Source organism: Pseudomonas sp. AM14(2022) (assembly GCF_036346455.1).
GTDB classification, from domain to species: Bacteria; Pseudomonadota; Gammaproteobacteria; order Pseudomonadales; family Pseudomonadaceae; genus Aquipseudomonas; species Aquipseudomonas putida_A.
The window spans coordinates 1-56,468 of sequence record NZ_JAOTNY010000011.1; the positions used below are offsets into that span (position 1 = coordinate 1).

The 56,468-nt window shown below is 62.0% G+C and carries 53 protein-coding genes and 1 pseudogene (1 of these 54 running past the window's edge); 22 read left to right on the forward strand and 32 right to left on the reverse strand.

Features of this window, described 5'->3' with window-relative positions; translation table 11 throughout:
* Positions 1-23: 23 nt before the first annotated feature.
* From V3W27_RS20320 to V3W27_RS20330, 3 genes are all read right to left on the reverse strand, one after another.
* Positions 24-1,406 (reverse strand): MFS transporter, encoded by a 1,383-nt coding sequence (locus V3W27_RS20320; RefSeq protein ID WP_330207384.1) that lies wholly within the window; start codon positions 1,404-1,406, stop codon positions 24-26.
* 126 nt (positions 1,407-1,532) lie between these two features.
* The gene (locus tag V3W27_RS20325; protein WP_097089938.1) at positions 1,533-2,264 is read right to left on the reverse strand and encodes an ArsR/SmtB family transcription factor; all 732 of its coding nucleotides are present in this window, start codon (positions 2,262-2,264) and stop codon (positions 1,533-1,535) included.
* A 315-nt stretch (positions 2,265-2,579) separates the two neighbouring features.
* Positions 2,580-3,509: a LysR family transcriptional regulator gene (locus V3W27_RS20330; protein ID WP_330207385.1), complete on the reverse strand. Its 930-nt coding sequence runs from the start codon at positions 3,507-3,509 to the stop codon at positions 2,580-2,582.
* A 118-nt stretch (positions 3,510-3,627) separates the two neighbouring features.
* Between V3W27_RS20330 and V3W27_RS20335 the strand changes: the two genes are divergently transcribed.
* From V3W27_RS20335 to V3W27_RS20345, 3 genes are all read left to right on the forward strand, one after another.
* Positions 3,628-3,921: a putative quinol monooxygenase gene (locus V3W27_RS20335; RefSeq protein ID WP_330207386.1), complete on the forward strand. Its 294-nt coding sequence runs from the start codon at positions 3,628-3,630 to the stop codon at positions 3,919-3,921.
* A 32-nt stretch (positions 3,922-3,953) separates the two neighbouring features.
* A complete protein-coding gene (locus V3W27_RS20340; protein ID WP_330207387.1) occupies positions 3,954-4,967 on the forward strand; it encodes a zinc-binding alcohol dehydrogenase family protein in 1,014 nt (337 codons plus the stop codon).
* A 153-nt stretch (positions 4,968-5,120) separates the two neighbouring features.
* Entirely contained in the window at positions 5,121-5,294 is a 174-nt protein-coding gene (locus V3W27_RS20345) for a hypothetical protein (RefSeq protein ID WP_166496092.1), read from the forward strand.
* A gap of 5 nt (positions 5,295-5,299) precedes the next feature.
* On the opposite strand, the gene V3W27_RS20350 is transcribed toward V3W27_RS20345, so the two are convergent.
* Together V3W27_RS20350 and V3W27_RS20355 are read right to left on the reverse strand one after the other, a co-directional pair.
* Positions 5,300-6,502: a multidrug effflux MFS transporter gene (locus V3W27_RS20350; RefSeq protein WP_027613631.1), complete on the reverse strand. Its 1,203-nt coding sequence runs from the start codon at positions 6,500-6,502 to the stop codon at positions 5,300-5,302.
* Between the two features lie 233 nt (positions 6,503-6,735).
* A complete protein-coding gene (locus V3W27_RS20355; protein ID WP_096794848.1) occupies positions 6,736-6,936 on the reverse strand; it encodes a heavy-metal-associated domain-containing protein in 201 nt (66 codons plus the stop codon).
* 148 nt (positions 6,937-7,084) lie between these two features.
* Here V3W27_RS20355 and V3W27_RS20360 point away from each other — a divergent pair, with 148 nt between their 5' ends.
* The 3 genes from V3W27_RS20360 (at position 7,085) to cueR (ending at position 10,466) form a co-directional block, all read left to right on the forward strand.
* On the forward strand, positions 7,085-7,468 hold the full coding sequence (locus V3W27_RS20360) for a hypothetical protein (RefSeq protein ID WP_027613629.1): 384 nt from the start codon (positions 7,085-7,087) through the stop codon (positions 7,466-7,468).
* Positions 7,469-7,662: 194 nt separating this feature from the next.
* Positions 7,663-10,056: a heavy metal translocating P-type ATPase gene (locus V3W27_RS20365; protein WP_330207388.1), complete on the forward strand. Its 2,394-nt coding sequence runs from the start codon at positions 7,663-7,665 to the stop codon at positions 10,054-10,056.
* Positions 10,053-10,466: a Cu(I)-responsive transcriptional regulator gene (gene cueR / locus V3W27_RS20370; protein WP_330207389.1), complete on the forward strand. Its 414-nt coding sequence runs from the start codon at positions 10,053-10,055 to the stop codon at positions 10,464-10,466. Before V3W27_RS20365 ends, cueR begins: the two co-directional genes overlap by 4 nt.
* Here the strand turns inward: cueR and V3W27_RS20375 are convergent.
* The 3 genes from V3W27_RS20375 to V3W27_RS20385 all read right to left on the reverse strand — a co-directional run bounded on the left by V3W27_RS20375 (position 10,420) and on the right by V3W27_RS20385 (position 14,351).
* Positions 10,420-11,622 (reverse strand): MFS transporter, encoded by a 1,203-nt coding sequence (locus V3W27_RS20375; RefSeq protein ID WP_330207390.1) that lies wholly within the window; start codon positions 11,620-11,622, stop codon positions 10,420-10,422. The genes cueR and V3W27_RS20375 overlap by 47 nt on opposite strands.
* Positions 11,623-11,852: 230 nt before the next feature.
* Positions 11,853-12,749, reverse strand: a complete 897-nt coding sequence (locus V3W27_RS20380) for a PA4780 family RIO1-like protein kinase (RefSeq protein ID WP_003221347.1) — start codon at positions 12,747-12,749, stop codon at positions 11,853-11,855.
* Between the two features lie 324 nt (positions 12,750-13,073).
* On the reverse strand, positions 13,074-14,351 hold the full coding sequence (locus V3W27_RS20385) for an acetyl-CoA C-acetyltransferase (RefSeq protein WP_183783578.1): 1,278 nt from the start codon (positions 14,349-14,351) through the stop codon (positions 13,074-13,076).
* A gap of 236 nt (positions 14,352-14,587) precedes the next feature.
* Here V3W27_RS20385 and V3W27_RS20390 point away from each other — a divergent pair, with 236 nt between their 5' ends.
* The 4 genes from V3W27_RS20390 to V3W27_RS20405 all read left to right on the forward strand — a co-directional run bounded on the left by V3W27_RS20390 (position 14,588) and on the right by V3W27_RS20405 (position 20,485).
* Positions 14,588-15,940 carry a 3-oxoacyl-ACP reductase gene (locus tag V3W27_RS20390; protein WP_330207391.1) on the forward strand — a complete coding sequence of 451 codons (1,353 nt, stop codon included), beginning with the start codon at positions 14,588-14,590 and terminating at the stop codon, positions 15,938-15,940.
* A 2-nt stretch (positions 15,941-15,942) separates the two neighbouring features.
* On the forward strand, positions 15,943-16,797 hold the full coding sequence (locus V3W27_RS20395; protein ID WP_123589143.1) for a MaoC family dehydratase: 855 nt from the start codon (positions 15,943-15,945) through the stop codon (positions 16,795-16,797).
* Between the two features lie 302 nt (positions 16,798-17,099).
* Positions 17,100-18,680 carry a collagen-like triple helix repeat-containing protein gene (locus tag V3W27_RS20400; RefSeq protein WP_330207392.1) on the forward strand — a complete coding sequence of 527 codons (1,581 nt, stop codon included), beginning with the start codon at positions 17,100-17,102 and terminating at the stop codon, positions 18,678-18,680.
* A 134-nt stretch (positions 18,681-18,814) separates the two neighbouring features.
* Entirely contained in the window at positions 18,815-20,485 is a 1,671-nt protein-coding gene (locus V3W27_RS20405) for a ShlB/FhaC/HecB family hemolysin secretion/activation protein (protein WP_330207393.1), read from the forward strand.
* 169 nt (positions 20,486-20,654) lie between these two features.
* On the opposite strand, the gene V3W27_RS20410 is transcribed toward V3W27_RS20405, so the two are convergent.
* The 10 genes from V3W27_RS20410 to cpaB all read right to left on the reverse strand — a co-directional run bounded on the left by V3W27_RS20410 (position 20,655) and on the right by cpaB (position 30,739).
* The gene (locus tag V3W27_RS20410; RefSeq protein ID WP_330207454.1) at positions 20,655-21,626 is read right to left on the reverse strand and encodes an autotransporter outer membrane beta-barrel domain-containing protein; all 972 of its coding nucleotides are present in this window, start codon (positions 21,624-21,626) and stop codon (positions 20,655-20,657) included.
* Complete coding sequence (locus tag V3W27_RS20415; RefSeq protein WP_330207394.1) at positions 21,587-23,056, reverse strand: hypothetical protein; 1,470 nt, start codon at positions 23,054-23,056, stop codon at positions 21,587-21,589. The genes V3W27_RS20410 and V3W27_RS20415 overlap by 40 nt, the downstream gene beginning before the upstream one ends.
* A 226-nt stretch (positions 23,057-23,282) precedes the next feature.
* Positions 23,283-23,555: a DUF3613 domain-containing protein gene (locus tag V3W27_RS20420; RefSeq protein WP_330207395.1), complete on the reverse strand. Its 273-nt coding sequence runs from the start codon at positions 23,553-23,555 to the stop codon at positions 23,283-23,285.
* A 17-nt stretch (positions 23,556-23,572) separates the two neighbouring features.
* Positions 23,573-24,295, reverse strand: coding sequence for a tetratricopeptide repeat protein (locus tag V3W27_RS20425; protein ID WP_330207396.1), 723 nt, complete (start codon positions 24,293-24,295; stop codon positions 23,573-23,575).
* 23 nt (positions 24,296-24,318) lie between these two features.
* Positions 24,319-25,203 (reverse strand): type II secretion system F family protein, encoded by an 885-nt coding sequence (locus V3W27_RS20430; protein ID WP_096794837.1) that lies wholly within the window; start codon positions 25,201-25,203, stop codon positions 24,319-24,321.
* A 1-nt stretch (position 25,204) separates the two neighbouring features.
* Complete coding sequence (locus V3W27_RS20435; RefSeq protein WP_330207397.1) at positions 25,205-26,089, reverse strand: type II secretion system F family protein; 885 nt, start codon at positions 26,087-26,089, stop codon at positions 25,205-25,207.
* 18 nt (positions 26,090-26,107) lie between these two features.
* Positions 26,108-27,376, reverse strand: a complete 1,269-nt coding sequence (locus V3W27_RS20440; RefSeq protein WP_330207398.1) for a CpaF family protein — start codon at positions 27,374-27,376, stop codon at positions 26,108-26,110.
* Positions 27,373-28,563 (reverse strand): pilus assembly protein, encoded by a 1,191-nt coding sequence (locus tag V3W27_RS20445; protein ID WP_097089925.1) that lies wholly within the window; start codon positions 28,561-28,563, stop codon positions 27,373-27,375. The genes V3W27_RS20440 and V3W27_RS20445 overlap by 4 nt, the downstream gene beginning before the upstream one ends.
* Positions 28,560-29,783 (reverse strand): type II and III secretion system protein family protein, encoded by a 1,224-nt coding sequence (locus V3W27_RS20450; protein ID WP_096794833.1) that lies wholly within the window; start codon positions 29,781-29,783, stop codon positions 28,560-28,562. The genes V3W27_RS20445 and V3W27_RS20450 overlap by 4 nt, the downstream gene beginning before the upstream one ends.
* 20 nt (positions 29,784-29,803) lie before the next feature.
* Entirely contained in the window at positions 29,804-30,739 is a 936-nt protein-coding gene (gene cpaB / locus V3W27_RS20455) for a Flp pilus assembly protein CpaB (protein ID WP_330207399.1), read from the reverse strand.
* A gap of 345 nt (positions 30,740-31,084) precedes the next feature.
* Here cpaB and V3W27_RS20460 point away from each other — a divergent pair, with 345 nt between their 5' ends.
* From V3W27_RS20460 to V3W27_RS20470, 3 genes are all read left to right on the forward strand, one after another.
* Positions 31,085-31,291, forward strand: a complete 207-nt coding sequence (locus V3W27_RS20460) for a Flp family type IVb pilin (protein WP_102357094.1) — start codon at positions 31,085-31,087, stop codon at positions 31,289-31,291.
* Positions 31,292-31,411: 120 nt separating this feature from the next.
* Positions 31,412-31,624: a Flp family type IVb pilin gene (locus tag V3W27_RS20465; RefSeq protein ID WP_123589154.1), complete on the forward strand. Its 213-nt coding sequence runs from the start codon at positions 31,412-31,414 to the stop codon at positions 31,622-31,624.
* A gap of 66 nt (positions 31,625-31,690) precedes the next feature.
* Complete coding sequence (locus tag V3W27_RS20470) at positions 31,691-32,098, forward strand: response regulator (RefSeq protein WP_095138201.1); 408 nt, start codon at positions 31,691-31,693, stop codon at positions 32,096-32,098.
* 60 nt (positions 32,099-32,158) lie between these two features.
* Here V3W27_RS20470 and V3W27_RS20475 read toward each other — a convergent pair whose 3' ends face one another.
* On the reverse strand, positions 32,159-32,944 hold the full coding sequence (locus V3W27_RS20475) for a response regulator transcription factor (RefSeq protein WP_096794830.1): 786 nt from the start codon (positions 32,942-32,944) through the stop codon (positions 32,159-32,161).
* 118 nt (positions 32,945-33,062) lie between these two features.
* Positions 33,063-33,533 carry a prepilin peptidase gene (locus V3W27_RS20480; protein WP_115988286.1) on the reverse strand — a complete coding sequence of 157 codons (471 nt, stop codon included), beginning with the start codon at positions 33,531-33,533 and terminating at the stop codon, positions 33,063-33,065.
* A gap of 75 nt (positions 33,534-33,608) precedes the next feature.
* On the opposite strand from V3W27_RS20480, the gene V3W27_RS20485 reads away from it, so the two are divergent.
* Positions 33,609-34,055 carry a TadE/TadG family type IV pilus assembly protein gene (locus tag V3W27_RS20485; RefSeq protein WP_007963015.1) on the forward strand — a complete coding sequence of 149 codons (447 nt, stop codon included), beginning with the start codon at positions 33,609-33,611 and terminating at the stop codon, positions 34,053-34,055.
* Positions 34,052-36,799, forward strand: coding sequence for an ATP-binding protein (locus V3W27_RS20490; protein ID WP_330207400.1), 2,748 nt, complete (start codon positions 34,052-34,054; stop codon positions 36,797-36,799). Before V3W27_RS20485 ends, V3W27_RS20490 begins: the two co-directional genes overlap by 4 nt.
* Here V3W27_RS20490 and V3W27_RS20495 read toward each other — a convergent pair.
* The 5 genes from V3W27_RS20495 to V3W27_RS20515 form a co-directional block, all read right to left on the reverse strand.
* The gene (locus V3W27_RS20495) at positions 36,796-38,793 is read right to left on the reverse strand and encodes a pilus assembly protein TadG-related protein (protein ID WP_330207401.1); all 1,998 of its coding nucleotides are present in this window, start codon (positions 38,791-38,793) and stop codon (positions 36,796-36,798) included. The genes V3W27_RS20490 and V3W27_RS20495 overlap by 4 nt on opposite strands.
* A gap of 253 nt (positions 38,794-39,046) precedes the next feature.
* Entirely contained in the window at positions 39,047-39,604 is a 558-nt protein-coding gene (locus tag V3W27_RS20500) for a DUF4136 domain-containing protein (RefSeq protein ID WP_330207402.1), read from the reverse strand.
* A gap of 51 nt (positions 39,605-39,655) precedes the next feature.
* Entirely contained in the window at positions 39,656-40,264 is a 609-nt protein-coding gene (locus V3W27_RS20505; RefSeq protein ID WP_134785349.1) for a DUF4136 domain-containing protein, read from the reverse strand.
* A gap of 12 nt (positions 40,265-40,276) precedes the next feature.
* Positions 40,277-41,026: a methyltransferase gene (locus V3W27_RS20510; protein ID WP_222016751.1), complete on the reverse strand. Its 750-nt coding sequence runs from the start codon at positions 41,024-41,026 to the stop codon at positions 40,277-40,279.
* Entirely contained in the window at positions 41,026-41,328 is a 303-nt protein-coding gene (locus tag V3W27_RS20515) for a MazG-like family protein (RefSeq protein ID WP_007951009.1), read from the reverse strand. The genes V3W27_RS20510 and V3W27_RS20515 overlap by 1 nt, the downstream gene beginning before the upstream one ends.
* A gap of 160 nt (positions 41,329-41,488) precedes the next feature.
* Between V3W27_RS20515 and V3W27_RS20520 the strand changes: the two genes are divergently transcribed.
* Entirely contained in the window at positions 41,489-41,782 is a 294-nt protein-coding gene (locus tag V3W27_RS20520) for a hypothetical protein (protein WP_007963021.1), read from the forward strand.
* A 157-nt stretch (positions 41,783-41,939) separates the two neighbouring features.
* Complete coding sequence (locus V3W27_RS20525; protein ID WP_330207403.1) at positions 41,940-43,289, forward strand: MATE family efflux transporter; 1,350 nt, start codon at positions 41,940-41,942, stop codon at positions 43,287-43,289.
* Here V3W27_RS20525 and V3W27_RS20530 read toward each other — a convergent pair.
* The 7 genes from V3W27_RS20530 to V3W27_RS20560 form a co-directional block, all read right to left on the reverse strand.
* Positions 43,283-44,158, reverse strand: a complete 876-nt coding sequence (locus tag V3W27_RS20530; protein WP_247268735.1) for an alpha/beta hydrolase — start codon at positions 44,156-44,158, stop codon at positions 43,283-43,285. The genes V3W27_RS20525 and V3W27_RS20530 overlap by 7 nt on opposite strands.
* Positions 44,159-44,170: 12 nt before the next feature.
* A complete protein-coding gene (locus tag V3W27_RS20535; protein ID WP_330207404.1) occupies positions 44,171-44,965 on the reverse strand; it encodes a DUF4123 domain-containing protein in 795 nt (264 codons plus the stop codon).
* Positions 44,962-46,299 (reverse strand): contractile injection system protein, VgrG/Pvc8 family, encoded by a 1,338-nt coding sequence (locus V3W27_RS20540; protein ID WP_330207405.1) that lies wholly within the window; start codon positions 46,297-46,299, stop codon positions 44,962-44,964. The genes V3W27_RS20535 and V3W27_RS20540 overlap by 4 nt, the downstream gene beginning before the upstream one ends.
* Positions 46,300-46,529: 230 nt before the next feature.
* Positions 46,530-48,443, reverse strand: a complete 1,914-nt coding sequence (gene speA, locus V3W27_RS20545; RefSeq protein ID WP_003221289.1) for an arginine decarboxylase — start codon at positions 48,441-48,443, stop codon at positions 46,530-46,532.
* A gap of 219 nt (positions 48,444-48,662) precedes the next feature.
* Positions 48,663-49,034 (reverse strand): translation initiation factor Sui1, encoded by a 372-nt coding sequence (locus V3W27_RS20550; protein ID WP_007914613.1) that lies wholly within the window; start codon positions 49,032-49,034, stop codon positions 48,663-48,665.
* A gap of 188 nt (positions 49,035-49,222) precedes the next feature.
* On the reverse strand, positions 49,223-49,780 hold the full coding sequence (locus V3W27_RS20555; protein WP_027613597.1) for an NUDIX hydrolase: 558 nt from the start codon (positions 49,778-49,780) through the stop codon (positions 49,223-49,225).
* Positions 49,781-49,783: 3 nt separating this feature from the next.
* On the reverse strand, positions 49,784-50,851 hold the full coding sequence (locus V3W27_RS20560; protein ID WP_007963034.1) for a DUF2333 family protein: 1,068 nt from the start codon (positions 50,849-50,851) through the stop codon (positions 49,784-49,786).
* Between the two features lie 426 nt (positions 50,852-51,277).
* On the opposite strand from V3W27_RS20560, the gene gcbA reads away from it, so the two are divergent.
* From gcbA to accC, 5 genes and pseudogenes are all read left to right on the forward strand, one after another.
* Positions 51,278-52,948, forward strand: coding sequence for a diguanylate cyclase GcbA (gene gcbA, locus V3W27_RS20565; protein ID WP_027613596.1), 1,671 nt, complete (start codon positions 51,278-51,280; stop codon positions 52,946-52,948).
* Positions 52,949-54,439: 1,491 nt separating this feature from the next.
* Positions 54,440-54,946, forward strand: a pseudogene (locus tag V3W27_RS28260) (methyl-accepting chemotaxis protein); the annotation flags it as partial.
* A 241-nt stretch (positions 54,947-55,187) separates the two neighbouring features.
* A complete protein-coding gene (aroQ, locus tag V3W27_RS20575) occupies positions 55,188-55,640 on the forward strand; it encodes a type II 3-dehydroquinate dehydratase (RefSeq protein ID WP_025111759.1) in 453 nt (150 codons plus the stop codon).
* A 48-nt stretch (positions 55,641-55,688) separates the two neighbouring features.
* Positions 55,689-56,153 (forward strand): acetyl-CoA carboxylase biotin carboxyl carrier protein, encoded by a 465-nt coding sequence (accB, locus tag V3W27_RS20580; protein WP_024164417.1) that lies wholly within the window; start codon positions 55,689-55,691, stop codon positions 56,151-56,153.
* A 17-nt stretch (positions 56,154-56,170) separates the two neighbouring features.
* A protein-coding gene (gene accC, locus V3W27_RS20585; RefSeq protein WP_027613593.1) for an acetyl-CoA carboxylase biotin carboxylase subunit crosses the window boundary here: on the forward strand, positions 56,171-56,468 show its beginning. The gene runs 1,061 nt beyond the window's last position; only the first 298 of its 1,359 coding nucleotides appear in the window; its start codon is at positions 56,171-56,173; its stop codon lies off the right edge, out of view.

The following is a 56,468-nucleotide window of genomic DNA, read 5'->3' on the forward strand; positions in this document are numbered from 1 at the left end:
CCCGCTCCCACAGGGTGCTGTGTTCAGCCAGCGATCTCTGCTTCAGTCAGCTCTTCCAGGGTTTTACCGCGCGTCTCCATCCCGAACAGCCACACCACCCCCGCCGCAATCGCAAAGCACAGCGCCCCCAGCGCAAACACCCCGCCCTGCCCGGTAATCGGGAACACCAGCCCGGTCACCAGCGGCCCGAGCAACGAGCCGACACGGCCAATCGCCGAGGCAAAGCCCGAGCCTGTGGCCCGCGCCGAAGTCGGGTACAACTCAGGCGTGTAGGTGTAGAGCACCGCCCACATGCCGAACAGGAAAAACTGCATCAGCAGCCCCGAGCTGATCAGCAAGGCGACGTTGCCGCCGAACACCGCACTCTGCCCGTAGAGAAACGCCATCACTCCGCCGCCGAGCAACGTCACGATGCACACCGGTTTGCGCCCCCAGCGTTCCACCAGCCACGCGGCCATCAGGAACCCGGGAATCCCACCCAGAGAAATCAGTACGGTGTAATACACCGACTGGGTCACGGCGAAACCCGACTGTTGCAACAACGCACTGAGCCACGATGTCAGCCCGTAGAAACCGAGCAAGGCGAAAAACCACAGACTCCAGATCATCGTGGTGCGCTGGCGATATTGCGGCGACCAGATCTGCTTGAGCGCCGAGAAGAAGTTGCCCGGCGGCGTCACTGTTCTTGGCAGGCGCACCGGCTTCGGCAGCGTTTCGACACCGAGCGAGGTGCGCACGCGCGCCTCGATGGCGCCCAGGACCTTGTCCGCGGCTTCGTGGCGTCCGGCTTGCTCCAGCCAGCGCGGTGATTCGGGAATGAAGAAACGGATCGCCAGCACAAACACCGCCGGCACCGCCAACACCAGGAAGATATCGCGCCAGCCAATCAGCGGCAGCAGAAAGTACGACAGCACCCCGGCGGCGACGAAACCCAGCGGCCAGAAACCGTCCATCAATGCAATGTAGCGCCCGCGCCGCTGCGCCGGGATCAACTCCGAAAGCATCGACTGTGCAATCGGAAACTCCATGCCCATGCCGATCCCCAGCAGGATGCGGAACAGCGTCAGGCTCTCGACCGTTTGCGCGGTCGAACACAGGTAACTGGCCACGCCCCACAGCACGATGCTCCACTGAAACACCGGTTTGCGCCCGAAGCGGTCGGCGAGCATGCCCGACAGGGACGCCCCCAGCACCATGCCGAAAAAACTCGAACTGGCGAGCAGGCCAGCCTGTGCACTGCTCAAGCCGAACTCGGTTTTGATCGAGCCAAGCAGGAACGTCATCATGGCCAGGTCCATGGAGTCGAAAAAGAACGCCAGGGCAATGATGATGAAAATGACCCGGTGATAACCGCTGAGCGGCAGCCGTTCCAGGCGTTCTGCCGCGCTGAAGTCTCGCGTATCCATGCCCATCCCCTCCGCAATGTGTGCGGATCGAGTGTGCGCGATAACGCCTCAGCGCTTTTTCTGGATACGACCTGTTCGCAGTCACAGGCGACGCCAGCGTCGAAGTGTCGGCCGGCGAACGCTCTATCACGCCAATTCCAGCTCGGTTTCCTTGGCGAACCGCTGGATTTCCCGCTGCCCGGCCGGGGTCACTTGCAAGGCTCGGGAGTCCTTGGGCAGCACCAGCCAGCCGGACTGCATGAACAGTTGCAGCACCGCCGCGCCGAGTGAACCGCCCAGGTGCGGGCGACGTTCACTCCAGTCCGGACAGGCGCACGCCACCTGAGCCTTGCGATGAGCGAGGGCCTGGATGAACACACCGCGGTTGGCCAGTTGCGTCGAGCCTTTGAGGGTCACCACGACCCGCTGCTCGATCTGTTCGAGCCAGCCGGCATCGAGCAGACGCTGATACAGATCGGCGGCCAGCGTGCCACCCAAATGATCATCGCAAAAGCGCGCACGCAGCAGTGAAGACGGCGCAGTCCGGGGATTGGCGCTCGGTGCCGAGCGTTTGAATACGTGAGGAATTTCCCGCGGTGCGCTGGCGATCGTGGCACTGGCCAGCGCTTCGATGGCCGCCGCGATCTCCGGGGCTGCCAGACGGAAAAAGCGCTTGCGCCCACGGACCTCGACTTTCAACAGGCCCCCGGCGGACAAACGCCCCAGATGCGCACTGGCCGAAGATGGCGACAACCCTGCCAGCAGCGCCAGCTCTTCGGTCTGGCGTGCCGAGCCATCCATCAACGCCCACATCATCGCACTGCGCTTGGGGTCGGCCAGCAGCGTGGCGATCTGGCTGATGCAAGGTGCATGTTCCATGTATTCACTCCCTGTTGAATCGTATCGTCTACTGCTCGAAGACATCTTGACCAGTAATGGGTCATCGGCCAAGACGGGTAAAACGCCATGAACCGGAGCAAGCCAGGCCGGTGCTGCGGCACCCGTCAATGGAGTGTCCGCGGCGTTTGTGCAGCGCTCGCCCGGCTCTGAAAAACCGGCCGGATTCAGTCCTGACCGGTTATCGGTGCAGGTTTGAGGCGGTCGCTAGTATAAGCGGGATGCACGCTGCTTCCTGCGCCGTGGCTGACACGAATGGTGATAGTTCCTGAGTGAAATTTCGCTAATTGCCTGCGACTAATGATCAACTTTCGGGAAATGGGGAAATTGACTACTCAATTCGGCGCATCGGCTGGCGAGCATTTCCCTCAAAAGGTTCACCGGCTTACTCAATTGTGCGCGATGGGCGCACAACAGATTCAGCGGAGCACGCTCACAGAGCAGCTCCGGCAGCAACACTTTGAGGCGCCCGGCGAGCACATCCGCGCCGACATCGAGCCACGATTTGTAGGCGATGCCCGCCCCCGCCACCGCCCACAACCGGACGACGTCGGCGTCATCGCTGAAGCGATCGCCACTGACCGTCAGGCCGACTTCACGTTTGCCGTCATGAAAACTCCAATAGTCGTGCACGCGGCTGCCGAGCATGTACAGCAGGCAATTGTGCTGCGCCAGTTGTTCGAGCTGACGCGGTTCGCCGTGGCGCGTCAGGTACGCCGGCGATGCGCAGAGCACGCGGCGATTGTCCGGAGCGATGGGCAGGGCCACCAGGCTCGAATCCTCGGGTTCGCCATAACGCAGGGCGATGTCCACAGGCTGGCGGAACAGGTCGGCGATGCGATCACCGAGCAACAGGCGCACGGTCAGTTTCGGATGCTCGCGCTGAAACTCGTCGAGCCACGGCAACAGCAGATTGCGCCCGAAATCCGAAGGCGCCGACAACTGCAGGATGCCGCTGACCTGATCCTGCGCGCTGGAGAGAAATCGCCGGCCTTCGTCCAGCGAACTCAACGCGGCCCGCGCGTATTCGAGGAAGCCTTCGCCCTCGGCGGTCAGACGCAGGCTGCGGGTCGAGCGCGCCAGCAAACGCACGCCCAGTTGCTGTTCGATGCGTTTGAGCGCGGCGCTGGCCACTGCCGCGGACATGTCCATCACCCGCGCCGCTGCCGACAGACTGCCCAGATCCGCCGCGCGAACGAACAACTGCAAATCGTCGAAACGCAGCATTCTCAGCCTCGATTATCAAAAAAATATTGAAAGAGACTGCTCTTTTAGCTGGTTTTATCGCGCCGAGAAATAGCCAATGATGGGTTCAAGCGAATTTATCCCGCGACCGGAGCCGCACATGTCCCAAGCATTCACCGCCATCGCCACCCTGATCGCCAAACCCGGCCAGCAGGACACCCTCGAAAACGCCCTGCGCGAACTGGTTGAGCCGAGTCGCGCCGAAGAAGGCTGCAGCCAGTACGACCTGCATCGCGACCTCGCCGATCCGCTGACCTTTTATGTGATCGAACACTGGGCCAGCGAGGAAATCCTCCAGGCGCACAACGCCAGCGCGCACTTCCAGAATTTCCAGGCCACAGCCGGCCACTGCATCGAACACTTCCAATTGAAACGCCTGGGCACCATCGCCTGAGCCCTTCTTCTATTACCGTTACGGAGCAAGTCATGAAAGCCATCGCCTATTACGCCTCCCTGCCGATCAGCGACGTAAAATCCCTGCAAGACATCGAACTGCCGGAGCCGGTCGCCGGCCCGCGCGACCTGCTGGTGGAAGTCAAAGCCATCTCGGTCAACCCGGTCGACACCAAGGTGCGGCAGAACGTGGCGCCGGAAAACGGCGCAGCAAAAGTACTGGGCTGGGACGTCGCCGGTGTGGTCAAAGCCGTCGGCAGTGAAGTGACGCTGTTCAAGGCCGGCGACAAAGTGTTTTACGCCGGCTCCATCGCCCGTGCCGGTGGCAACAGCGAGCTGCACGTGGTCGACGAGCGCATTGTTGGCCACATGCCCAAATCCCTCGGTTTTGCCGAAGCCGCCGCGCTGCCGCTGACCGCGATCACCGCGTGGGAACTGCTGTTCGAACGCCTGCAGATCCGTGAGGGCAAGACCGAAGAAGGTCAAAGCCTGCTGATCGTCGGCGCCGCTGGCGGCGTCGGTTCGATCCTCACCCAACTGGCCAGCCAGTTGACCGGCCTGAAGGTCATCGGCACCGCGTCCCGCGCACAGACTCGCGACTGGGTGACGGAGCTGGGCGCCGACCTGGTGATCGACCACAGCCAGCCGCTGAGCGAGGAACTGAAACGCGCCGGCATCGATCACGTGACCCACGTCGCCAGCCTGACCCAGACCGATCTGCACCTGGAGCAACTGGTCGAGGCGTTGGCCCCGCAAGGCAAACTCGCGCTGATCGACGATCCGAAGTCGCTGAACGTGAGCCAGCTCAAGCGCAAGAGCCTGTCGCTGCACTGGGAGTTCATGTACACCCGCTCGCTGTTCGAAACACCGGACATGATCGAGCAGCACAAGCTGCTCAACCGCGTGGCCGAGCTGATTGATGCGGGGACGTTGAAGACCACCGTCGGCGAGCATTTCGGCACGATCAACGCGGCGAACCTGCGCCGGGCGCATGAGCTGCTGGAAAGCGGCAAGGCCAAGGGCAAAATTGTTTTAGAAAGTTTCTGAAAACCCGGACGTCTTCATCAGCGCCAGTCCTTTCAAGGGCTGGCGCTGTTTTTTGCCGTCAGTCAGATGCTTGATCGTTGTCACAAATCCGATCGTATTCAGGTCTACACTCGAAGCCTCTGCGATGCATCTTTTACACAAGGGAGGTCAGTAATGAAGATCCTGATAAAAGAAGTGGCAAAGTCCCAATGGCAGGTTCGCCTGGACCAGCACGCCGTGACCTTTCGCAGTGAAGCCGAGGCGCTCGCCTTCACCCGCACCCTCGAAGCGCGCCTGCACGCGCCCCATCGGATTCCCGACCCCGGACAGCAACGCGCCGTCGGCTGAGGCAGTCAGGCTTCGGCCTGTGCTTGCGCCAACGCCCGGGCATTCTGCAAATGCCGGGTGTACATCGCGACGCTCACCACCAGCAACCCGCACAGGCTGATGACCATGGCCATCGGCATGGCGCTGCCATCGTGCAGAACGCCCACCAGCGAAGCCGCGCCGGAAGCCACGCTGAACTGCAGGCAGCCCATCAGTGCCGACGCACTACCGGCACGCGCACCCTGGCCGTTCATTGCACACGCCGCTGCGTTGGGCAGGATGCAGCCGAGGCTGGCGATACACACGAACAACGGGATCAACAGCGGCCACAACGCTTCGGTGTGCAGCGAGCTGACCGCGAGCAAAGAAACCCCGGCCAACAGATACACCCACACCGCCCGTGCCAGCAGGAATGCCGGACCGCGCTTGGCCAACAGCCGTGCGTTGACCTGGGCCACCAGAATGAAACCCGCCGCATTGGTGCCGAACAGCCAGCCGAAATGCTCGGCCGGTACGCCGTAGAGCTTGATGAAGACGAACGGCGAACCGGCGATATAGGAAAACATCCCGGCGACCGCGATCCCACCGGTCAGGGCGTGCCCGAGAAACACCCGGTCGCCGAACAACCGACCGTACTGGCGCAACGCACCGGACAATGGCTGGCGCGGCACATGGGCCGGCAGACTTTCTGGCAGCCCCAACGCCACAGCCAGGCCGGCCAGTGCGCTGAAGCCCGTCAGTGCGAGGAAGATCGACTGCCAGCCCGTGGTATTGACCAACAGACCGCCGAGCAACGGCGCGAGAATCGGCGCCAATCCCATCACCAGCATCAGTTGCGAAAAGACTTTCGCCGAACCGACCGCATCGCACTTGTCGCTGACCACCGCCCGGGAAATCACCATCCCCGCGCAGCCGCCCAGCGCCTGAACGAAACGCGCACCGATCAGCCATTCCAGATTCGGTGCATAAGCACAGGCCAGCGAGGCCAGGGTGAACAGGCCAACCCCGACGAGAAGTGGCAGGCGCCGCCCAAAACGGTCGGCCACCGGGCCGTATAGCAATTGACCGATCGACAGGCCGGCGAAATAGGCCGCCAAGGTCAGTTGCACATGCTTTTCATCAGTGCCAAAGGCCAGCGCCATCGACGGGAACGCGGGCAAATAGAAGTCGATCGCCAGCGGACCGAAGGCGCTCAGGGCACCAAGAATCAGAATGGTACGGAAGTTCATCAGGCATCCAGGTGGGATAGAAGTCGGCAGCCCGACAGTCTAGCCGCGCTGAGACACCTTGAACATTCCGATAGCTCGCTAACTATTAGAAATCAGATGACCTACACCTGAAACCTGTGGCGAGGGAGCTTGCTCCCGCTGAACTGCGCAGCACGCCGAGTGTTTTTCAATTGAAAAAAAGGGCCGCTTCGCGACCCGGCGGGAGCAAGCTCCCTCGCCACAGGGATTTATCGTTATCCGGCGAGTTTTACCGGGTAGCCCTCTTCGCTGATCACCTCGATCACCTGCTCGGCACTCAGCGAACTCTCGACGCCGACTTCTTTGGCCGCCAGATCGACCCGTACGCTGGCCGCCGGATCCTTCGCCTGCACGGCGTTGGTGATGGCTTTGACACAGTGGCCGCAGGACATGCCTTGAACGTTGAACACTTGCATGGATGGACTCCTTTGAGTGAGGTTGCCGGCAGTGTCGAGCTTGCCACCATGGCAAGGTCAAGTTCTGCAGAAAACTGCCGGGCTGGCAATCGGCGTCGCGCTCAGCCAAGCTGCGTGCATCAATGACTCAAATTCAGGAGATTCAGCCATGCGCTGGTCAGCTTTCAGCCTGTTTGGCTTGCTCAGCCTCTTTGCCGCCCTGCCCCAGGCCAACGCGACCGGTGAGGACTACGCCGTTCTGATCATCTCGCGCGAGCGTCTGGAAGTGCCGACTCCCTGCGAGATTGGCGTGTACGTCAATGATGAACTGGCAGCGCGCCTGCTTCAGGAACAGACCACTTCGTTCAACCTGCCCCACGGGACGATTTCCATCCGTCTGAAACAATTGCCTGGCCAGGTGCCGGGTTGCCAGGCAGGCATGCTCGCGCCGCCGGCGCAGGAGATCTCGCTCAAGGCCGGCGATGTGCTCAAGTACCGGATCGCGGCAAATGCCAAAGGCTTGTACCTGCGACCTGCCGCCCTCGAATACTAAGCAAAACTCCAAATGTGGGAGCGGGCTTGCTCGCGAATGCGCTGTGTCATTCAGCGATGATGTTGACTGACACAGCGCATTCGCGAGCAAGCCCGCTCCCACACTGTTTTTGTAGTGAGTCAAATATTGGCGCTTGACCTTGCCCGCGTGGCAAGGTTGATCCTTGTAGGCATCTTCTACAGGGAGTAAGACCGATGTCCGATTCCATCACCTTCGATCTGCCGATTGCCGGCATGACCTGCGCCAGTTGCGCCGGGCGTGTCGAGCGGGCGTTGCGCAAAGTCAGCGGCGCCAGTGCCGTCAGCGTCAATCTCGCCACCGAACAGGCCCGCGTCCAGGCGCCTGGTGAAAGCTTGCCGGCGTTGATGGAGGCGGTTGAACGCGCCGGTTACAGCGTGCCACAGCAGACGGTGGAGTTGAGCATCGACGGCATGACCTGCGCCTCGTGCGTCGGTCGCGTCGAGCGCGCCCTGAACAAAGTCCCCGGGGTGAAGAGCGTCAGCGTCAACCTCGCCAACGAACGCGCACACCTCGAATGGCTCGGTCAGGTCGACATTCAGTCGCTGCTCGATGCTGTAAGCAAGGCCGGTTACTCGGCCAGCGTCTGGCAAGCCGAACATCCCACTACCGATAATCAGCAGCAGCGCCTGCAACATGAGCGCTGGGCGCTGATCTGCGCGATCGTCCTGGCGTTGCCGCTGGTGTTGCCGATGCTGCTGCAACCGTTCGGCATTCACTGGATGCTTCCGGCCTGGGCGCAATTTGCCCTTGCCACGCCGGTGCAATTCATTTTCGGCGCACGATTTTATGTGGCCGCGTGGAAAGCCGTGCGTGCCGGCGCCGGCAACATGGATTTGCTGGTGGCCCTCGGCACCAGCGCCGGTTATGGCTTGAGCCTGTACGAATGGGCCACCGCCTCTGGGCGCATGCCGCATCTGTATTTCGAAGCCTCGGCGGTGGTGATCGCCCTGGTGCTCCTCGGCAAATACCTGGAAAGCCGCGCCAAACGCCAGACCGCCAGCGCCATCCGCGCCCTCGAAGCCTTGCGTCCGGAACGGGCGATTCAGGTCATCGACGGTCGCGAGCAGGACGTGGCGATCAGCGCCCTGCGTCTGAACGATCAGGTCTTGGTCAAACCCGGTGAACGTTTCCCGGTAGACGGCGAAGTACTTGAAGGCCAAAGCCACGCCGACGAAGCGCTGATCAGCGGCGAAAGCCTGCCAGTGCCAAAACAGCCGGGCGACAAGGTCACCGGTGGTGCGATCAACGGTGAAGGCCGACTGCTGGTGCGCACCACCGCCCTCGGCGCGGAAAGCGTGCTGGCGCGGATCATCCGTCTGGTAGAAGACGCTCAGGCGGCGAAAGCGCCGATCCAAAAACTGGTGGATAAAGTCAGCCAGGTGTTCGTGCCCAGCGTGTTGCTGATCGCCCTCGCCACCCTGATCGGCTGGTGGCTATACGGCGCGCCCATGGAAACCGCGTTGATCAACGCTGTTGCCGTGCTGGTGATTGCCTGTCCGTGTGCCCTCGGCCTCGCTACCCCGACGGCAATCATGGCCGGCACCGGCGTGGCTGCGCGCCATGGGATTCTGATCAAAGATGCCGAAGCGCTGGAACGTGCCCATGCAGTCGACAACGTGGTCTTCGACAAGACCGGCACGCTGACTTCCGGCACCCCGCGTATCGCCCATTTCAGTGCGCTGGATGGCGATGAAAATACTCTGCTGAGACTGGCCGGTGCCCTGCAACGCGGCAGCGAGCATCCGCTGGCCAAAGCCGTGCTGGACGCGGCCGCCGAGCGTGACCTGAGCGTGCCGGATGTCAGCGACAGCCAGTCCCTGACCGGGCGCGGTATCGCTGGCACGCTTGATGGTCGGCGCCTGGCGCTGGGCAATCGGCGCTTGCTGGAAGAAAGCGGCTTGAGCGCCGGCCACCTCGCCGAGTCCGCCAAGGCCTGGGAAAGCCAAGGCCGGACCTTGTCGTGGCTGATCGAGCAAAGCCCGGAACCACGTGTACTCGGCTTGTTCGCCTTCGGCGACACGCTCAAGCCCGGCGCACTGCAAGCCGTGCAGCAACTGGCCGCCCGAGGTATCCACAGCCATCTGCTGACCGGCGACAACCGTGGCAGCGCCAAAGTCGTCGCCGAGGCCCTGGGTATCAACAATGTCCACGCCGAAGTACTCCCCGCCGACAAAGCCGCGACCGTCGCCGAACTGAAGAAAACCGGCGTGGTGGCGATGGTCGGCGACGGCATCAACGACGCCCCGGCACTGGCCGCAGCGGACATCGGCATCGCCATGGGCGGCGGTACCGATGTGGCCATGCACGCCGCCGGCATCACTCTGATGCGCGGCGATCCACGGCTGGTGTCGGCAGCACTGGAGATCAGCCGCAAGACCTACGCGAAGATCCGCCAGAACCTGTTCTGGGCCTTCGTCTACAACCTGGTCGGCATTCCGCTGGCAGCGCTCGGCTTCCTCAATCCGGTGCTGGCCGGTGCGGCGATGGCGCTGTCGAGCGTCAGCGTGGTGAGCAATGCGCTACTGTTGAAAACCTGGAAACCGAAGGATCTGGAGGAGCACCGATGAACATCGGCCAAGCGGCCCGGCACAGTGGCCTGAGCGCGAAGATGATCCGCTATTACGAGTCGATCGGCCTGCTCAAGGCTGCCCATCGCACCGACAGCGGCTACCGGGTCTACAGCGAAGATGACCTGCACACCCTGGCGTTCATCAAGCGTTCGCGGGATCTGGGCTTTTCCCTTGAGGAAGTCGGCAAGCTGCTGACCCTGTGGCAGGATCGCCAGCGTGCCAGTGCCGATGTGAAAGCGCTGGCGCGTCAGCATATCGACGAGCTGAACCGGAAGATCCGCGAACTCGGCGAGCTGCGCGACACCCTGCAGGATCTGGTCGAGCACTGTAATGGCGACCATCGCCCCGATTGCCCGATCCTCAAGGAACTGGCGTCGGGCTGCTGCGCGCAACCCGTCCGCGCCTGAGTGCCAGCCCCTTCACGACCAACAATGTGCCGAGCGGGATGCCGTGGAACAGCATGACCACGGCACCCGGCGTCCACGAACCGTAAAACGGCGCGGCAATCAGCATGCCGACGCCGAACCCGGTCATTTGCAGCAAGGTCAGGAAACTGAAAATCGGCAGGCGCAAATGCTCGGGCTCACGTTGCAGGCGCGACATCAGGCTGACTTCGGAGACGCCATCACCCAGCCCCGCCGGCAGGGAAAACAGCAGCAGACCGAGCAGGCTGTGCTGCTGGAACATCAGGATGAAACCGCAGGACATCAGCGCCACGCCGAAGAAATACCGTCGCTCCAGATCACGGTTATCCGTGCCTTTGAGGCGACTGGCAATCCGCGCACCCAGCAGTTTGCCGCTGGCCCACACCGCCAGCATCAGGCCCAGCGTGGTGCTGGCCGAATCGGGTGTGAGCAATTTGGAGATGATCGGGAACCCGACGTTGTGCGCGGCACTGCCCAAGGTGTCGGCCATGGTCACGGCGAGCATCGCCGCAATCACCGGAGCGCTGCGCAGGCCTTGTTTCAGGGCTGACCATTCGCCGCGTTCGCTGGTTGATTGTTCGCTGACTTCTGCAGCGGTGAAGCGCAACGGCGCAATCAACAGCGCCGCCAGCACATAGGTCAGTGCGTTGAGCGCGAAGACCGTTTCGAAACCGAAGGCTGCCACCAGCAAACCGGACACCAGGCTGCCGCCGACCATCGCCGCCGACGACGCCGAGGTGATCCAGGCATTGGTTTTCAGTAGCAGCGCCGGCTCGATCAACCTCGGCAACTGGCTGTTGAGACCGATGGCGAACATCGAGTTGCCAAAACCCAGGCCGAAGGCGATCACCGGTAACAGCAACGCCTGCTGGCTCAGCGGCAGGATCAACAGCAGGCCAAGCAACGCCGCGCGCAGCAGATCGAAAGCGATCAACGGCACCCGGCCATTCCAGCGCCGATAGAAGCGCGTACCGATCAGACTGGCAAAAATCCCCCCGCCAACCCGGCTGGCGAGAAAGATCCCGACGCTCATGGCGCTGTTGCTCAGCAGGTAGACATAGGTCGCCAGCGCGACCATGTTGAGGAAGGCGCCGAAGTCGGAGATCAGCCGGGCGCTGATGATGAGGCGGGCGTTCACATTCAATCCTTGAGTGTGCGAGGGGCGACAAGATTCCCACACACATTCCAGGAACACCACACATCCCTGTGGGAGCGGGCTTGCCCGCGAAGGCGGTGTGTCAGCCAACAAGGATGGCGGCTGATACGCCCCCTTCGCGAGCAAGCCCGCTCCCACAGGGGATCTGCGGTGGTTCTGGAAATGCGGCAGGCACAAAAAACCCGGCCGAAGCCGGGTTTCTGTTCAAACGCTTACTGCATCCACGGTGGCGGAGGCGGTTCGTCGGACTTGCCCTTGGGCTCGTCATCCGCCGCACGGATCGCCTGCTTGCGCTCTTCGTCGAGCCGCGCCGCTTCGATCTCGCGCAACACACCGCCAACGTCGGCCAGATCTTCCGGATCATCGAACTCACCGGTCAGCACGCTGTTGGGGTGCAAGGTGCCGGCTTCGTACAGCGCCCACATTTCTTTCGCGTAGCGGGTCTGCTTCAGCTCCGGGGCAAAACGCCCGAAGTACGAAGCCATGTTGCCCACATCGCGCTCGAGCATGCTGAACGCGTGGTTGTTGCCAGCGGCATCCACCGCCTGCGGCAGGTCGATGATCACCGGGCCGGTCGGGGTCAGCAGCACGTTGAACTCCGAGAGGTCACCGTGCACCAGACCGGTACACAACATCAGCACGATCTGCGAGATCAGGAACGCGTGATACTCGCGGGCCTGATCCGGCTCCAGCACCACGTCGTTCAGACGCGGCGCGGCATCGCCGTACTCATCGGCCACCAGTTCCATCAGCAGCACGCCATCCAGAAAGTCGTATGGCTTGGGCACTCGCACGCCGGCACCGGCCAGACGGAACAGCGCCGCGACTTCGGCGTTCTGCCAGGCGTCTTCGGTCTCTTTGCGACCGAATTTCGAACCCTTGGCCATCGCCCGGGCCTGCCGGCTGTTACGCACCTTGCGGCCTTCCTGATACTCGGCTGCCTGGCGGAAACTGCGTTTGTTCGCCTCCTTGTAAACCTTCGCGCAACGTAACTGGTTACCGCAGCGCACCACATAAACAGCTGCTTCTTTACCACTCATGAGTGGGCGCAGCACTTCGTCGACCAGACCGTCTTCGATCAGGGGTTCAATGCGTTTTGGAGTCTTCATCAGCTTTTATTGTGGGTCCTTTATTACCAAACACGCGAATGTCACTCGTTATACGGCAATCCTCGCGCTACGGGGAGGGGTTGCCGACCTGTGAACCCTGTGGATGCACACACTGTGCCGAAATAATCGAGCTTTGCCGATCATAGCCGAGCCGACCTTGCTTGTAGTTATCGGCCGTCGAGGGCATTTGCGACAGAATCTGACATCGCATGCATTTCCCTCCTGTGGGAGCGGGCTTGCTCGCGAAGGCGGTATGTCAGCCATAATTACAGTAACTGACACGGCCCCTTCGCGAGCAAGCCCGCTCCCACAGGGGGATTGCGCTCAACGTTCGATAATCGCGGTGACACCCTGGCCCCCAGCGGCACAGATCGAAATCAGGCCCCTGCCCTTGCCCGCCGCATCCAGCAGTTTTGCCAGGTTGGCGACAATCCGCCCGCCGGTCGCGGCAAACGGATGCCCCGCCGCCAACGAGCTGCCTTTCACATTCAGCCGGCTGCGGTCGATCGAACCCAGCGGTGCGTCCAGCCCCAGGCGCGTCTTGCAGTATTCCGGGTCTTCCCAGGCCTTGAGCGTGCACAGCACCTGCGCGGCAAACGCTTCGTGAATTTCGTAGTAATCGAAGTCTTGCAGGGTCAACCCATTACGCGCCAGCAGGCGCGGCACTGCATACACCGGCGCCATCAACAGGCCTTCGGCGCCGTTGACGAAATCCACCGCCGCCGCTTCGCCATCGCGCAGGTAGGCGAGGATCGGCAAACCACGCTCCTTCGCCCATTCCTCGCTGCCCAGCAGCACCACCGAGGCGCCGTCGGTGAGTGGCGTGGAGTTGCCTGCCGTCAGCGTGCCCTTCGCGCTTTTTTCGAAAGCGGGTTTGAGCGTGGCGAGTTTTTCCAGGGTCAGGTCCGGGCGCAGGTTGTTGTCGCGGGTCAGGCCGAGGAAAGGCGTCATCAGATCGTTGTGCCAGCCTTCACTGTAGGACGCGGCGAGTTTGTGATGGCTTTCGAGGGCCAGTTGATCCTGCTCCTCACGGGGGATGTTCCAGGTCTGCGCCATCAGTTCGCAGTGCTGGCCCATCGACAGACCGGTACGCGGTTCGCCGTTACGCGGAAACTCCGGGATCAGGTGCCGCGGACGCAGTTGCAGAAAGGTCTTCAGCTTGTCGCCGGTGGTCTTGGCGCGGTTGGCCTGCAGGAGGATTTTGCGCAAGCCTTCGCTGACGCTGATCGGCGCGTCCGAGGTGGTGTCGACGCCACCGGCAATGCCGCAGTCAATCTGGCCGAGGGCGATTTTGTTGGCCACCAGCAGCGCCGCCTCCAGCCCGGTGCCGCAGGCTTGCTGGATGTCATAGGCCGGGGTGGCCGGCGACAGCCGCGAGCCGAGCACGCACTCGCGGGTCAGGTTCATATCTCGTGACAATTTAAGCACCGCACCCGCCACCACTTCGCCGATGCGCAGGCCGTGCAGGTTGTAGCGTTCGATCAGGCCTTCCAGGGCAGCAGTGAGCATCACCTGATTGCTGGCAGTGGCGTACGGCCCGTTGGAACGGGCGAAAGGAATACGGTTACCACCGATGATGGCGACGCGGCGCAGCTGACTCATGAAAAGCTCCTTGTTGATCCGAATTCATGGAAATCCCTGTGGGAGCTGGCTTGCCAGCGATAGGGCCGGCACCTCCAGCATTTCCAGTGGCTGACACTCCGCCATCGCTGGCAAGCCAGCTCCCACAGGGACGGTGGTCTACTCTGCTGTTCTAGCGTAGGCCTTATTGCGTGGATCGAACGATTGATTGCCGTTGGTAGTCCACACTTTGAACCCCAACTTTTGGAGAGCGTTCCATGTCTGACCGCTATATCGACTTCGCCAACTCATCCATCGGCCACCGTCTGGTCGGGGCTTTGGGCCTGCCGTCGCCGGTGCGGCTGGAACGCTGGCAGGCCGGACGCCTGCGGCCGGTGGACGGCGCGCTGCTGATCGGTGGCGGGCCGCTGGCCGAGCGGGTCAATGCGTTCGCCAACCGCCTGACCGATGCGATCTACAGCTACGGCACTGAACCGTCGCTGGCCACCGCGTGGATTCCCGGGCACGGGCCTAAACTCAAGGCCGTGGTGTTCGACGCCAGCGACCTGCAGCACACCGACCAGCTCAAACAGCTGCGCGAGTTCTTCCAGCCGTTGATGAAAAACCTCGACAGCAGCGCGCACCTGGTGATCCTGGGCCGCGCCCCGGAAACCCTGCGCGATCCGTTTGCGTCCAGTGCACAGCGAGCGCTCGAAGGCTTTTCGCGTTCGCTGGCCAAGGAGCTGCGTAGCGGCGGCACGCTGCAACTGATCTATGTCGGTGACGGCGCTGAAGATCAGCTTGAGGGGCCGCTGCGATTTTTCCTGTCGCCGAAAAGTGCCTTTGTCTCCGGGCAAGTGATTCGCCTGGGCCCGTGCGCCACGCCGGTCACCGATTGGACCCGGCCATTGGCCGGACGCAAGGCGCTGGTCACCGGCGCGGCACGCGGGATCGGCGCCTCGATTGCCGAGACCCTCGCCCGCGATGGCGCCGAGGTGATTCTGCTCGACGTCCCCCCGGCCAAGACTGATCTGGAAGCCCTCGCCGCACGTCTTGGCGGCCGGGCGATCACCCTTGATATCTGTGCCGAAGATGCCGCCGCGCACCTGATCGAACAACTGCCGGACGGCCTCGACATTCTGGTGCACAACGCCGGGATCACCCGCGACAAGACCCTGGCCAACATGACCCCGGAATTCTGGGACGCGGTGCTGGCGGTCAACCTCAATGCCCCGCAAGTGCTGACCAAGGCGCTGCTCGACAGCGGCACCCTGCACGACAATGCGCGGGTGATTCTGCTGGCCTCGATCAGCGGCATCGCCGGCAATCGTGGACAGACCAACTACGCCGCGAGCAAGGCCGGGCTGATCGGCCTGGCCCAGGCCTGGGCGCCGACGCTGCACGAGCGCGGCATCAGCATCAACGCCGTGGCCCCGGGCTTCATCGAAACCCAGATGACCGCGCACATCCCGTTCGGCCTGCGTGAGGCCGGACGGCGCATGAGTTCGCTGGGCCAGGGCGGCTTGCCGCAAGACGTCGCCGAAGCCGTCGCGTGGCTGGCGCAACCGGGCACCGGCGCATTTACCGGCCAGGCGCTGCGGGTCTGTGGACAAAGTGTTCTGGGGGCATAGGCATGAGCATTGAATGGCACACCCTCGACCGTGAGCCGAGCCTGCCCGGCCTGTACGCGCGGGCCGCGACACGGCGCAAGATCACCGGCACCCGACTGCCCGACAGCGGTTTGCGCTGCTGGGTCGATGTCGACCCGCAAAAACTGGCGGCCTATCGCAAGGTCTGCGGCTTTACCGATGACGGCCTGCTGCCGCCAACTTATCCACACATCCTCGCGTTCGCCCTGCAGATGCAATTGCTCACGGCCAAGGAGTTTCCGTTCCCGTTGCTGGGGCTGATTCACCTGAGCAACCGCATTCGCGTGTTGCGGCCGATGGGCGGGATCAGTCGCGCGCAAGTCAGCGTCCGCGTGCATAACCTGCAGCCGCATCCCAAAGGCGCGACCTTCGAGGTGTTGACCAGCCTCGATGATCAACTCGGGCCGCTGTGGGAAGCCGAAAGCCAGATGCTCTGTCGCGGCGTGAAACTCGACGGCGAACCCGTTGAGCAACACTGGGAACCGTCCCAGGTGTTGACGCAAGTCGCGCAATGGAAAGCCCCGGCCGATATCGGTCGGCAATACGCCAAAGTCTCGGGCGACTACAACCCGATTCACCTGAGCGCGGCCAGTGCCAAGCTGTTCGGTTTTCCCACGGCGATTGCTCACGGTCTGTGGAACAAGGCACGAACCCTCGCCGCACTGGCTGATCATCTACCCAAGGCCAACCTTGAAATCGCCGTGCACTTTCGCAAACCGGTGCGCTTGCCCAGCGAGGTCTCATTGCTGGCGAGTGCGCCGGGATCCAGCGGCGAGTTGCGCCTGATCGGCAACGGCGATCTGGAACACATGGTCGGTCAGTGGCAACCGGTTGCCTGAGTATCCGCCCGGGCAAGCCTGTAAATTGTGTATATATCACTTAAGTTTTTCCGCGTTTGGCGCCGCACTCTGAAAAACTCCAGGCCTTGATTTTCAAGGCCTTTTTTTATGCGTCTATATCCTGGGTATTAGTCCTTAGGCACGGCGCGGCGCCTTATATATAAAGGCGTTAATACCAACTTGAGAATGGTGGAAAAGCACCGCGCGATCGAGATTGGCACCACGGACGAGGCATCACCGGCGACAGATCGGTGAGCCATCGAAAACGACGAATGTTGTTACAGGTGCAAGGAATCTCAATCATGAAAACTCAAGTGTGGTGCAAATCGGCAACAGCTCTGGCATTGATCCTCTCCCTTGGCCTCGCTGGCTGCAGCAGCGGCGGTGGCGGCCATCACAGCAGCTCCGGCAGCTCTTCGCCAGACAGCGCGACGTCGGGCACTGGCGGCACAGGCGGTAGCAGTGGCACTGGCGGTACTGGCGGCACCGATACCGCTGGCACAGGTGGTACCGGTGGCACTGGCGGTACGGGCACGACCAACCCGACCAATCCGACGAACCCGACCAATCCTACCAATCCGACAGACCCTACGGATCCAACCAACCCGACCAACCCGATTACCACCCCGCTGGTGACCACCACCCTGGTGCAGGATGTCGGCAACACCGTCGCGGGCGTCGGCAGTGGTGTCGGTCAGGTCGGCGACGCCTTGAGCACCGTTCCAGTAGTGGGCGGCGTGGTGCAAAGCGCAGTAAAAACCACAGGCAATGTGGTCACTACCCTGGGTGATGGCGTGGCCAACGGCATCGGCAAACTGGGCACGGTCGACAATGGCCTGGGCGTCACGGCGTCCTCGGTCGGCGGCGTGGTTTCAGATGTCGGTACCGGCGTCTCGGACCTGAGCGGCAAACTGGCGACCGCCACCGGCAGCGTCCCGGTTGTCGGCGGCGTGGTCACTAAAGTGGCACCGGTGCTCGATGGCGTCGGTGAAAAAGTCACCATGCTCGGCGACACCCTGAGCCTTGCCACCACCACCGGCCCACTCGGTTCAGTGACCAAAAGTGTCGGCAACGGTCTGGTGCCAGTGATTGCCATGGTTGAAAGCACCACCGACAAAGTCGGCGATGCAACCGGCCTCGGCGCTCCGCTCAATGGTGTCCTCGGCCAGGTCGGTGGCGCCGTCAAAGGCGTGGGCGGTCAGGTAACCGGTGCTGGCGGCGGCAACGCCTTGACCAACACCGTCGGCGGCGCCTTGACCAATGTCGGCACTGCCGTCGGCAAAGCCGGCGGGCTGGTGGATAACGGCACCAGCACCGGTGGCGGATTGGGCGGTGGTCTCGGCGGCGGTCTGGGCGGTACCGGCTTGCTGCAAACGGTTGGCGGCGCCGTGGTCAACGTCGGTGCCGGTCTGAATGCCGGCAGCACCAACGGCGTGGTCAGCGCCGGCGGCGTCACGGCTGGCGGACTGGGCAACACCATCGCTTCGCTCAACACCGTACTCGGCGGCTCGGGCACGCCGATCACCGCCACCACCTCGCCACTGGCCACCGTCGGCGCTACCGTCGGCGCAGGGCTGAATCCAGTCACCAGCGCCGTCACCGGTCTCACTCAACAGGTCGGTGCCACTACAGGTCTCGGTGCACCGGTCGCCGGTCTCACCGGCCAGGTCGGCGGAGCAGTCAGCACGATCGGCAACACCATTGCCGCCACCAACAACCCGGTCACCACCGCCGTGGGTGGTGTGGTCAGCAACGTCGGCGCCACCGTCGGTGCGGTCGGCGGACTGGTCAACGGCGGCACCGCCACTGGAGGCACCGCAACCGGAGGTCTGGGTGGCGTGCTCGGTGGTCTGACCGGCGCTCTTGGAGGCAACAAACGCTAAATTGCACCTGGCCGATTCGACGGCCTCACCTACAGCGCCTACGCTTGGTTGAGGGCGGAAGATTCCCACGAGTCTTCCGCTTTTTTCTTAGGAAAAATTCAGCCCAGCGCTGTGATCTGACCATGGAGTGTCCTATGCGCGTAATGGCATCCCTGCTGTTCCTCAGTCTCAGTTCCGCCGCCCTCGCCGACACCCTGCCCAGCTTTCTCAACAGCAACGAAACCACGCGTAACCTGCCCGTGCCGAACCTGCCGGCAGATGCTTATCGCCCCGCCGCCACGCCCCTGCAAGTACCCGACCCCGGCGCGGCCACGGCGCAGCCGCTGTTGATGGAGACCAAAATCAACCTGAAAACCGTGCAGATCGAAGGCGGCACGATCTACCCGCTCAACGAACTGGCCGAAGTCTACAAACCCCTGATCGGCCATCAGACCAGCCTCGCCGACCTGATCGAAGCCACACGCGACATCACCCGGCGCTACCAGAAGGACGGCTATCTGCTGTCCTACGCCTTCCTGCCGCAACAGCGTTTCGACGACGGCGTAGCCCGAGTGGTGCTGGTGGAAGGTTATGTGCGCGATGTGCAGGTGCAGGGCGATGTCGGCCGGGTCAAAGGCCTGCTCGACGAACTGGCAGCCAAAATCCAGGCCGAGCGCCCGCTGACCCGCAAGACCTTCGAACGCTACACCACCCTGATGACCCGCATCCCCGGCGTGACCATCCAGGCGCAAGTACCGCCGCCCGGCACCACCGACGGTGCAACGACGCTGGTGGCCCAGGCCAGCCGCAAAGCGTTCACCAGCACCATGAGCACCACCGAAGATAACCGCAACAGCACGCAGGCATTGCTGGGGGTCAGCAGCAACTCGCAGACCGCCATGGGCGAGCAATTGACCCTCAGCGGTCTGTTTCCACCGGGCGACGATCACGAGCGCTACTACCGTGTGGACTACAACCAGTTCCTCAATAGCGAAGGTACGCAACTGAGCCTGTTTGCCTCGCGCTACCGGGCCGATCCGGGCACCAATGTGCTCACCAGCGATGGCTTCGAACTCAAACCGTACAAGGAGGACGATCGTTACTCCATCGGTGTCAGCCACCCGTTCATTGCCGCCTCCAACGAGCTGCTTAACGCGGGAGCGCGGCTCTATGCAGTGGATGACAAAAACCGCTACGACGTGGTCGGCTATCCGCTCAGCATCGAAGAGCGCACCAACGTGCGTGCCCTCGCATTCGAGGGTGACTGGCGCAAGAGCGATGCCCGGCAACTGCGGATTCTCAGTGGTGGCGTGTATCAGGGTCTGGACAGCATGGGCGCGCATTCCAACAACCCGGCGCTGGACCTGAACTTCCTGCGCCTGCGCCTCTCCGGGGTGCAAAGCGACAAGTTCTTCGACAACTGGCAAGGCGTGCTGTCGGCCGCGCTGTACTGGAGTGATGACACCCTGCCTGACAGCGAACGCGCGGTGTTCGGCGGGCAGAATTTCGGCCGTGGCTACCCGGACGATCAGGCGTCGGGCGACAAGGGCTGGGGTGCGGCTTACGAGGTCAACTACAGTTTCAATCGCGACGGCAACTGGGTGCGCATCCTGCAGCCGTACGTGGTGCTGGACCGTTCGAAAACCTGGTTCAACAAGCTGGCGGTGCAGAGCAATGACCTGTCATCGGCAGCAGTAGGCCTGCGTTTTGGCGATGCCAAGTACTACAACATTGCGTTGGAGGCCGCCAAGCCGATGTCCGATGAAGCGCTGGATACGTTCAATCGTCGGGCGCGTTACAGCATCAGTTTCAGCTATCAACTGTAGGGTGTCAGATCAATCAACTGAGCAGGCAGACCGCTTGCTCTCACATTGCAGCGCACATCCCTGTGGGAGCGGGCTTGCTCGCGAAAGCGGTGGATCAGTCAGCATTTTTGCCGACTGACACTACGCCTTCGCGAGCAGGCTCGCTCCCACAGGTTTTACGCGATGTGGATCAGAACGCGTAACGCACCTTCGCGGTAAAGCTGTCGGCGTCGAAACCGCTGGAGGTCAGATAGTTGTAAGAGCCACCGACGCTCCACGCGCCCATGCGGTAGTTGGCGCCCAGGCCCAGTTCATAGCTGTCACGCACCGGAGTGGTACCGCGGCTGACGGACGACTCGCCCCCCAGCACGAAGGCCGATGTGGTGCTGACCTTGTCACCGATGAAGTCATGCCAGGCCATCAGCTTCGCTTCCGGTTCCAGGCTGCCGCTGCCAACATCGAATGCCGCCGCCAGACGTGCACCGACGCCCATCTCACCGACTTCATAACGCTGACTGCCGACATTCAGCGACGCCGAGCTGCCCTTCTCGCGATACGCATCCATGCCCACGTTGGCATAGCGCGCGCCGACCTGTGGTTCCAGCACCACATCAGGCATCAGCCGCAGGCTGTAACCGGCCAGTGCGCTTACGCCGAATACATCACTGTCGTAATCAGCCTTGGCCTGAGTGCCAGCGATATGACGTTTGGATTCGTTATCGTTCCAGCCGTACATCAGCGTCGAGTCGACGAACCAGTTGTCATGCACCCAGTTGCTGTACAGCGTCAGCGCATGCCCGGTGACCTTGGTCTTGTTGCCGAGGTCGGATTTCACATCGGTATCGAGGTAGCTGTAAGCCAGACCCAGTGTGGTATCGGCATTCAACTGACCATCGGCACCGACCGCGATCCCGTGGCTGTCGGCGTCATAACCGGCGACACCGCGACGCTCGTCCTGATTGGCATCGCTGCTCAAGGCTTGCAGCCATACGCCTTTTTCCGGGGCGCCGGTGGCTGAGCGTGCGCGACTGGAGCGATCATTGATCACGCCCGAGACCAGCGTCTGACTGTTGGTCGCCGCGTGCAGTACACCACGGCTGACATCCGGGCTGAGGGTTTCACTCAGGCGCGCAGTTCGGCATCGGTGCTCGCGTTGGCGAATGCCTGGAACACCGGATCCTGTTCATCGAGGCGTGCCAGCAGTCCTGGCACATGCCCGACCGCCGTCGCCGCGTTATCACTGCCGCCGACTGCCAGGGTGTTCTCGGCCAGCACCTCGCTCGACTTGGTCGTCACCACGCTGGTGATGTCATTGCCGACCACACCGAAACTCTTCACATCCAGCAGCGCGGAGGTCGAGGTCACGGTCAGGTTGTTGCCACCGACCAGACTCCCCGAGCTGATCAGGGTGTAACGCGTTCCACCGGGGCTCACGCGAAAATCACTGGAGCGCGCCAGCAGACGCAGTTGCGCGCCCGGGGCGATATCGGTGGTGCCGGTGACCTTCAGCACAGGCAGCGCCGGGTTGGTGTCATTGCCCAGGTACATCTCCAGCACCGAGTTCGACTCTTCCATATCGAAGTCGCCGATGAAGGTGGTGTGCGGCTTCATCAGGGTCAGCGTGCCCTCTTCGATGGTGACGTAGCCGGAGCGGATGGTCGAACCGTCGAAAGTCGCATCACCGTCGACCAGTACTCCAGACAGGCCGAGCAGGTCACCCTTCACCGCGCCGCCATAGAAATAAAAGTAGCTCGCGCCGTCATCGACCTGGATCGCCGCCTTGCCACCCTCGATCAACCCGTTCATTTGATAGATGCCGAAAGGCAGGGCGCCACTGGCCTGGCCGCTGACATGCACACCGATGTCCTCGCCGGAGATGGTTCCGCCGTTCCACAGCGCGGTGGAATTGGCGCTCGCCGGAGCGCTGAACTTGACCCCCTCGAACACTACCGCCTCGGTATTGGCACCGGTCGCACGGATAGTCCCGGTGTTGTTGACCGACTGGCTCAGCGTCGCGCCATCGAGCAATACGCCCAATGCGTCGGTGCCGCTAGCGGTGATGGTGCCTCGGTTGCTGAGCCCGGTCATGTTGGTATGCACCAGCAACAGGCCACTGGAGGTCTGGCCGCTGACGTCGATGCTGCCACTGTTGACCAACGAATCGCCCAGCGTGCTGCCGAGATCGGAAATACCGCTGGAGGTGCCAGCGTCGGCCAGACCGTGAACTGAAATAGAGCCTTCGTTGAGCAGCGCGCCTGCGATTTTGGTCGGCACCACTCCAGCGGTCCCCAGACTGATCCCGGTGCCGAACCTGGCGCCGTCAATCCGGATATTGCCGATATTGCGCAGTTGATCCGCCGTTACTCCCGAGAGCTGTGCGCCGTAGGTCGTACTCACCTGGGAAACGGGAGCGATATTGCCGTTACCGCTCAGAGTGATCAGCCCCCAGTTCTGCAGGTTACTGGTCAGCGGGCCGCTACTCAGATCGTGGTTCAGGCTCGCGCCGGCGGCGATAGCCATAGAGGTGTGCAAAGCGGCGGCGGCGGAGATGGAGAGCGCCAGGGCAGAGCGGCGCAGGCATACGATAGTCACGCGAGATTCCCTTCCAAAACATGAGAAACAGTTTCAGCAGGGTTCGTTACATGATTCAGGCATCCCTACCGTCCCACCAGGTCGTCCTGGTTCGGGCGCGGGGAATGTATACGAGCCATCACTTTGATACCACACAAAAGTCAAAGTGATGGCGTCAATTTTCAAGACAATCCATCCAGTATCCGCTCAGGCCGCATCTCCTGCGCGCTTGAGCGTTGCGATCAACCTAGTTCTTGGTCTCGATCTTGCCGCCCGCATCCGGGTCGTAAAAATCCGGAATCTCGTATTTGTATTTCTTCAACCAGCGTTGCAGCGCCAGCTCCCGCTCCACCGCCGTGGCGGTTTGCGGCTTGGGCGAGGCGGCCTGGTTGCGACTTTGCAGCACCAGCCAGCCTTCGGTTTCCTGTTGCTGCGCCGAGGCCGGGCCGGCGTCGATCGCCTGGGCGGCGAACGGCAGGCTGAGCAGGGCCAGGAAGCAAACACTGTGCAAGGTGTTCATGGTCATCTCCCGGAGTGTCACTTGAGCGTCGACGGTTGTGGGTCAGCCACCACCGCCACTTGATTACCGGCCGCAGTCGGGGCCTTGGCCGGTACCTTGAGTTTTTCCGCGCGGGCCTGGGCGTCGGCGAACTGCTCCGGCGTCAGGTGCGCGCGGCTGACGATTTCGGCAGCTTGCTGCCAGTTGTTCTGGTATAGCAGCAAGCTCACCAGATTCAGCGTGGCCAGTTGATCGTTCTGCTTGAGTTCGATGGCCGTCAGGAACTCGAAACGCGCATCTTCAAGACGCAACTGGTTGAGGTAGACCACGCCGAGGTCGTTGCGGATTTTTTCATTGGTCGGCGCCAGACGCACCGCGCGTTGCAAGTGCGCCTGGGCCTGGCCGTTGTCGCCACGGGCGGCATAGATCTGCCCCAGGCCGTGTTCGGCGTCCGCCGTGAGGCAAGTACCGAGTAGCCCGCGATACAGCGGCTCGGCTTCATTGCGCCCGAGCAAGCGATACACCCTGGCCTTGCGTAGGCGGACCTCGACCAGTTTGTCGGGCAGGCTTTGCAGGTTGGCCAGGCTGGCGTGCAGTTTGCCGTCGTTGGCCAGATCGTCCGCCAGGTTCAGTGCCAGTTCCTGTTCGGAATCGAGTTTGCTGCAACTGGTCGGTGCGAGCATCGCCGACCACGGCGCCTGACCGTCGGTGGCGCAACCACCGAGCAACAACACACTTGCCAAGACAATCAGTGCTTTCATCAAACGCTCTCCATGAGCCAACGTCAGTTTGCAAACGCCCGGGTAATCGCGGTGAACCCCGGGCCGGCCAGTACGATCAGCAAGGCAGGAAACAGAAACAGCATCATCACCACCGACATCTTCGCCGACATCTTCGAGATGTATTCCTGCAGTCGGGTGAGGCGGCGGTCGTCGAGTAATTGTTTGAGCGCCAGCAGCGATTTCATTGCCCCGCCACCCTGCTGAATCAGTTGCTGCAGGATCACGCAGGTGTCGGTGAACTCATCGACCGCCAGCATCACCGAGGTCTTGTTCAACTCCTGTCCCAGCTCCAGTCCAGAGTCGACCCGGGCCAGAATCAGGCGCAGTTCGCGGGTCAGTTCCGGCAGCAGTTTCTGCCCTTCGGTGCTGAGCACGCGCAAGGCTTGTTCAACCGCCATGCCCGACTCGAAGAGGATGCGCAGCAGCGGAATGAACGTGGAGATTTCCACGGCGATGGTTTTCTGCCGACGCCCGGCGGCGTAAGCCAGCAGCCGCTTGGGTAACAGGTAACCGGCGCCGGTGGCGAGCATCGGCACGATCCAGCGGTTGGCGGCGTGCGGAAAAAAAACTTCCTGGAGAAAGATCGCCAACCCAAGCGTCAGCAGCGGCGTGCCGATCTGGCAGGCGGCGAACAGCGAGCGCTCACTGGCGCGGCGCCAGCCGAGGCGACTGAGCAGGGTCTGGGTTTCGCTGTCGATGCTCACCGAGCGCTGACCGAACCTGCTGTTACCCAGAGCCCGCAGCCAGTTACCGAAACGGTTCTCGCGCACCAGATGCCCCTGCAAACGCTGGTTGACCTGGCGCACCCGGCGGCGCTCGGTCAGCAGGTGATTGACCACCAGCAACAGCGCGCCGAGCAGCAGCATCAGAGCGGCGAGATAGACCATTTCAAATACTCCGCAACATGCGCCACAGCGCCAGGCAACCGGTCACTTGCAACACCACGGCGATGATCAACATGGTCCGACCACCGGAGTCGTGCCACATGCCGAGCATGTAGCCGGGGTTGGTCAGCATGAAGTAGCTCACTAGAATCACCGGCAGCGAACCCAGCACCCACGCGGTCATGCGTGTTTCGCCAGTCAGTGCGCGCAGTTGCCGGGCGCCCTGGTCACGTTCGCGGATCAGCTTGATCAGGTTCTCCAACAGCTCGCTGGCATTGCCGCCGTAGCGATGATTGACCTTGAGGCCGAGGGCAAACATGCGCAGTTCGTCCTGTTCGTAGAGTTCGGCGAAATCGCTGACCGCATCCGGCAGATTGACCCCCAGCTGCACGTTGCGCTGCACCCGGCCCATGGCTTTTTTCAGCGGATCCTCGCTCGATTCGATGCCGCCCATGACGGCGTCGCTCAAGGTGCGGCCGGACTTGAGACTGCGTACGGTGTAGTCGAGCATCTGCGGCAACTGCTCGATCATGCGTTTGATCCGCCGGTGGTACAGCCAGGAAATGTACAGGCGCAGGATCAGCGGCGGCGCCAACAGCATCGCCAGCAAACCGATCCAGTCCGCCAATAGATAACCCAGGACAATCGCCACGCCCCACAGGGTCATCCACAGCCCGAAACGCTCGCTGGGACGGCCAAGCCCGGCGCGCAAAAACATCCGTTCAAGCCCGACCCAGGTCGGCTTCTGCGCGGCCAGTTGCGGCTGCCCCGCCGCGAGACGATTGAGAACCCGTTCGTTGCTGGTCTTGTGGATACCGTGCACGAACAGCCAGATCGATAGCCCGAGCAGGATCAGACACAGAAGGATGAGAATGGCCGGGCCGATCATGATGCAAGTCCCATGCGGTCAGCCCAGGTGGGTCTCGTGGCGCAACTTGTCGCCCGCCGGATTGACCGCTTCGCGCAGGAAGCCGAAACCAGTGCGCCGATCAAGGCGAAACAAGGTGTTGGTGACGTAGACGTCTTCACGGATGCCGACCACTTCCACCACCTCGCTGACACAGCGGCGGCCGTCGGGCATGCGAGTCAGCTGGATGATCACATCGAGGGCGGCGCAGATCATCTGGCGCAAGGTGCGCTCGGCGATCGAGCGACCGGTCAGCCCCACCAGCGTCTCCAACCGCAGCAACGCATCCTGGGCATTGTTGGCGTGTACGGTGCTCATCGAGCCGTCGTGACCGGTGTTCATCGCGGTCAGCACATCGACCACCTCGACTCCACGAATCTCGCCAAGGATGATCCGGTCGGGGCGCATGCGCAGGGCGTTGCGGATCAGGTCGCTGGCCTTGACTTCGCCGTGGCCCTCGGCATTCGGCGGACGGGTTTCCAGGCGCACAACATGCGGGTGGCTGAGCTGCAATTCGGCGACGTCTTCGATGGTCACCAGACGTTCGTGGGGGTTGATCAATTGGCTGAGGATGTTCAGCAGCGTGGTTTTGCCGGTGCCGGTACCGCCGCTGATCAGCACGTTACAACGCTTGCCGACCGCCTCCTGAAGGAACTCGAAAATCGCCAGATCGATGGTCTGCATCGCCATCAGATCACTGCTTTTGAGCATGTCCTTGCGAAACTTTCGAATCGACAGGCAGGGGCCGTCGAGCGCGATCGGCGGGATGATCGCATTGACCCGACTGCCGTCCGGCAAACGCGCATCGACCATCGGCGAGGACTCGTCCAGGCGTCGCCCCAGTGGCGCGAGAATCCGTTGCATGACCCGTTCGACGTGGTGCGAATCGATAAAGCGCAGGTCACTTTGATGCAACACACCGTCGCGCTCGATGAACACCCGGTGTGGGCCGTTGACCAGAATCTCGGTCACCGACGGATCGCGCAGCAGTACTTCCAGTGGGCCGAAACCGGTGAGTTCGTCGACGATTTCTTCGGCCAGCCGCTCCATCTCGTAACGGGAAATCGCCAGGTGCAGGCGGGCGATGTATTCGGCGACCTTGTCGGTGACAAACTGCGCCAGCAATTGGCGCGAGCCCTCCAGCAGGTTTTTCCCCGACTCTTCGATGGCGTCGATGATGTAGCGGTGCAGGACCAGTTTCAGGCCTTCGTGATCGGTATTACCGGTCGCGCCGCGCTGCACCGCGCCGAACAGTTTTTCCGCGCTCATGAGGTGCCTCGCAAGCGGTCGAACCAGGTGACTTTGGGTTTGGCCAGGCCTTCGGAGCGCTTGGCCAGACGCTCGCCGAGAGCACGCAGGCTTTGCGTGAGTTTTTCCCGCGGGGCCAGTTCGAACAGGCTGACGCCCTGGTTCTTGGCGTTCAGGCGCACTTCGGCGTTGGCCGCCAATACCGCGATCACTTCGAGGTTGAAGGTTTTGCCCAGGGTTTCAGCATCCGGGGCAACGCTGCCCAGATAGCCGTCCACCAGCAAACGCGCGTGGTCGAGCTTCATGCCTTTCTCGCGCCAAAGATTGAGCACGGCCAGGTTGCGGCGGCAGTTGAGCACGTTCTGATCGGTGTACCAGATCAGCTTGTCGCAGTGGCTGACAAAGGTGCGCAAGGCTTCACTGTCGGACTGCCCGGTGAGGTTCACGACGATGTGCTGGAAGTGTTGGCGCAAGGCGCTGAGCAACATGTACAGCTCGGCGGCGCTGGTGCCTTCCAGCGGCTCGTCGCTGCTGGCATACGCCAGAATCCGCAGCCCCGCTTCAGCGCTGGTAAAGGCACTGTCGATCAGGGTCGCGTCGAGCCTGCGCAAGTGACGCAAGGCATCGCCGAAGTGGAACGAACTCTCGAGCCCGAGCAACGCCAGGCTGTCGCCGCGCGGCAGCCCCAGATCCAGCAGCAGGGTCTGTTGTCCGCTCTTTTGCACCACCTGCGCCATATGGTTGGCAAGCAGCGCGCCATCGCAATAGCTCTGCGTACCGTACAACACCGTGAGGCCGCCAAGATGCGTGTTGGCCGCCACCGGTGGCAGGCGCTTGTTCAAGCGCCGTACCAGCCCGGCGACTTCACTGGCCCGCGAACCGTAGGCGACGAAATCCCGGGCGCCGGCACGCATGGCGTTGAGCACCAGTTGGTTGTCCATGCCATCGCCCAGCGCGACGATGGCGAGCATCGGCTTGGCTTCCAGCGCACCTTCGATCAACGCACTCTGCGCGACCACATGGTCGCGATCGAGGCCGACGAACACCAGGCTGGCGAAGGTGACATCGACCAGCGCCAGCAACTCGTCCAGGCTCCCGGCCCCGGCGCTCACCACCTGGCCCAGCGGCGCGAGTGCGCCTTGCAGCCACTCCAGATCGGTGCTGTTACGGGTGATCGCCAGAAAGGTCTGGCTGAGGTTCTGGTTCATTGGGACAGCCCACTGCGTTTGTCGAAGTTGCCGTTTTCGAGGAAGAACATGCGGTAGAAATTCGGGTCGTAGTTACGCAGTTTTTCCCCCGGCAGCGACGGCAGTTGCGCGTCCGCCGCCAGTGGCTGCACCAAGTGCGGGGTGACAATCATCAGCAGTTCACGCTCTTCGCGTCTGATCTGCGAACCTTTGAAAAAGGCGCCGAGCACCGGAATATCGCCCAGCCCCGGAAACTTGTTCACCTGCGAGCTGTTGGTGGTGCTGATCAAGCCGCTGATCACGAAGCTTTCGCCATCGGCCAGCGAGACGCTGGTGTCGGTACGGCGGATGGTCAGGGCCGGCACGGTGGTACCGGCGATCTGCACGGCGTTACTCAGATCCAGTTCGCTGACTTCCGGCGCGACTTTCAGCGCGATGCGGTCGTGGCTGATGACGGTCGGGGTCAGGGTCAGGCGGATGCCGAACTCCTTGTATTCGATCGACACGTTGTCGCTGCCGGCGCTGGGCACCGGAATCGGGATCTCACCACCGGCCAGAAAGCTTGCACTCTGCCCGCTCAACGCCACCAGGCTGGGGCGCGCAAGGGTGTAGGCGAAACCGCTGGTTTCCAGCGCGTTGATGATCGCCATGGTCTTGCCACCGATCCACGAGAAATTGAACAGGCCGTTATCCACCGGCAGTCTCGGCGTCGGCACGCCGTCGATGGGTGGCAACGTACCGGGCGAACCAAACAGGAAATTGCCCCGGGTGCCAATCAGCGAAGCGGTGGCTTCCTTGAGTTTGGTGCGGCTGACTTCGACGAAACGAATGTCGGTCTGCACTTGCGACGGCAGCGTCGGATCATCAGAAGGCATTCTGCTGGCGCTGGTCAGTGCGGCGGTGGCACTGCCCTTGACGAACACCATGCTCTGGCGCGGCTCACTGGAGCACGACGTCCAGACCATCAGGCTGGTAGCGCCGGGGGCCACGCCGGTGAGTAGAAACGAGGCGCTGCCGGTGTCGTGCACATCAGCGATCTTCGGGTCGCCGATAGCCACGCGGGTGATTGCCACGGGCGACTGGATGTCCTGCTGGAAGCCTTCGCCGATCTCGATCACCGGCGGCATACGGCCGAGTGCCGAGCAATTGCCGGTGGCCGCGACGGCGGCGTTGATCGACAGTCCCATCAGTATCAAGGCCCGGACGACAGGTGTTAATAGCGGCCTGAATCGACTCTGCATGCACGTGGATCCTTGCTCAGTCATGGGGCTTGTTGGGAAAGCTGATTGCCGCGGATCACTTCCATCGGCCGCGCACCGCCATGGCCGCCAGCGGCCGGCGCTTTTGGCGCGGCACCGAGGGCCAGTTGGGTGAACTGGAAGAGCTGGCTGTTGGCGTTATCCACATGCGCCGGTGACTGGGTTTCACCGGCCCAGTACCTGGCCAGACGCTGTTCTTCGCTGCTGCGCACGGCCAGGCGCAACGTGCCGACCTGAGTGGCGAGCATCATCCGGCTGAGCAATTGTTCGGGCACCGCCAGCACCACGGTGCGTGCAGCGATCCGGCGTTGATCCTGTTTGAGTTTTTCGTCGGCGCTCAAGGCCGGGGTGGCGGGTTGGCCGTCGTTGGTCAGGCCGTATTGCTCACCAACACCGAGTACGCGCATGGCCGGCACCACGATCTGCGCCGACTGCTGCAGATTGCTCGCGTCCTGACGCAGGTAGAGCAGCACATCGACGTAGTCGCCGGGAATCAGTTGCCCGGCGGCGCCGATCACTTCATCCACGGCCACGGTGAGCGCGCGCTCATCACTGTGAATCATCCGCGCCAGTGAGCCACCGGCCTGAAAGCTTTCGTCGTTGAGCCAGGTGCCTGCGCTCAAGTGCCGCCACGGCGTGCGACCCACCGCTTGCTCGACACTGGAAAGGCTGCCGGCTGGCGCACTGCGCAGTTTCTCCACCGCCACATCGGCAGCCGTGAGCGGCGTGAACGGCGGCACATCGTGCAACAGCACGACCACTGGCTGGCGGGTCTGATCTTCGGCGGCGGCCACGGTTTTTTCCATGGCGACTGCCGGGGCGGCAGGCACTTGGGCAACGGGAGCCGGTTGCCGACTGAGCATCAGGCCCCAGTAGCCGACGACGATTGCCCCCAGCAGCAGAACGGCTGCAAGACCCATGGTGACGCGACTGTTCATGACGGCTCTCCCTTTCCTCACTGCACCGACAGCCTGTACTTCCTGCCGAGAGAATTTTTCGCGATCAGGCAGCTATGAACATGCAACGATTTCGCTATTTCCAAGCTAGCTGATCCGAGCCAAAACGCCATTTCTGACAGGAAAATAACTCACTAAAGTATGAGTCCTGGCCAATTAACTGTAGGGTTTGGCTCGACTAACGTTCTGGTTAATCCTTTGTGATTAATCCGTTCTTACAGTTGTTGAGCAGGGGTTTGTTGACAATGCTCTGATAGCACGGTGAAAGCATGCCGCTGTAGCGTTGGATCGGCGCCAGAGGCGCGAAGGAGTGGACGTATGTTTCGGATGATCATCGACTATCTACTGGCCAGGGCCAGGCTGCTGTGCAGAAGTGAAGAAGGTGCATCTGCCATCGAATACGCGATTGTGGTGGCGATGGTGGCGGTCGTGGTTGTGGTGTTTGTGACGCCCATCGGCGACAAGGTGCTGGCCATTTTCAACCTGGTGTTGACCAAACTCGGTGGCGCTACGCAGGTCAGACCGACACCTTGATCAAAAACCTTGCCCCTCTTCCAGTGCCCGGTCCCATGCTCACCCATAGCAGCGCTCAGGCACTGGCAAGTCATCGGATTTCACAGGTCCGATCTCCCGTTGTAACTAAGGAGAATGTCAATGATCCTTGAATACCTGATATTGCGCCTGAGGTCCTTTCTGGCCAGTACGGAAGCCGCGTCAGCCATCGAGTACGCGATTGTCGTGGCTATGGTAGCGGTCGTGGTGGTGGTGTTCATCACACCCCTGGGCGCGAAAATCTTTGCGATTTTCAACAATGTTCTGGTGGCGCTCGGTGGAGCCTCGCAAACCGCTCCGGTACAAACCCCCTGATGTGAGTCGCGTCCGGCGAATGTCGCGCTACACTCGATCTCACTTCCAGCTTTTCAGGGACTGCCCATGACTGCCTCCTCGCTCCCCCGCCAACAGTTGCTTCTGGTTGACGACGAAGAGGACGCCTTGCTTGAGCTGGCCGAGTTACTGGAGGGCGAGGGCTTTGTCTGTCACACCGCCACCTCGGTGAAACTCGCCCTGCATCACCTCACCCGCTTTCCGGATATCGCCCTGGTGATTACCGATCTGCGTATGCCGGAAGAGTCCGGCATGTCGCTGATCAAGCGTCTGCGCGAGCACACTTCACGCCAGCATCTTCCAGTGATCGTGACCTCCGGACATGCCGACATGGAAGACGTCAGCGACATGCTGCGCCTGCAGGTGCTGGACCTGTTTCGCAAGCCGATCTACCACGTGCGCCTGCTGGAAACCCTGGACAATCTGTTCCCCAAACCGAAGACGCAGGCCGGGTAATTCACTCAGGGTGTTTTTGGAAGAATTGACTGCCTGCCCGCGAGGAACAGGCAATCAAGATCAGTGTGCTGTCACACGCTGACGGGCGGCCGAAGCACTCGGTGATAGCGCCAATGCCAACTGGGTGCGGTTGTGCATATGGGTCAGGCGCAAGACCTGCGAGACATACAGTTTCACGGTGTTTTCGGTGATGCCCAACTCGCAGGCGATCTGATAGTTGGTCTGCCCTTTGCCCACCAGCCGCGCCACATCCAGTTGCCGTGGCGACAGCTGATTGAAGATCGCCGGGATCTCCTGCTCGGCTTCGGCGCCGTCGCCGCCGAGCATGTCTTTGACCACCGCCGCCGGATTGCGCCGGACCTTGTCCAGATCCTGGTAGAGATCGTCGATGGATTCCGAGAGAAACTGCAGCTTCTGGTTCAGGTGTCCCAACTGGACATTCTTGTGCCGCTCTTGCAGGGCCGCTTCCTGACGTTTCACGCCTTCGAGCAGTTCATCCAGCTGGATCGGCTTCTGGTAGTAGTCGGCAATCCCGGCACGCAGTGCCTTGATCACGTCCTGTTTGTCGGCGCGCCCCGTGAGCATGATCGCTTCGAACACCCGGTGTTTGCCGCTGATGCGTTGCAGCTCCTGCACCAGTTGGATGCCATCCATGTCCGGCATATGCAGGTCGCTCAGCACCAGACCGATTTCGGCGTCTTCACTGAAACGCTCGATCGCCTGAGTGCTGGATTCACACGGCACACAGCGGTACCCGCTGCTTTCGAGAAACTCGCACAATTCTTCGACGATCAACGGTTGATCATCGACCACGAGCACTTTTACCGCCGACGTAAGCTTGTTCACGAACCACTCCATTGCTCGGGCCAAAGCTGACTTTTTCTGCACTTTGGCGATGTAACCACTTCATTTGAAAGTAGACGCACTTTCCGACTATGTACATAGGACTAGTGGCATCTGGCGACTAATGGATCCAATGTATTGAAGCCAATACACCCAGCAGCACGAACGGCGCAAATGGCAGCTTCTTTGACGCTCCTGGCTCTAAATATCGAAGACGTTCTCTAAGCCATTGACTCATATGAAGCCAGACTCTTGGCGCGATCAGCAGCCAGAGCAAACTCGCGATACCCGCGCCGATAAACGCACAAAGAATGAATAAACCGTTCGTCGCAAGGCCCATGGCTGTCATTAATTTCACATCGCCTGCGCCCATCCGGCCCATGAAATACCCAGGAACGGTCAACATCAGGGCGATCGCGGCGGCCCACCATCCCTGCTGCGCATCGGCTCCGAACCAGGTCGTGCCAGTCGCCAGCAAATGGATCAGCGCCAGCGCTCCTGCACCGAACGTCAGCACATTGGCGATACGCCGTTGCCGGGCATCCTGGGCGGCGCACAGGGCCAGCCAGATCAGGAGAACTAAACTCTGCATCCGGTTAAATCCATCCGATTTTGCTGAATGATTCTATGCTGATACTACGCAGTGAAAGTCAGGGTAGACGCACTCATGAAAACCGGCTTCGCAAAATCACAGGCAGGCGCAGTGGCGATCGAATTCGCCTTGGTATTCGTGATTTTTTTCGCCGTGTTCTACGCGCTGGTCAGCTACAGCCTGCCGTTTGTATTGATGCAGACTTTCAACGAGGCGACATCTGAAGCGGTGCGCCGCAGCGTCGCAGTCGACCCCAACACTCCCGGTTATGCTTCCGTGGTGGTGAGCACTGCCAACACCGCGTTGACCCAACAGTTGCAGTGGGTGCCATCCGCGCTGAACCTGGTGGTCGGCGTCGATACCTCGGCGGTGTATGACGCCACTCAAGGTACGCTGACGGTCAGAGTCGATTACCCCACCAGCAAGCTCAATCAGGTCATTCCATTTCTGGTGCTGCCGGGCGTGGGTGCAGTGCCGAGTCTGCCCGCCACCCTCTCCGCCGCGTCGAGCCTGAAATTTTGACCGCCGGCGACAATCTGTTCGGGCGCCTGCTCAAGCGCGCGCCACCGCCGGCCAACGAACTGCCCGATCATCTCGGCGCACCGCCGCTGGGCCTGCACCTGCAACTGAACCACGACGGCGGCGTATTGCAGATCGCCGGGCCGTTGCGCCACCAACTCGCGCAACAGCCACCCCACGACTCGCCGCTGCCGTTGTCGGCTTATTTACTCGCGCACAGTACGTTGGCAATTGAAGGCCGCCCGCAGGACTGGCAAGGGCAAATACTCGATCTGGATTTTCCCGGCCTCAGCGATCAGACCCTGCACCTGCGCGGTTGGGTGCAGCCTTCGGCCGAGGGCTGGATGCTGCAACTGATGGACATCGGCGACCTGCTGCTGGAGCGCCAGCAGTCGCGCAATCGTGAAACCTGTCAGGCCCTCGCCGGGCAGATCAGCGAACACCTGCGCGTCTGCAACCTGACGCGTTTGCCGATGGTGCTCAGCGAGCAATTGCAGGCCATCGCCCAGCGCTGGCATATCCCGTGTCTGGCCATCGCCCTGCTCGACGAACAGGCACAGGGCTGGCAGATCTACGAGCAATATCGCGCCCACGACGCGCCGCTGCTGTGGCAGGACGGCCAGCGTCTGGGCACGCCGCTCGACAGCCTCAACGGCAGCGCGCCGCAACGCCTCGGCGCCCATCATGGCTTGTACGAACACGCGCGGGTGGAGGCCACGTTCGGCAACGCCGACGGGTTCGCCGTGCCCTACAGCGATGATCGAGGGGTGGTGGCGTGGCTGCTCTGCGGCTTCTACACCGTGGACATTGCCGCCCCGCACCTGAACGACCGCGACTGGATGGCCCTGACCAGCGCACTGGCCGGCCCGCTGCTCAGCCGCCTGCGAGAACAGCAGCATCATCAATACAGCGAACGCCTCGAATCGCTGCAGACCCTGCTCGGCACCGGTTGGTGGGAAATGCTCGGCAACGACGTGCTGATGGCCCCGTCGTTGGTCGACGTGTTGCCTGCGGACAGTGCGCGCATGCCAGTGCAAGACTGGCTGGCACTGATTCATCCGGCCGATCGCGAAGAACTGCGCAGCCGCCTGCGAGCCCTGCAATTGCATGGCGAAGCGCTGACCCTGTGCGTGCGCCTGCACCGCAGCGGCCCCGGACAAACGCCTCTGTGGTATCGCGTTCAGGGCCAGGTCGCCGGCAGCGGTGAACAGCGGCGGCTGGTGGGATTCATGCTCGACATCAGCGACATCCAGAACCAGCAGCAACGCGCCGAAGCCGCCCATGCGCGGCTGGATAACCTGATCGCCAGTTCGCCGGCGGTGATTTATGTGCAGCACTACGTCGAGGGTGCGCTGCTTCCCGACTTCTTCAGCGCCAGCCTGCAGCCGCTGCTGGGCTGGACGCCGGCCGAGGGCTGCGCCGCCGACTGGGTGCAACTGATTCACCCCGAAGACCGCGAGCTGTATTTCGCTCGCACCCGGCAACTGTTGCGCGAAGGCTCGGCGCGCGCGCGTTTTCGCTTGCGCGACGCACGCGGCGACTACCACTGGCTGCTCGACGAAGCCAAACTGCTGCGCAATGATCTTGGTCTGCCGGTCGAAGCCGTCGGGCTGTGGCTGGACGTCACCGAAGCGACCCTCGCCGCCGAACAGGTCAGACACAGCGAAGAGCGTTACCGGATTCTGGTGGAAGACTCGCCGGCGATGATCTGCCGTTATCGCCCGGACCTGACGCTGACCTTCGGCAATCGGCCGCTGGCGACTTATCTGGAATGCACCCCGGAGCAATTGCCGGGGGTAGATCTGGGCAGCTGGATGTCCGACGAACAACGCGCCGCCTTCATCCAGCGTCTGGCACTGCTGACCCCGGAGCTACCAGTGAGCACTGCCGAAATCAGCCTGCAATTACCCGGGCGCGAACATGCATGGTGGGTGTGGTCCGATCGCGGGGTGTTCGATGAACACGGGCGCCTGCTTGAGGTGCAGGCCGTGGGCCGCGATAACACCGAGGTGCGGCGCTCGCAGCAGCAACTCACGCAAAGCGCAAAAATGGCCACCCTCGGCGAAATGGCCACTGGTCTGGCCCATGAAATCAATCAGCCGCTGAACGTGATGCGCATGGCCATCGTCAACGTGCTCAAGCGCCTGGGTAACGGTGATGTGCAGATCGACTATCTGACCGACAAACTCAATCGCATCGACGCCCAGGTACAGCGCGCCGCGAAAGTGGTCGATCACATGCGCGTGTTCGGCCGTCGTTCGGAGATCGAGCAACAACTGTTCAACCCGGCCTCGGCCATCGAAGGCACCTTGTCGTTGCTGGCCGAAGGCATGCGCGGCAAAGGCGTCGACCTGCGGATCAGCGAAACCGCTTTCAGCGTGCAGGTGCGCGGTTACGTCGATCAGTTGGAGCAGGTGCTGATCAACCTGATGGTCAACGCCCGCGATGCGCTGCTCGGCAAACGCGAGAAAGACTCATCGTTCAAGCCATGGATCTCGATTTATGCCGAGCGCGATGAGCATAAGGTGCGACTGTGGGTCGAGGACAACGGCGGCGGCATCGACCCGCGCTTGCTGGAGCGGATTTTCGAACCGTTCTTCACCACCAAACCGGTGGGCGTCGGCACCGGGCTGGGGCTGTCGGTGAGCTACGGCATCATCGAAAACATGGGTGGTCATTTGAGCGTGCGCAACTCGCCGGAGGGTGCACGTTTCTGCATCGAGTTGCCGATTGCCCCGGACGCCTAAATCACCAGATAGGCCTTGCCGGTCTGGCCGCAGGTCATGTTGGCGCCGACGTCGACGTCCATCAGGTTGATGCCCAGGCTTTTCAGCAGGTTGTTGAGCAAGGGGTCGAGCAATGGGCTGAGCACGCTGGTCACCACGGGCAACAAACGGCTGCTGACATCACTGATCAACGAGGCCACTCCGGTGACAATGGCACCGAGCGGGTTGCTGCCGACCGGTTGGTAAACGATCAGGTTGATACCCGCCAGGGTGTTGCTCAGGCTACCGACGATATTGTTGGTGGGAATCGCCGATTGCACGCTGGAGGGCAATTTGAGGTTGGGCGGAGTCGCGAACGGCGTGCCACTGGAAAACACCAGGTCCTGTGAATTTTGCGCGACCGGGGTGTCGAGTTTGATCGCGATGCCGCCGGCACCGTATTGAACACGGGTCGCGGCGTCGCAACTGCCGAGGCCGAGAATCTTGTGGCAGGTCACGATGCCCAGATCCACCAGCGGTAAAGGCGAGACCACAGGCTCGGCCGCCGATGAAAAGGCGTTGGTCGGATCAATCTTGCCAAGTTTGAGGTCTGCAATCGACGTGACGGTGTGGGCTGTCAGGCTTTTGGTGCCGGTAGTGCCGGTCGGACAGCTGTAGTCCGTGACATAACTTTTCGCGCCGCCGGCATCCAGCGCGATATCGATTTGCGGGCTCGGCAGCAGTTTCGGATCGAGTTGCTCGCAACCGGCGCCCAGCAGACAGAGCACGGAGTTGAGCGTGTCGACCAGATTCAGACTCAGCAGCGCATTGAGGGTCGGGGTCAGTGTGCCGACCAGCCCCAACACCGCATTGGCCAGCCCGGCCACCCCGGACAACACCGGCAGATTCACCGAGAGCATCGTGCGAATCTGCGCCGTGCGCACATAAATCCGATCCGCCCCCAATGGGTTGGCCTTGGCCCGCGCCGGATCACCAATCGCCGAGAACTGCGGCGGCTCGATCACCTTGACCCGCACCGTGACATTCGCCAGCCCCAGCACGCTGATCGGCAAGGTCGCGGCCACCGCGCTTTTGCTGTTGGCCAGTTGCACCACTCCCTGAATCAGTTGCAGCAGCTGCAGGTTGGCATCCAGCCCGGCTGCCGTGGTACCGGTCTGCAACTGCAGGATGTCGCCAAGTTTGACCGGCGCAGCATTGATCGCCGCAACCTGCAGCTGACCCAGCGCAGTAATCACCGTGGCGGTCGCGCCATTGAGCTGCACCGCCGTCGCGGCCGCCTGAATCAGTTGGGTGACCGTGGCCTGGGTGTTGAGCAGTTGCGTGTAGTTGCCGGCGGCGACGTTGAGGTTGATCGCCAGTTGATTGAGGTAGCTGAGCAGGTTGATGTCGGTGTTGAGCAGACCGTCCCAACCCAGAGCCGTGAGGTTGACGTTGCCGCCGAGCAGCCCGGAGAACAGCGGATTGAGAATGTTCGACTGGGCGGTGTTGATGCTCGCCAGCGTACTGCGGATGTTCAGTTGCGCAACCGTCGGGGTCGGTTGCGCGGCGACGGCTGAGGCGTTGAGTGTGGTGTTCAGACTGACCGTCGAGCCGCTGAACAGGGCCTGCACCCCGCCGGCAAAACTGGTGGTCACCGTGCGGCTGGCGTCCACTTTGATTGCGCTCGACCGGGTTGCATCGGCGGTGAACGCGCGCAACCCGCTGGCCGCGGTCTGCACGCTGCCGCAGGTGGTCGTCAGAGTGTTGTTGGTATCGACGGTGTAGCCATTGCGCACTGCGCTTTGCCCGGCATACGTGGCCGCGCTGAGGCCTGACTGACAATTGCCGCCGCGACTGACCGCTTCCAGCGCCGCGCTGTCGACCACTCGCTGCAACTTGCGCTGCTCCATGTATAGCCGACCGGTGTCGACCACCAACAGCATCAACACCAGCGCCAGACTGAGGGTGGCAGCCGCCATCAACCCGATCGCCCCGCGTTGCCGGGCCGGGCCGTTGAACTGCGTACGAGGCGACATGGCGCACTCCTTTGCCGGCGCGTTGCCGAGCGCTACCTCCGATGGTGGATTTGAGTGTAGACGGCGCTAGTGGCAACGCGCCATTTGGTGCTGCACAAAACCCTGCAGACCTCGTCTTCTCGCGAATGCGCTGTGTCATTCAACATGGATGTGGCTGACACGCCGTCTTCGCGAGCAAGCCCGCTCCCACAGGGAGATTTGTGGTGGGGCAAAAAATGGGAGCCTCTTGGGCTCCCTTTTTTTTTACAGCGAACTAGCGCGGTGGATAGTTGGCCAATATTCGGCCCACCGTTTCGCGCACCGCATTGCTGCGATCCTGTGGATTGGGCGTGCTGCTGAGCATCTGCTCATCGCTGCCACGCCACACCAGTTTGCCGTCCTTGCCATCGAGCAGATCGATCTGGATCGTTGCCACCTTGTAGGTGATGTTGCGGGTTTCGTTGTACATCGGCGCGCCCCAATACCCGTTCCACGGGCCACCCCAACCGCCGCCGTAGTTGGTGGTCACTTGCTGCTGGCGATCCTCGACAATCAGGTAGGTTTGCACGCTCAGGTCGCCCTTGGCTCCCGCAGCGGCAGGACGCAAACCGCGTTGATCAAGTTGATCGCTGACGGCTTGGCGGATGCGTTGCTCGGTCAGGTCGCTCTTGATCCGTGGATCATCCGGGCGATATTGCAGCGCCGGTTCTTTCCAGCTCCAGCTGCGATAGGCGGCGAAGTCGCGGCTGGCGTCGAAGTCATGGTTGACCTGGTTGGCAGCGCAAGCACTGAGCAGCACGGCCATTGCCAGTAAAGCGAGACGACGGAACATGGTTGTTCTCCGGTTGAAGGCCTGAACCTGCGAAGCGTTCTCACATGAAGTCTAGCTCGGCGGATACGCCGACAGGGCTTTTTCCAGAGCCTCGCGAATGGCGTCGGTGCGCACCAGTTGGCTGCCCTGGTTGGCGGTTTCGGCGCTGGCGCTCCATACCGGTTGACCGGTGCCGGCGTCGAACAGATTGACCTGCACCACCACGACCTGCTCCTGATAGGTGCGAACAATCGGCACAGTGTTGTACATGCCGTAACCGCGCCCGTAGCGATCATAGCCACTGTATCCGCCGTAACCGTAATCGTCCTGCACCTGACGCAAGCGGGTTTCCAGACGCAGATTGGCGCTGACCAGCAAATCGGCCGGACGATTGTCGTGCAACGGACGCAACCCGCGTTGGTCCAGCGCGTTGCTCACCGCTTCGGCCACTTGCGCCGAATCGGCCCAGGCCGTGCCCGGCGGTAACTGCCCGTTGAGCCAGGCCCAACTGCGATAGCGCCCGTAATCACGCGGTGGCGCCGGATAGGCGCTGCGATCAAAGGTGTTGGCCGCTTGCGGCGGCGCTGGCGGCAACGGCCGCGACTGCGCGACGTAGGGGTTGCTGCCTTGGCAGGCGGCCAACCCCAGACAGATCAGCAATAAACCGGATTGAGCTTTCATGTGGGGCTCCGATCAGATCGGCCGGCAGATCCAGTGCAAGTAACGCCCAAGCCCGGCGAAGCTTGGGTGGCGACGGTGAGCGAGCTCCATCTCCAGCAAATCCACGAGTTCGGCGCGGGCCTGGAATTCCACCGGCATGTAGTCGTGGAAAACCCGGATCCCGCTCTGGGTTTCGACCTGCCACAACCCTTCGAGTTGCGTTGCCAGCTCCCGCGGATCAAGCGGCTGCTGCGGGGTCAGGCTCTGCTTTTCACCGGCCATGGTGTTTTTGCGCATTTTCTTGAAATGGCCCTTGAGCAGATTGCGATAAATCAGCGCATCACGGTTGTAGAACGCCAGCGACAGCCAGCCACCGGGCTTGGTCAGTTGATGCAGCACCGGCAGGATTGCGTGTGGCTCGGCCAACCATTCGAGCACCGCGTGGCAGATCACCAGATCGTAGGGTTCGGTGAGCTGACCGAGCAGTTCCTGCCACGGTGCCTGAATGAACGTTGCGCTCTGCCCGGCTTCGGCGAAGCGCTGACGGGCGCCCTCAAGCATCGGCTCAGCCGGTTCGGTAAAGGTCACCTGATGGCCGCGCTCGGCCAACCACAGCGACATGTGGCCCAGACCACCGCCGATGTCCAGCACGCGCAGCGGTCGGTCCGGCAATGCTTCGGCCAGGTCGGCCTGCAACACCGCGAGGCGAATCGCGCCTTTGGCGCCACCGTAGATTTTTTCGGCGAAACGGGTCGCCAACTGATCGAAATGCCGGTCGCTCATCAGCTGAACCGCCGTTCGCTGTCGGCGAGCTTGCTGCGCACCACTTCATTCATGTCCAGCCCCAACTCGCTGCACAGCAGCAACAGATACAGGACGATATCGCCGACTTCCTGCCCGGCATGCGCCAGTTTGTCCGCCGGCAACTGGCGTGACTGGTCTTCGGTCAGCCACTGGAAAATCTCCACCAACTCGGACATCTCGACGCTGGCGGCCATGGCGAGGTTTTTCGGGCTGTGAAATTGCCGCCAGTCATTGCGGTCGCGAATGGCGTGCAGGCGTTCGGTCAGTTCAACAAGGTTCATCGGGCTCTCCTGAAGGCGTATAGCTTCGGGGGGATGTCGGCTGAACGCAAGCGGCCATGGTTCGCTCCCACACAGGATTGAGGCAAACCCTCTATAGTTGCAGGGAACTCGGCCACCCGCGCGGTGGCCCAAGGCTCAGCTCTTTCATCAGGATGCACACATGCAGGTAGAAAGCTTTTTCGAATGGCTCGGCCAGGCACTCGGTTCGATCATCCGTTTCATCGTCGACGGCCTCAGCGGCCTGTTCAACATTCTGAGCAACGCCGGCGGCAATTTTGTCGATGGCCTGGCGAAGACGCTGGGCATGGACACTTCGATCATCAGCATTCTCGCGCTGATCGTCGGCCTGATGCTGCTGTGGTCGGCGATTCGCGCGTTCATGAATGCGTCGATCATTGCCGGGATCATCTGGCTGCTGTTGGGGTTGTGGTTGTTGAGCTGGATCATCCACTGATACAGCTCCCTGTAGGAGTGAGCCTGCTCGCGATGGCGGTGGATCAGCCAAAACTGCTCTGAATGACACACCACTTTCGCGAGCAGGCTCGCTCCCACATTGGTTGCATCGCAGGCCGCATGAATCGCTACAATCCCCGCTCCCCCAAGGAGCCCGCATGTCCAACCTGATTGCCGACTGGCGCGACCGCCCGACTCACCGCAAGGTCTGGGCGCTCGCCGCGCCGATGATTCTTTCCAATATTTCCGTGCCGCTGGTGGCGCTGGTTGACAGCACCGTCATCGGCCACCTGCCCCACGCCCATCAGTTGGGCGCAGTGGCGGTCGGCGCCAGCCTCTACACGTTTCTCGCCTGGGCCATGGGTTTTCTGCGCATGGGCACTACGGGGTTTGCCGCTCAGGCCGCCGGGCGCAGCGACGGCGCGGCGTTGCGGCAGATTCTGTTGCAGGGTTTGCTGCTGGCGCTGGGACTGGCGATCATGCTCGGCACTCTCGGCGTGCCGTTGAGCGGCGTGGCCCTGCACTTCATGCAGCCGTCAGCCGAACTTGATCAACTGACCCGTGAGTTCTTCCACACCCGGCTATTTGGTTTGCCGGCAGCGCTGGCCAGTTACGCCCTGGTCGGCTGGTTCCTTGGCACCCAGAACGCCCGGGCGCCTCTGGCAATTCTGCTCAGCACCAACCTGATCAACATCGCTCTCAATCTGTGGTTCGTGATTGGCCTGGAATGGGGGGTGGTCGGTTCGGCCCGGGCCTCGGTGATTGCCGAGTGGAGCGGCGCCCTGCTCGGCCTGTGGCTGACCCGCGGCGCATTGCGCGCCTATCCCGGGCACATCGTCTGGGCAGCGTTGAAGGTGTGGCAGAGCTGGCGCCCTTTGCTGGCGGTCAACCGCGACATTTTCATCCGCAGCCTGGCGCTGCAATCGGTATTTTTCCTGATCACCGTGCAAGGCGCGCGCTTGGGCGATGCCACGGTGGCAGCCAACGCCCTGCTGCTCAACGGCTTGCTGTTGACCGCGCATGCACTGGACGGTCTGGCGCATGCGGTCGAAGCGTTGTGCGGACACGCTATCGGTGCCCGTGATCGCCTCGCCCTGCGCCGTTCATTGGTCGTTGCCGGCGGCTGGTCGCTGCTGGCCAGCGTCGGTTTTGCCGCGCTGTTTCTGTTGGGCGGATACTTGTTCATCGAAATGCAGACCGACATCCAGAGCGTGCGCGACACCGCGTTCATCTACCTGCCGTATCTGGCGGTGTTGCCGCTGATTGCAGTCTGGAGCTACTTGCTCGACGGCCTGTTCATCGGCGCCACTCGCGCCCGGGAAATGCGCAACGGCATGCTGCTGACCGTCGCCCTGCTGCTGCCGTTCGCCTGGGCATTACAGGGACTGGGCAATCACGGCCTGTGGATAACGTTTCTGCTGTTCATGGTCTTGCGCAGCCTGACCCTCGGCGTATTCGCCCTGTGGCTGCGGCGCGACGACGGCTGGTTCAGCGGCGCCGCTCACTGAGCCGGTGTGTGTCTGACGAACCCGACGACCTGATCGAGCACTGGCGCCAGGTGCCGCAGCGGCCGCGACAGACTCGCCACCAGCGTCACATGATTGGGGCGCGAGTAGTACAGATCCTGCACCGGCACACCGGCCTCGCGCAGTTTGCGCGCCAGGCCTGCGGTGTTGCGCGTCGGGTTGACCAGATTGTCCTTGGTCGCGGCGATCAGCAGCGCCGGAGGCTCGCCCTGCCTGACATGGTTGATCGGCTGCGATTGCGGCGGTGAGTCCGGCCAGAAGAATACCGGACGCACCTGCGGATTCTGGATGGGCAGAAAATCATACGGTCCGGCCAGTCCGATCCAGCCGCTGAGGTCTTCTGGCGACATGCCCACCGCACCCAGCAGGCCAGGATCCAGCGCCAGCATCGCCGCGTTGTAAGCGCCGGAACTGTGGCCCATCAGGTACAGGCGTTGCGGGTTGCCGGAGAACTCGCGGATATGCGCCCGGGTCCAGGCCACCGCCCGCGCCGAGTCTTCAAGAAACAACGGATAGCGCACCTGCGGATAGAGCCGATAATCCGCCAGCACCGCGACAATTCCCCGCGACGCCAGCGCCTCGCCGACAAACGCGTAATCGCCACGATCACCGCTGTTCCAGCTACCGCCGTAGAAGAACACCACCACCGGCGCGTCCTCCAGCGGCTGGCGCGGCACGTAGACGTCGAGCTTCTGTCGCGGATCATCGCCATAGGCAATCCCGGCGGTTTTGTGGAACGTGTCGTCGGGGGTCAGCGCATTGAGCACCTTGACCGGGGAACATCCCGTCAGCACCAGCAGCAGAAACCCGCCGAGGACTGCGCCGAACCGCTGCCACAGAGGATTTGTCATGGATGTCGCACCTCAAGATTGATCGTTCTGCCACTGTCGCCGCACATGCTCGAGACGTTCCTGCTGGCTCAGCCCGTCCGGCAGGTCTGGCAATACCGCTCGGGGATGCTGCAAGCGTAGCCACAACCAGCCATCCAGCACCGTACGGTCGCTGAAACCCAGGCTCAGCCCCTCCTGCACATGGGAGGCCATGCGCGCGTAGTCGGTTCCCATTGATTGGCACCAGCGCCAGATGTGTTGTTCCAGCAGGCAACTTTGCAAACGTTCGCGCTGACGATGGGTGAGGCTTTCGTCGATCCCCAGCGGCTCGACCGCCCACTGCGGGTTGCGCAGTTGCTGCCAGCCCTGACTGCCGATGGCGAGGTCGGCCCAGGTGCCACCGAACCAGCGCAGCAGGCGGATCGGCCCGAGCCAGCGGCTCAAGTCGGCGGCATCACAGGCGTCGAAGAAATAACTTGCCGTCTGGCGGTTGTAATAACCGAGCAAGGCACGGTGATTGAGCCCGAACGAGACCGTCAGCATCCGTCGCAGGTGGCTCAGCATTACTGCCTGCGAGGCATCACTGGCGAACAACAACCCGCGCCAGGTCTGCGGATCACGCTGACACAGCGCCGCCAGTGCCGGGCAGTCATGCAGGTCGACCAGCAGCGGACCGTGCTCGCTTACCGCTTGAAACTCGGTGCCCTGGAACAGCCGCGTGCAACGTACGCTGGCGAACCCCTGGCGCAATGTCGCCAACGCCTGCTGCGCATCGGCGCCATCGAGCAACAGCCACTGTACCTGCGGGGCAAAGCCGACGCCGCTCAAGCGGCGCCGTCCTGATCCAGCGACGCGACCAATCGGCAACTGCAGATCGACGCCGTGCAGTGGTTGTAACTGCCGCCGCCGGGCATCAGACACAACAGCAACAGCGGTTCGGCAGACTTGAGCCATTGCGCCAGGCCCGCGCTCGGCAGCACGTCCGGCAGCGCCAATGGCGCTTCGCAGTCTTCGATCACCGCCGGCTCCTGCAGCACACCACTGATCACCGGCTGATCCGGATCGCCTTCATGAAAACTCACCACCACTTCAACGCCTTCGCGCAACGATGTCAGTGAGGCGTCGCTCAACGCTGCTGCGAGCGGCAGCCAACAATGGCTGGCGGCAGCGCCTTCGCCCTGATAAAGCCAGTCGAACTGCACCGCCACCGGCCGCTGATCGTCGGGCTGCGGTTCATCGACCGTCACTACCCATGCACGTTGCAGACTGTGCATGCGCGGCCTGGCACAGGTGCTCGTCAATGTCGGCAGTTGCGCTTGGGCAGCGGCGACGATCCGGTTGCTGTAAGACGGCTCGCTGGCGGGATCGGCACGATGCTCGATCCGGCTCAGCAACCAGCGGCGGTTGCATTCGGCAAACGGATGCGCGGTCAACGCCAGCCACTGCGCGGCGCGCAAGGTCGGCAGATCGCTGTGGCCATAAGCTTTGCCGGCCTGCGCCGAACCCGCGTCCACATCGCTGGCGTCCACTTGCATCTGCCAGCGTCTTACCGCCGGGGTGCTCGCGCCATCGTCCACAGACGCCGCGCCGGCCACGGGAAAACGCCCTGGATCATCGACAAAGACCAGACAGTGTCCGTCCGGTCGGTGCTCGAAGTAGTAGTGGATCCGCGCCTGCGCGCACAGCCGCTGCACGAATTGCAGGTCCGACTCCCGGTACTGGGTGCAGAAAGTGTGCACCGGGTATTCGCACTGCAAATCAAAACGCCGTTGCGCACCAACGATCCCATGCTCCTTGAGCACCTGCGCGAGGATCTTTGGCACGCACTGGCTGCTGAAGATCCGCTGACTGAAACGCAGCGCCAGACAACTCAGCTTCGGTCCCAGTGTCACTCGACACAATCGGGCGCCCTGATCGTGCTCATGCTGAACGACACTCTGCAATTGCCCGCTCAGGCCATTGTGTCCGGGACCGAACTGCAGGAACGCCGAGCGGAAAAGCAGGCCGGCCAGGTCCAGTTGCGGATCATTGATCAACAGATCGATATCAAAGGCGAAGGGTTCGCTGATGCCCTCACTTCCGGTAAAGGCCAGCACCTCGAAGGGCTCGGGCAGCCCCGTTACATCGAGACGAAACGACGGCTCGTTGACTGATTCGAACATGGGCGGATCTCTACAGGAGGGGCGGCCGGGGATTCTCGCCGAGAGCCATGGCCGAGTAGAGAGCTGAAGTACAACTTAGGAAATGACCTACGCGAAAAGCAGACCGGATCACTTCTCCGGCTGTGGCAGGCAATTATTTCGCAGGGGATTTGGGAAATGTCCCACCGGGTCATCCGAATTTTCCACAGCTTGAGGGAAAATTTCAGACAACCCGGTGCAACAGACCTGACTCAGGAAGACAGGTAGGAGGAACGGGTCAGGCCCAGACGCAAGGCATCGAGGAACTGCGTACGCTCGCTGGCACTGATGCGGGCACTGGCGCACTTGTCGCGATAGTGGGTCATCAGTTCTTCCGGCGACAAGTGCACGTAACGCAACATGTCTTCGATGGTGTCGTGGGTCTCGATACCGGCGTGGTACACGCTGCCATCGGCGTTCTGGTAGATGTTCACCGAGTCGGTGTCACCGAACAGGTTGTGCATGTCGCCGAGGATTTCCTGATAGGCGCCGACCAGGAACACGCCCAGCAGATAGTCTTCACCTTCGTTCAGACCGTGCACCGGTAGGCTGGTCTCGATGCTCTGCTCGTCGACGTACTGGTTGATCTTGCCGTCGGAGTCGCAGGTCAGGTCTTGCAGCACGGCGCGACGCAGCGGCTCTTCGTCCAGACGATGCAGCGGGATGATCGGCAGCACCTGATCGATCGCCCAGGTGTCCGGCAGGCTCTGGAACACCGAGAAGTTGCAGATGTACTTGTCGGCCAGCTTGTCGTTGAGTTCGTCGAGCACCTGGCGGTGCGAACGCTGACGTGCCTTCAGCGAGTTGTGCAGGCGACGGCACACAGCGAAGTAGCACTGCTCGGCCAGGGCCTTTTCCGCCAGGGTCAGTTTGCCGTCGGCGTACTGCGAAGCCACGTCGCTCATGTAGTGCGTGGCGCGCCAGTAAGTCTCGGTGACCATCTCGATATCGGTCGGGCCGAGCAGGTCCACCAGCCACTGCACGGTTTCCGGCAGGTTTTCCTTGTTTTCGATCAGCGGGATTTCGTCGTTGTGTTTCTCGACGTCGGTCACCTGCACCACCAGCATCGCGTGGTGCGCGGTCAGCGAGCGGCCGCTTTCGGAGAAGATGTGCGGATGCGGCAGACTCTGCGCGTCGCAGAACTCCTTGAGCATACCGACCACGACACCGGCGTAGTCGTCCATGTCGTAGTTGATCGAACTGGCGTTGCGCGAGTGAGTACCGTCGTAGTCGACACCCAGACCGCCGCCGACGTCGATGTGATCGACCGGCAGACCAAGGTTGCGCAGCTCGCCGTAGTAACGGATCGCTTCCTTGAAACCGTGCTGGTAGTCAGCCAGGTTGGCGATCTGCGAACCCATGTGGAAGTGCAGCAGGCGAATGCCCTGATCCAGGCCGGCCGCGCGGAAGCGCTCGACCACCGACAGCAGTTGCGCCGCCGACAGACCGAACTTGGATTTCTCGCCACCAGTGTCCGCCCACTTCGACGACGCCAGCGACGACAGGCGCACGCGCAGGCCGACCTGTGGCTTGACCTTGAGCGAGGCGGCTTCTTCGATCACCAGGCCGACTTCGGATTCTTTCTCGATGACGATGAACACATTGTGGCCGAGTTTCTGCCCCATCAGCGCCAGACGGATGAACTCGCGGTCCTTGTAACCGTTGCAGACGATGGTGCCGCCCTTCGGCGCCAGTGCCAGCACTGCCAGCAACTCAGGCTTGGAGCCGGCTTCCAGACCGATGGAAACGTTCTGGGTGGCGATGATGTTCTCGATCACCGCTTCTTGCTGGTTGACCTTGATCGGGTACAGCGCGGTGTACTTGCTCTGGTATTCCAGGCGCTCGATGTTCGAGTCGAAAGCACCGGTCAGTTGACGGACACGGTCTTGCAGGATGTCGGGGAAACGTACCAGCAACGGCAGGGACAAGCCGCTCTTGCGCAGTTGGTCGACTTGTTCGAACAGGTCGATAGGCGAGCTGCTCGGGCCGTTCGGACGAACTTCGACGCGACCGGCGTCATTGATCGCGAAATACCCGGCCCCCCAATGGCGAATCCCGTAAACACTGCGGCTGTCCGCAACTGTCCATTGGCTGCCATCGTCTTTACGTGTGCGTCGTACGGACATCGAAGTCCCCTATAAAGAAGTCATAGTGCGTCGCCTGATCGCAGGCCGGCGCAGTCTAAAGAATGAAAATGACGGTTCGTCAGCGCGGCGGTAGACCGCGCTGACCGCGTGTAGTTTAGAAACCGGTCATGAACAGGCTCTGTGAAAACCATGGAGACGACGCCGGATCTGAACTGCTTCAGTGCCGGATCAAGCCGCAGATGGATTTCACAGAGGCTGCTAGCCGCCGGACTTCTTCGCTTTGAAACCGTGTTTGATCAGCTCAGCCAAGAGTAGCTCGACATGATCGCCCTGGATTTCGATGATCCCGTCCTTCAACGCCCCACCGGTGCCGCAACGTTTCTTCAACGTTGTCGCCAGCTCCTTGAGGGCGTCTTCGGCCAGTGGCACGCCGGTGATGGTGGTCACCGTTTTGCCGCCACGGCCCTTGCTCTCGCGACGCACGCGGGCAATGCCGTCCCCGGCCGGGATCACGGTTTGTTTGCAGATACAGGCGTCCACCGGTTTACTGCATTCCGGGCAATGACGACCTGCGTCGGTGGAAAATACCAGGCCACCAAGGGCGGCGAAGGATGCGGCTTTTTTGGCCACCGGCAATCCTCTTGGGAGGACAAAGACTGATCGCGACCTTGGGCAAGGTCATCGACCGCGAAGCCCCACTCAGGCAGGGGCAGCGCTACTGCACCGTGCGCTTGAACAAAAGCAGGTCGGTGCAGCTTGAAAAGGTCGCGCAGTGTAACGGCAAAAAGCGCAATTGCTAAGAGCCAATCGGCGCCAATTTATGTGTTCTTTGCGACGCCGCTTTGTTGAGCCTTCAGATAGCGCTTCAACGCGGCCAGAGAGTCCGGGCAGTAAGGCTTTTGCTCGATTTCCTGCAGTACCTGATCGACCGGAATAAAGCGTGCTTCCAGCACTTCTTCCGGCTGCAGTTTCAGCGGGCCGTCCCACACCGCGGAAAATGCCGAGCACCACAGGCGATTGCCGGTGTCCTCGAAGAAAAAATGATCGTGGGCGGTCAGCTCCACCCCGCTCACGCCCAATTCCTCTTCCAGCTCGCGGGCCGCCGATTCGGCGTAGGTCTCATCGGCCTGCACCATGCCGCCGGCTGCCACATCCCAGTAACCGGGATAGATCGCCTTGCTCAGGGTGCGCCGGTGTACGCAGAGCTCACCAGCGGAATTGAACAACATGATGTAGGTGCCGCGCCCGATCAGCCCGCGCTCACGCAGATCGGCCCGCACCAGGGCGCCGAGCAAGTTGTCCTGCTCGTCGACCCAGGCGATCTGTTCGGCATCGGAGGCGGCGCGGTGCGCCGCCTCTTTGGCGCTATCGACCATGACTCAGCCCTGATTGAGCAATTGACGCAGATCGATCACTGCGGCGTTGGCCCGGGAAATGTAGTTGGCCATGACCAGCGAGTGGTTGGCCAGCACGCCGAAGCCGCTGCCATTGAGGATCATCGGGCTCCAGACCGGCTCCTGCGATGCTTCCAGTTCACGGATGATCTGGCGCACGCTGACCGTGGCGTTCTTTTTCGCCAGCACATCGGCAAAGTCCACTTCGATGGCGCGCAACAGGTGCGACAGCGCCCAGGCCTGACCGCGTGCTTCGTAGAACACGTTGTCGATCTGCATCCACGGAGTCTCTACGACTTCCTCGTCAACTTGCGGTACTTCGCCAACCGCCGGCACTTCGGTTTTCAGCGCGGTGTTGAGCTTGACACGGCCGACACTGGCGGACAGGCGTTGCGACAGCGAACCCAGGCGAGTGCCGACATCACCCAGCCAGTTGTTGAGGTTGTCGGCGCGAGCGTAGAACAAGGCGTTTTTCTGCGTTGGATCAGACAGACGCGCCTGGTAACGGCTCAGGGAGTTGATGCCTTCCTGGTATTCCGATTCGCTCGACGGCAGGATCCAGCTCTTGTTGTCGAAGTTGAAACGCGGTTCGGCCTTGGCCAGATCGGCATCTTCGGCCGACTGCGACTGCGAACGGGCGAAGTCTTTACGCAGGGCACGAGTCAGGTCACGCACCTGCACCAGCACGCCGTATTCCCAGCTCGGGGTGTTGTCCATCCACAGGCCAGGCGGAAAACGGTCGTTGGAAATGTAGCCGCCCGGTTTGTTCAGCAACGTACCGGCAACGGTCTTGAGGGTTTCGACCGTGGTGTAGCCGACGACCATCTGCTTGCCTTCTTTCTCGGCAGCCGCCTGGGCGTTTTGTGCCACCGGAAACAGCGCCGGCTCCTGGCTCCAGTACCAGCCCAGGCCGATGGTCACCAGCAGATAAATGCCGATCAGCGTGGCCAGCGCGCGGCTGAACAACAGCCCGCCCACATAGCTGCGGGTGGCCGACTTCGGCTCAGCGGCACGTTCAGGCGCGCTGCCCGCGCGGTTCTTCCAGTCCAGCATGGCGATATCCTTTCAATCACTTGGGTTCAACGGTTCGACCACAACCATACAACAACGTGCCAAGGCCGGCACCCGCCATTGAAGAGAAGCAGAAAATCCACGGAACGCGCGGCATCGACCCGCAAATTCTCTAGGGGTTTCCCTGATACAGCGCCATCAACAAAGCTGCGAAACAGGCATTTGCAGATCAGCGTCTGTCTGCAGCACAGCGTGGTGCACACAGGCTTGTTTACGCTTCGAGCAGCACCATATGCCCGGTTTTCGGGAGGTTCATCGACGAACAGGTCTCATCCAAAACCACCCGGTCAGAAACTGAATTGTGCAGCACCGCAGATTATTGACGCACGACACTCATATAAGGGAAAAGAGGTGCTAGCATAGAGCCACCAGTCGATCTCAGCATGCGCCCTAACTAGTAGTCAGGATATGACCGAGCCAGAAGACCCCAGCCGTGAGCGCCTCAAGCACCACTTTGCCCAGCGGGTAATTCATCAGGCACGTCAGATTCTTGAGATATGGCAGCGCCTGCAACGCAGTGAGTGGTCCACCGCCGACCTCGCCGAACTGAGCGAGGCCAATCTGCGCCTGCTGCGTTTTGCCGAGCGCTTCGAGCAGCCCGAGCATACGCAACTCGCGCGTCATATCGGCCAGTCGCTGGAAGCGGTGGACGCCAATCGCGGACGCCTGAGCAGCGGCCTGATCACTGACCTCAATCGTTTGATGCAGCGTCTGTCGCGCACCGGTCTGCGGCATGGCGATCAACTCGACCAGACCTTCCTGCCGCCACTGCGCAAACCGATCTACGTCATGTTGCAGGATCACGACCGCGCCGAGCGGCTGGCCAAGCAGCTGGAGTTTTTCGGCCTGACCGCGCAGGCGCTGGACAGTGTCGCGGCGTTTCGCTCCTCGATGGTCGAGCGCTTGCCCGCCGCGATCGTCATGGACGTGGATTTCAGCGGCGCAGGCGTCGGCCTGCAACTGGCTGCCGAAGCTCAGGTTGGCCTGGAAGAACCGCTGCCGCTGCTGTTTTTCAGCCTGCACGAAACCGACACCCCGACCCGCCTCGCCGCCGTGCGCGCCGGCGGCCAGGAGTTCCTCACCGGCACCCTCGAAGCGTCGAGCCTGCTGGAGAAGATCGAAGTCCTGACCTGCGTCGCCCAGTACGAACCTTATAAAGTGCTGATCATCGACGACTCCCGCGCCCAGGCCTTGCACACCGAGCGCCTGCTCAACAGCGCTGGAATCGTCACTCGCACCCTGATCGAACCGATCCAGGCGATGGCCGAACTGGCGGACTTCCAGCCGGATCTGATCATCCTCGACATGTACATGCCGGCCTGCACCGGCACCGAACTGGCCAAGGTCATCCGCCACAACGACCGCTACGTCAGCGTGCCGATCATTTATCTTTCGGCCGAGGACGATCTGGACAAGCAGCTCGACGCCATGAGCGAGGGCGGCGACGATTTCCTTACCAAACCGATCAAGCCTCGGCATCTGATTACGACTGTGCGCAACCGCGCCGCCCGCGCGCGCAATCTCAAGGCACGCATGGTCCGCGACAGCCTCACCGGCCTGTACAACCACACGCACATCCTGCAATTGCTCGAAGACTGCTCGTTCCGCGCCCGTCGCGAGAACAAGCCGCTGAGCTTTGCCATGCTCGACATCGACCACTTCAAGCGAGTCAATGACAGTCACGGCCATCCGATGGGCGACCGAGTGATCAAGAGCCTGGCGCTGTTCCTCAAGCAACGCCTGCGCAAGACCGACTTCATCGGCCGGTACGGTGGCGAAGAATTCGCCATCGTCATGCCCGACACGGATATAGAAGCGGCGCACAAAGTGCTCGACGAGATCCGCCAGCGCTTCGCCGAAATCCACTACCCGGCGCAACCGCACGATTTGTGGTGCACCTTCAGCGCCGGCGTGGTGGAAATGCACGAGGATTCCGACAGCCTGATGATGGCCAGCCAGGCCGACGAAGCGCTGTACCGCGCCAAAGGTGCCGGACGCAATCGAGTGCAGACCGCACGCGACTCAAAGCAAAGTGCCACCTTTTCATCGGAATCCACTGATTCGGTCATAACCCTGTAACAGAACCGCAATAAATTCAGGCGCTTACCATTTCTGCCGTTGGTAGCCGTCATGCGCCTGAAGTTGCTCACCAATCTCAACACTCTGCTGCTGGTCGCCGTCTGCGTGGCCCTCGGCGCGACGCTGTGGTGGTCGCAAAAAGCCTTGGAGCGTCCGTATCTGTTGATGGAGCGCTACCTCGGCCTGTCGCAGCAATTTCAGAATGACGTGGCACGCAATGTCGAGGACTACCTCGCCAGCGGCGACGCCCTGCGCCTGAGCAGCGCCAGCCAGGCCATCGACGGCCTGCAGAAGGAGCTCGGCGAACTGCCGCCGGCACTGGCCGAGACCCTGCGCCCGAGTCTGTCGAGCCTCGAAGAGTTCAGCAAAACCAACCTGCTCGCGGCCGGCAAACTGGCCGGTGATCCGCAAGCACTGCTGCTGCAAGCCGAACGCGAACTGAGCGCCAGCCTCGATCAACTCAGCACCTACGCCAATGGCAACGCGTCTTACCTGACGCCGCTGCTGGTCGCTTCGCAGCACCTGGGCAAGCTGTCGCTGGCCCGCGACAAACTGGTCAGCAGCGGCCGCAGTGAATTGGCCGCCGACGTCGAGCGCGAAGTCGACAACATCCGCACCCAGGCTCAGGCCATCGACGCCCTGCCCTTGCTCGGCGTGGTCGCCAGGAATGAATCCGGCAGTGATGATTTCGCAGCGATGATGGGCATCGAAAGCACAGAAAAAGCCGCCGCCGAAGACGCCGGGGTCGGCCTCAAGCGCGAACTCAACAGCCTGCTCGGTCGCTACCCGGCGGAGCTGGCACGTACCCGCGAGCAGATCCAGAAACGCACCGACCTGAGCACCGCGACCCATTTGAAGATCGCCGCCGTGCAGCAAGCCATCGCCGGACTCGAACCGGTGGTGCGCGCCCAGCACGGACAGATTCAGGGCGAAGTGCGCCTGATGCAGGGCATGATGATCGGCCTGATTCTGTTGATCGCCCTGCTGATCGACACCTTGCAGCGGCGCCTGTCGCGCACTCTGACCAACCTCGCTCCGGCGCTGTCGACCTGGGCCGAGGGCGACTTCAGCAACGACATTCACTTGGGCAAGACCAACCGCGAGCTGCATGACATCGAGGCTTCGCTCAACCGCTTGCGCGCGTATCTGGTGGATCTGGTCGGGACGATTCGCGGCAATGCCGAACAAGTCGCCGGCAGCAGCCGTACCCTCGCCGAACTGAGCAACGAGCTGCACAGCGGTGCCGAGCATCAGGCGGGCGACACCGCGCTGATCCGCGATTCACTGGGTGAGCTTGAAGCGACGATTCAGCAGGTCGCTGGCGATGCACGACAGGCCGCCGATGCCAGTCGCCATGCCGGACTGGCCGTCGAGCACGGACAGACCGTCATCGGCCAAAGCCTCACCGGGCTGCACGCACTGGTCGGCGAAGTCCAGGGTAATGCGCAAATGATCGAGCACCTGGCCGAAGAGTCGGCGACCATTGGCGGCGTACTGACGGTGATCCGCTCGATCGCCGACCAGACCAACCTGCTGGCGCTGAATGCGGCGATCGAAGCGGCGCGGGCCGGGGAAATGGGCCGTGGTTTTGCGGTGGTGGCCGAAGAAGTGCGCTCACTGGCGCAACGCACGGCGGGCGCGACGGCGGAAATCCAGACGCTGATCGCCGGCCTGCAAAGCGCCGCCAGACAATCGGTCGAAGGCATGCGCGCGCAGGTCGAACACGCCGAAGCCACGGCCAGTCAGGCACAAGCGGCGGACGGTGCGCTGGATAAAATCGTCGGCGCGATCCAGACCATTTCCGACACGGCGATCCGCATCGCCGATATCACCGCTCAGCAAAGCGGCGCGGTCAGCGAGATCCGCGACCATAGCGAGCGGATCCATCAATTGGGCGGGGATAACCTGCTGCGTATCGGCGAAGGTCGCGAACAGGGCGAGAACCTGCTGGTATTGGGCGGGCAACTGCACACCGCCGTGCAAGCCTTCCGCGTCTGAAAAATCGCCTTCGCGAGCAAGCCCGCTCCCACATTGGAATGCGTACCCCTGTGGGAGCGGGCTTGCTCGCGAAGGCGGTATTCCTGTCCCCACAAATGACCGGATCAAATCACTCAGTCACAAATTTCGCGCAAACATCGGTCATCGTGCTGGCTATTGCAGAGAACTGGACAGTCACAAAGCCTTTGCGGCATAGTCGCCGGGTTCTGACGACTGCTCATTCATAACAAGGAACACGCAGATGGCGACGCTACTGGTGCTGCACGGCCCCAACCTGAACCTGCTCGGCACCCGCGAACCGGGCACCTATGGGTCAACGACCCTGGCGCAGATCAATCAGGATCTGGAGCGCCGCGCCCGTGAAGCCGGCCATCATCTGCTGCACCTGCAAAGCAATGCCGAGTACGAATTGATCGACCGCATCCACGCCGCTCGCGGTGAGGGTGTCGATTTCATTCTGATCAATCCAGCAGCATTTACACACACAAGTGTCGCATTACGTGACGCGCTGCTGGGAGTGAGCATCCCATTCATCGAAGTGCATTTGTCCAACGTGCACAAGCGCGAACCTTTCCGCCATCACTCTTACTTCTCCGATGTAGCGGTGGGAGTGATCTGCGGCCTTGGCGCCAGCGGTTACCGACTGGCCCTGGAGGCCGCACTAGAACAGCTTGAAACACAGGCAACGACTTGAACCACAAGCGTTAAACGCCCCTGACCGACCCTTGGGAGTTGATGATTCATGGATATCCGTAAAGTTAAGAAACTGATCGAATTGCTGGAAGAGTCCGGCATCGACGAGCTCGAGATCAAGGAAGGCGAAGAGTCCGTACGCATCAGCCGTCACAGCAAGACCCCGGCTCAGCAGTACTACGCTCCGGCGCCGATGCAGGCTCCGGCCGCTGCACCTGCCGCCGCTGCCGCTCCAGTGGCTGCTGCCGCTCCGGCTGCCGCTGCTGCTCCGGCACTGAACGGCACCGTGGCCCGCTCGCCAATGGTAGGCACCTTCTACCGTAAATCTTCGCCAACCTCGCCAGCCTTCGTTGAAGTCGGCCAGACCGTGAAGAAAGGCGATACCCTGTGCATCGTCGAAGCCATGAAGATGATGAACCACATCGAAGCTGAAACCAGCGGTGTGATCGAATCCATCCTCGTCGAAGACGGCCAGCCGGTTGAGTACGACCAACCGCTGTTCACCATCGTTTGAACTGCGGAGAGCCTTTGATGACTGCGAAGTTGGAAAAAGTTCTGATCGCTAACCGCGGTGAGATCGCCCTGCGGATTCTGCGTGCCTGCAAAGAGATGGGCATCAAGACCGTCGCCGTTTACTCCAAGGCCGACAAAGAGCTGATGCACCTGGGTCTGGCAGACGAATCCGTCTGCATCGGCCCGGCTTCTGCCGCTCAGTCCTACCTGCACATCCCGGCCATCATCGCTGCCGCTGAAGTGACTGGCGCTACCGCCATTCACCCAGGCTACGGTTTCCTCGCGGAAAACGCCGATTTTGCCGAGCAGGTCGAGA

What these genes read in the sequence shown, in the direction of transcription:
- V3W27_RS20320 (WP_330207384.1), bottom strand. Translation starts at nt 1,406, where the DNA reads ATGGATACGCGAGACTTCAGCGCGGCAGAACGCCTGGAACGGCTGCCG.
- V3W27_RS20485 (WP_007963015.1), top strand. Translation starts at nt 33,609, where the DNA reads ATGAAAACCGGCTTCGCAAAATCACAGGCAGGCGCAGTGGCGATCGAA.
- V3W27_RS20335 (WP_330207386.1), top strand. Translation starts at nt 3,628, where the DNA reads ATGTCCCAAGCATTCACCGCCATCGCCACCCTGATCGCCAAACCCGGC.
- V3W27_RS20355 (WP_096794848.1), bottom strand. Translation starts at nt 6,936, where the DNA reads ATGCAAGTGTTCAACGTTCAAGGCATGTCCTGCGGCCACTGTGTCAAA.
- aroQ (WP_025111759.1), top strand. Translation starts at nt 55,188, where the DNA reads ATGGCGACGCTACTGGTGCTGCACGGCCCCAACCTGAACCTGCTCGGC.
- cpaB (WP_330207399.1), bottom strand. Translation starts at nt 30,739, where the DNA reads ATGAACAGTCGCGTCACCATGGGTCTTGCAGCCGTTCTGCTGCTGGGG.
- gcbA (WP_027613596.1), top strand. Translation starts at nt 51,278, where the DNA reads ATGACCGAGCCAGAAGACCCCAGCCGTGAGCGCCTCAAGCACCACTTT.
- V3W27_RS20430 (WP_096794837.1), bottom strand. Translation starts at nt 25,203, where the DNA reads ATGGTCTATCTCGCCGCTCTGATGCTGCTGCTCGGCGCGCTGTTGCTG.
- V3W27_RS20385 (WP_183783578.1), bottom strand. Translation starts at nt 14,351, where the DNA reads ATGAGTCAGCTGCGCCGCGTCGCCATCATCGGTGGTAACCGTATTCCT.
- V3W27_RS20505 (WP_134785349.1), bottom strand. Translation starts at nt 40,264, where the DNA reads ATGAAAGCTCAATCCGGTTTATTGCTGATCTGTCTGGGGTTGGCCGCC.
- V3W27_RS20405 (WP_330207393.1), top strand. Translation starts at nt 18,815, where the DNA reads ATGCGCGTAATGGCATCCCTGCTGTTCCTCAGTCTCAGTTCCGCCGCC.
- V3W27_RS20480 (WP_115988286.1), bottom strand. Translation starts at nt 33,533, where the DNA reads ATGCAGAGTTTAGTTCTCCTGATCTGGCTGGCCCTGTGCGCCGCCCAG.
- V3W27_RS20495 (WP_330207401.1), bottom strand. Translation starts at nt 38,793, where the DNA reads ATGTCGCCTCGTACGCAGTTCAACGGCCCGGCCCGGCAACGCGGGGCG.
- V3W27_RS20420 (WP_330207395.1), bottom strand. Translation starts at nt 23,555, where the DNA reads ATGAACACCTTGCACAGTGTTTGCTTCCTGGCCCTGCTCAGCCTGCCG.
- V3W27_RS20395 (WP_123589143.1), top strand. Translation starts at nt 15,943, where the DNA reads ATGAGCATTGAATGGCACACCCTCGACCGTGAGCCGAGCCTGCCCGGC.
- V3W27_RS20380 (WP_003221347.1), bottom strand. Translation starts at nt 12,749, where the DNA reads ATGAAGACTCCAAAACGCATTGAACCCCTGATCGAAGACGGTCTGGTC.
- V3W27_RS20445 (WP_097089925.1), bottom strand. Translation starts at nt 28,563, where the DNA reads ATGAACCAGAACCTCAGCCAGACCTTTCTGGCGATCACCCGTAACAGC.
- V3W27_RS20560 (WP_007963034.1), bottom strand. Translation starts at nt 50,851, where the DNA reads ATGCTGGACTGGAAGAACCGCGCGGGCAGCGCGCCTGAACGTGCCGCT.
- V3W27_RS20365 (WP_330207388.1), top strand. Translation starts at nt 7,663, where the DNA reads ATGTCCGATTCCATCACCTTCGATCTGCCGATTGCCGGCATGACCTGC.
- V3W27_RS20400 (WP_330207392.1), top strand. Translation starts at nt 17,100, where the DNA reads ATGAAAACTCAAGTGTGGTGCAAATCGGCAACAGCTCTGGCATTGATC.
- V3W27_RS20460 (WP_102357094.1), top strand. Translation starts at nt 31,085, where the DNA reads ATGATCATCGACTATCTACTGGCCAGGGCCAGGCTGCTGTGCAGAAGT.
- V3W27_RS20330 (WP_330207385.1), bottom strand. Translation starts at nt 3,509, where the DNA reads ATGCTGCGTTTCGACGATTTGCAGTTGTTCGTTCGCGCGGCGGATCTG.
- V3W27_RS20390 (WP_330207391.1), top strand. Translation starts at nt 14,588, where the DNA reads ATGTCTGACCGCTATATCGACTTCGCCAACTCATCCATCGGCCACCGT.
- V3W27_RS20360 (WP_027613629.1), top strand. Translation starts at nt 7,085, where the DNA reads ATGCGCTGGTCAGCTTTCAGCCTGTTTGGCTTGCTCAGCCTCTTTGCC.
- V3W27_RS20510 (WP_222016751.1), bottom strand. Translation starts at nt 41,026, where the DNA reads ATGAGCGACCGGCATTTCGATCAGTTGGCGACCCGTTTCGCCGAAAAA.
- V3W27_RS20520 (WP_007963021.1), top strand. Translation starts at nt 41,489, where the DNA reads ATGCAGGTAGAAAGCTTTTTCGAATGGCTCGGCCAGGCACTCGGTTCG.
- V3W27_RS20530 (WP_247268735.1), bottom strand. Translation starts at nt 44,158, where the DNA reads ATGACAAATCCTCTGTGGCAGCGGTTCGGCGCAGTCCTCGGCGGGTTT.
- V3W27_RS20440 (WP_330207398.1), bottom strand. Translation starts at nt 27,376, where the DNA reads ATGAGCGCGGAAAAACTGTTCGGCGCGGTGCAGCGCGGCGCGACCGGT.
- V3W27_RS20340 (WP_330207387.1), top strand. Translation starts at nt 3,954, where the DNA reads ATGAAAGCCATCGCCTATTACGCCTCCCTGCCGATCAGCGACGTAAAA.
- V3W27_RS20525 (WP_330207403.1), top strand. Translation starts at nt 41,940, where the DNA reads ATGTCCAACCTGATTGCCGACTGGCGCGACCGCCCGACTCACCGCAAG.
- V3W27_RS20425 (WP_330207396.1), bottom strand. Translation starts at nt 24,295, where the DNA reads ATGAAAGCACTGATTGTCTTGGCAAGTGTGTTGTTGCTCGGTGGTTGC.
- V3W27_RS20540 (WP_330207405.1), bottom strand. Translation starts at nt 46,299, where the DNA reads ATGTTCGAATCAGTCAACGAGCCGTCGTTTCGTCTCGATGTAACGGGG.
- V3W27_RS20515 (WP_007951009.1), bottom strand. Translation starts at nt 41,328, where the DNA reads ATGAACCTTGTTGAACTGACCGAACGCCTGCACGCCATTCGCGACCGC.
- V3W27_RS20500 (WP_330207402.1), bottom strand. Translation starts at nt 39,604, where the DNA reads ATGTTCCGTCGTCTCGCTTTACTGGCAATGGCCGTGCTGCTCAGTGCT.
- V3W27_RS20555 (WP_027613597.1), bottom strand. Translation starts at nt 49,780, where the DNA reads ATGGTCGATAGCGCCAAAGAGGCGGCGCACCGCGCCGCCTCCGATGCC.
- V3W27_RS20350 (WP_027613631.1), bottom strand. Translation starts at nt 6,502, where the DNA reads ATGAACTTCCGTACCATTCTGATTCTTGGTGCCCTGAGCGCCTTCGGT.
- accB (WP_024164417.1), top strand. Translation starts at nt 55,689, where the DNA reads ATGGATATCCGTAAAGTTAAGAAACTGATCGAATTGCTGGAAGAGTCC.
- V3W27_RS20465 (WP_123589154.1), top strand. Translation starts at nt 31,412, where the DNA reads ATGATCCTTGAATACCTGATATTGCGCCTGAGGTCCTTTCTGGCCAGT.
- V3W27_RS20470 (WP_095138201.1), top strand. Translation starts at nt 31,691, where the DNA reads ATGACTGCCTCCTCGCTCCCCCGCCAACAGTTGCTTCTGGTTGACGAC.
- V3W27_RS20345 (WP_166496092.1), top strand. Translation starts at nt 5,121, where the DNA reads ATGAAGATCCTGATAAAAGAAGTGGCAAAGTCCCAATGGCAGGTTCGC.
- V3W27_RS20435 (WP_330207397.1), bottom strand. Translation starts at nt 26,089, where the DNA reads ATGATCGGCCCGGCCATTCTCATCCTTCTGTGTCTGATCCTGCTCGGG.
- speA (WP_003221289.1), bottom strand. Translation starts at nt 48,443, where the DNA reads ATGTCCGTACGACGCACACGTAAAGACGATGGCAGCCAATGGACAGTT.
- cueR (WP_330207389.1), top strand. Translation starts at nt 10,053, where the DNA reads ATGAACATCGGCCAAGCGGCCCGGCACAGTGGCCTGAGCGCGAAGATG.
- V3W27_RS20450 (WP_096794833.1), bottom strand. Translation starts at nt 29,783, where the DNA reads ATGCAGAGTCGATTCAGGCCGCTATTAACACCTGTCGTCCGGGCCTTG.
- V3W27_RS20325 (WP_097089938.1), bottom strand. Translation starts at nt 2,264, where the DNA reads ATGGAACATGCACCTTGCATCAGCCAGATCGCCACGCTGCTGGCCGAC.